45 protein-coding genes, 4 tRNA genes, 1 rRNA gene and 1 pseudogene (1 of these 51 cut by a window edge) are annotated in these 45,326 nt (G+C 42.6%); 31 read left to right on the plus strand and 20 right to left on the minus strand.

Going from position 1 to position 45,326, the window contains the following annotated elements; translation table 11 throughout:
* The 3 genes from FTU00_RS07340 to FTU00_RS07350 form a co-directional block, all read left to right on the plus strand.
* On the plus strand, nucleotides 1–185 hold the final stretch of the coding sequence (locus FTU00_RS07340) for a DNA-directed RNA polymerase subunit alpha (protein WP_004786889.1). The gene continues 823 nt to the left of window position 1, outside the view; the window shows 185 of its 1,008 coding nt (coding positions 824–1,008); its start codon lies beyond the left edge, outside the window; it ends in the stop codon at nucleotides 183–185.
* An 18-nt stretch (nucleotides 186–203) separates the two neighbouring features.
* On the plus strand, nucleotides 204–569 hold the full coding sequence (rplQ, locus tag FTU00_RS07345) for a 50S ribosomal protein L17 (RefSeq protein ID WP_004786886.1): 366 nt from the start codon (nucleotides 204–206) through the stop codon (nucleotides 567–569).
* Between the two features lie 207 nt (nucleotides 570–776).
* Nucleotides 777–2,267 (plus strand): NAD(P)/FAD-dependent oxidoreductase, encoded by a 1,491-nt coding sequence (locus FTU00_RS07350; protein ID WP_180179430.1) that lies wholly within the window; start codon nucleotides 777–779, stop codon nucleotides 2,265–2,267.
* A 53-nt stretch (nucleotides 2,268–2,320) separates the two neighbouring features.
* Here FTU00_RS07350 and FTU00_RS07355 read toward each other — a convergent pair whose 3' ends face one another.
* The gene (locus FTU00_RS07355) at nucleotides 2,321–3,493 is read right to left on the minus strand and encodes an acyl-CoA dehydrogenase family protein (RefSeq protein WP_166135560.1); all 1,173 of its coding nucleotides are present in this window, start codon (nucleotides 3,491–3,493) and stop codon (nucleotides 2,321–2,323) included.
* 182 nt (nucleotides 3,494–3,675) lie between these two features.
* On the opposite strand from FTU00_RS07355, the gene FTU00_RS07360 reads away from it, so the two are divergent.
* The 5 genes from FTU00_RS07360 to FTU00_RS07380 all read left to right on the plus strand — a co-directional run bounded on the left by FTU00_RS07360 (nucleotide 3,676) and on the right by FTU00_RS07380 (nucleotide 9,003).
* Entirely contained in the window at nucleotides 3,676–3,933 is a 258-nt protein-coding gene (locus FTU00_RS07360) for a succinate dehydrogenase assembly factor 2 (protein WP_034590267.1), read from the plus strand.
* Nucleotides 3,926–4,312: a hypothetical protein gene (locus FTU00_RS07365; RefSeq protein WP_180179431.1), complete on the plus strand. Its 387-nt coding sequence runs from the start codon at nucleotides 3,926–3,928 to the stop codon at nucleotides 4,310–4,312. The genes FTU00_RS07360 and FTU00_RS07365 overlap by 8 nt, the downstream gene beginning before the upstream one ends.
* A 545-nt stretch (nucleotides 4,313–4,857) precedes the next feature.
* A complete protein-coding gene (locus FTU00_RS07370; RefSeq protein ID WP_004786877.1) occupies nucleotides 4,858–5,898 on the plus strand; it encodes a hypothetical protein in 1,041 nt (346 codons plus the stop codon).
* Nucleotides 5,899–5,970: 72 nt separating this feature from the next.
* Nucleotides 5,971–6,543 (plus strand): rhombosortase, encoded by a 573-nt coding sequence (gene rrtA / locus FTU00_RS07375; RefSeq protein ID WP_180011205.1) that lies wholly within the window; start codon nucleotides 5,971–5,973, stop codon nucleotides 6,541–6,543.
* 177 nt (nucleotides 6,544–6,720) lie between these two features.
* On the plus strand, nucleotides 6,721–9,003 hold the full coding sequence (locus FTU00_RS07380) for a TRAP transporter large permease subunit (RefSeq protein ID WP_180179432.1): 2,283 nt from the start codon (nucleotides 6,721–6,723) through the stop codon (nucleotides 9,001–9,003).
* 49 nt (nucleotides 9,004–9,052) lie between these two features.
* Here the strand turns inward: FTU00_RS07380 and FTU00_RS07385 are convergent, their stop codons facing one another.
* The 6 genes from FTU00_RS07385 to rnr all read right to left on the minus strand — a co-directional run bounded on the left by FTU00_RS07385 (nucleotide 9,053) and on the right by rnr (nucleotide 15,906).
* Nucleotides 9,053–9,928, minus strand: a complete 876-nt coding sequence (locus FTU00_RS07385) for a DMT family transporter (protein ID WP_104425693.1) — start codon at nucleotides 9,926–9,928, stop codon at nucleotides 9,053–9,055.
* Between the two features lie 60 nt (nucleotides 9,929–9,988).
* Nucleotides 9,989–10,408, minus strand: a complete 420-nt coding sequence (locus FTU00_RS07390) for a hypothetical protein (RefSeq protein WP_034169654.1) — start codon at nucleotides 10,406–10,408, stop codon at nucleotides 9,989–9,991.
* 14 nt (nucleotides 10,409–10,422) lie between these two features.
* Entirely contained in the window at nucleotides 10,423–10,635 is a 213-nt protein-coding gene (locus FTU00_RS07395; protein ID WP_171064841.1) for a YheV family putative zinc ribbon protein, read from the minus strand.
* Nucleotides 10,636–10,675: 40 nt separating this feature from the next.
* Nucleotides 10,676–12,715 (minus strand): M3 family metallopeptidase, encoded by a 2,040-nt coding sequence (locus tag FTU00_RS07400; RefSeq protein ID WP_180179433.1) that lies wholly within the window; start codon nucleotides 12,713–12,715, stop codon nucleotides 10,676–10,678.
* A gap of 83 nt (nucleotides 12,716–12,798) precedes the next feature.
* Nucleotides 12,799–12,933: a hypothetical protein gene (locus tag FTU00_RS15570; protein WP_257229794.1), complete on the minus strand. Its 135-nt coding sequence runs from the start codon at nucleotides 12,931–12,933 to the stop codon at nucleotides 12,799–12,801.
* 525 nt (nucleotides 12,934–13,458) lie between these two features.
* On the minus strand, nucleotides 13,459–15,906 hold the full coding sequence (rnr, locus tag FTU00_RS07405; protein WP_180179434.1) for a ribonuclease R: 2,448 nt from the start codon (nucleotides 15,904–15,906) through the stop codon (nucleotides 13,459–13,461).
* Between the two features lie 260 nt (nucleotides 15,907–16,166).
* Here rnr and FTU00_RS07410 point away from each other — a divergent pair.
* From FTU00_RS07410 to FTU00_RS07430, 5 genes and pseudogenes are all read left to right on the plus strand, one after another.
* Nucleotides 16,167–16,256 (plus strand) — tRNA-Ser (locus FTU00_RS07410).
* A gap of 13 nt (nucleotides 16,257–16,269) precedes the next feature.
* Nucleotides 16,270–16,346, plus strand: a tRNA-Arg gene (locus FTU00_RS07415).
* 49 nt (nucleotides 16,347–16,395) lie between these two features.
* Nucleotides 16,396–16,472: transfer RNA gene (locus FTU00_RS07420), tRNA-Arg, on the plus strand.
* A gap of 117 nt (nucleotides 16,473–16,589) precedes the next feature.
* A pseudogene (locus tag FTU00_RS07425) lies at nucleotides 16,590–17,195 on the plus strand (dihydrofolate reductase family protein).
* A gap of 232 nt (nucleotides 17,196–17,427) precedes the next feature.
* Nucleotides 17,428–17,504, plus strand: a tRNA-Arg gene (locus FTU00_RS07430).
* A 100-nt stretch (nucleotides 17,505–17,604) separates the two neighbouring features.
* Here the strand turns inward: FTU00_RS07430 and FTU00_RS07435 are convergent.
* Nucleotides 17,605–18,906 (minus strand): SRPBCC family protein, encoded by a 1,302-nt coding sequence (locus FTU00_RS07435; protein ID WP_180179435.1) that lies wholly within the window; start codon nucleotides 18,904–18,906, stop codon nucleotides 17,605–17,607.
* Between the two features lie 160 nt (nucleotides 18,907–19,066).
* Between FTU00_RS07435 and FTU00_RS07440 the strand changes: the two genes are divergently transcribed.
* The 3 genes from FTU00_RS07440 to FTU00_RS07450 all read left to right on the plus strand — a co-directional run bounded on the left by FTU00_RS07440 (nucleotide 19,067) and on the right by FTU00_RS07450 (nucleotide 21,430).
* Nucleotides 19,067–19,564 (plus strand): YcxB family protein, encoded by a 498-nt coding sequence (locus FTU00_RS07440; RefSeq protein ID WP_180004383.1) that lies wholly within the window; start codon nucleotides 19,067–19,069, stop codon nucleotides 19,562–19,564.
* A gap of 26 nt (nucleotides 19,565–19,590) precedes the next feature.
* Complete coding sequence (locus FTU00_RS07445) at nucleotides 19,591–20,232, plus strand: fumarylacetoacetate hydrolase family protein (protein ID WP_180179436.1); 642 nt, start codon at nucleotides 19,591–19,593, stop codon at nucleotides 20,230–20,232.
* Between the two features lie 259 nt (nucleotides 20,233–20,491).
* Nucleotides 20,492–21,430, plus strand: coding sequence for a DMT family transporter (locus FTU00_RS07450; protein ID WP_179992781.1), 939 nt, complete (start codon nucleotides 20,492–20,494; stop codon nucleotides 21,428–21,430).
* Nucleotides 21,431–21,557: 127 nt separating this feature from the next.
* On the opposite strand, the gene FTU00_RS07455 is transcribed toward FTU00_RS07450, so the two are convergent.
* Nucleotides 21,558–22,805, minus strand: coding sequence for a YihY family inner membrane protein (locus tag FTU00_RS07455; protein WP_180179437.1), 1,248 nt, complete (start codon nucleotides 22,803–22,805; stop codon nucleotides 21,558–21,560).
* 113 nt (nucleotides 22,806–22,918) lie between these two features.
* Between FTU00_RS07455 and wrbA the strand changes: the two genes are divergently transcribed.
* Nucleotides 22,919–23,515, plus strand: a complete 597-nt coding sequence (wrbA, locus tag FTU00_RS07460) for an NAD(P)H:quinone oxidoreductase (RefSeq protein WP_166135591.1) — start codon at nucleotides 22,919–22,921, stop codon at nucleotides 23,513–23,515.
* Between the two features lie 51 nt (nucleotides 23,516–23,566).
* On the opposite strand, the gene FTU00_RS07465 is transcribed toward wrbA, so the two are convergent.
* Nucleotides 23,567–24,019, minus strand: coding sequence for a hypothetical protein (locus FTU00_RS07465; RefSeq protein WP_180004387.1), 453 nt, complete (start codon nucleotides 24,017–24,019; stop codon nucleotides 23,567–23,569).
* Nucleotides 24,020–24,854: 835 nt separating this feature from the next.
* Here FTU00_RS07465 and FTU00_RS07470 point away from each other — a divergent pair.
* From FTU00_RS07470 to FTU00_RS07480, 3 genes are all read left to right on the plus strand, one after another.
* Nucleotides 24,855–25,232 (plus strand): hypothetical protein, encoded by a 378-nt coding sequence (locus tag FTU00_RS07470; RefSeq protein ID WP_104425705.1) that lies wholly within the window; start codon nucleotides 24,855–24,857, stop codon nucleotides 25,230–25,232.
* The gene (locus tag FTU00_RS07475) at nucleotides 25,226–26,428 is read left to right on the plus strand and encodes a CsgG/HfaB family protein (RefSeq protein ID WP_180179438.1); all 1,203 of its coding nucleotides are present in this window, start codon (nucleotides 25,226–25,228) and stop codon (nucleotides 26,426–26,428) included. The genes FTU00_RS07470 and FTU00_RS07475 overlap by 7 nt, the downstream gene beginning before the upstream one ends.
* 86 nt (nucleotides 26,429–26,514) lie before the next feature.
* On the plus strand, nucleotides 26,515–27,189 hold the full coding sequence (locus FTU00_RS07480) for a hypothetical protein (protein ID WP_180015257.1): 675 nt from the start codon (nucleotides 26,515–26,517) through the stop codon (nucleotides 27,187–27,189).
* A gap of 282 nt (nucleotides 27,190–27,471) precedes the next feature.
* Here FTU00_RS07480 and FTU00_RS07485 read toward each other — a convergent pair whose 3' ends face one another.
* The 3 genes from FTU00_RS07485 to FTU00_RS07495 form a co-directional block, all read right to left on the minus strand.
* Nucleotides 27,472–28,047 (minus strand): xanthine phosphoribosyltransferase, encoded by a 576-nt coding sequence (locus FTU00_RS07485; protein ID WP_180179439.1) that lies wholly within the window; start codon nucleotides 28,045–28,047, stop codon nucleotides 27,472–27,474.
* Nucleotides 28,048–28,137: 90 nt separating this feature from the next.
* Nucleotides 28,138–28,797 (minus strand): DUF3108 domain-containing protein, encoded by a 660-nt coding sequence (locus FTU00_RS07490; RefSeq protein WP_373686180.1) that lies wholly within the window; start codon nucleotides 28,795–28,797, stop codon nucleotides 28,138–28,140.
* A gap of 207 nt (nucleotides 28,798–29,004) precedes the next feature.
* Entirely contained in the window at nucleotides 29,005–29,691 is a 687-nt protein-coding gene (locus FTU00_RS07495) for a hypothetical protein (RefSeq protein WP_004786832.1), read from the minus strand.
* Between the two features lie 261 nt (nucleotides 29,692–29,952).
* Here FTU00_RS07495 and FTU00_RS07500 point away from each other — a divergent pair, with 261 nt between their 5' ends.
* On the plus strand, nucleotides 29,953–30,810 hold the full coding sequence (locus FTU00_RS07500) for an energy transducer TonB (RefSeq protein WP_171065445.1): 858 nt from the start codon (nucleotides 29,953–29,955) through the stop codon (nucleotides 30,808–30,810).
* On the opposite strand, the gene FTU00_RS07505 is transcribed toward FTU00_RS07500, so the two are convergent.
* The 5 genes from FTU00_RS07505 to miaB form a co-directional block, all read right to left on the minus strand.
* Nucleotides 30,807–31,208 (minus strand): hypothetical protein, encoded by a 402-nt coding sequence (locus tag FTU00_RS07505; protein WP_034704356.1) that lies wholly within the window; start codon nucleotides 31,206–31,208, stop codon nucleotides 30,807–30,809. The two genes, FTU00_RS07500 and FTU00_RS07505, sit on opposite strands and share 4 nt — an antisense overlap.
* A gap of 157 nt (nucleotides 31,209–31,365) precedes the next feature.
* Entirely contained in the window at nucleotides 31,366–31,665 is a 300-nt protein-coding gene (locus tag FTU00_RS07510) for an antibiotic biosynthesis monooxygenase (protein ID WP_166135597.1), read from the minus strand.
* 92 nt (nucleotides 31,666–31,757) lie between these two features.
* Entirely contained in the window at nucleotides 31,758–32,240 is a 483-nt protein-coding gene (gene ybeY, locus FTU00_RS07515; RefSeq protein ID WP_034171613.1) for an rRNA maturation RNase YbeY, read from the minus strand.
* A gap of 34 nt (nucleotides 32,241–32,274) precedes the next feature.
* Nucleotides 32,275–33,351: a PhoH family protein gene (locus tag FTU00_RS07520; RefSeq protein ID WP_004786823.1), complete on the minus strand. Its 1,077-nt coding sequence runs from the start codon at nucleotides 33,349–33,351 to the stop codon at nucleotides 32,275–32,277.
* A 38-nt stretch (nucleotides 33,352–33,389) separates the two neighbouring features.
* A complete protein-coding gene (miaB, locus tag FTU00_RS07525; protein WP_179992786.1) occupies nucleotides 33,390–34,847 on the minus strand; it encodes a tRNA (N6-isopentenyl adenosine(37)-C2)-methylthiotransferase MiaB in 1,458 nt (485 codons plus the stop codon).
* 334 nt (nucleotides 34,848–35,181) lie between these two features.
* On the opposite strand from miaB, the gene FTU00_RS07530 reads away from it, so the two are divergent.
* The 6 genes from FTU00_RS07530 (at nucleotide 35,182) to FTU00_RS07555 (ending at nucleotide 40,088) form a co-directional block, all read left to right on the plus strand.
* Nucleotides 35,182–37,116, plus strand: a complete 1,935-nt coding sequence (locus FTU00_RS07530) for a transglycosylase SLT domain-containing protein (RefSeq protein ID WP_373686181.1) — start codon at nucleotides 35,182–35,184, stop codon at nucleotides 37,114–37,116.
* A 34-nt stretch (nucleotides 37,117–37,150) separates the two neighbouring features.
* Nucleotides 37,151–37,789, plus strand: a complete 639-nt coding sequence (locus tag FTU00_RS07535; protein WP_179992790.1) for a ribonuclease I — start codon at nucleotides 37,151–37,153, stop codon at nucleotides 37,787–37,789.
* Nucleotides 37,790–37,961: 172 nt separating this feature from the next.
* The gene (locus FTU00_RS07540) at nucleotides 37,962–38,948 is read left to right on the plus strand and encodes a malate dehydrogenase (RefSeq protein WP_004786815.1); all 987 of its coding nucleotides are present in this window, start codon (nucleotides 37,962–37,964) and stop codon (nucleotides 38,946–38,948) included.
* A gap of 177 nt (nucleotides 38,949–39,125) precedes the next feature.
* Nucleotides 39,126–39,404: a DUF2789 family protein gene (locus tag FTU00_RS07545; RefSeq protein ID WP_004786814.1), complete on the plus strand. Its 279-nt coding sequence runs from the start codon at nucleotides 39,126–39,128 to the stop codon at nucleotides 39,402–39,404.
* Between the two features lie 46 nt (nucleotides 39,405–39,450).
* The gene (locus tag FTU00_RS07550; protein ID WP_005233812.1) at nucleotides 39,451–39,714 is read left to right on the plus strand and encodes a DUF2789 family protein; all 264 of its coding nucleotides are present in this window, start codon (nucleotides 39,451–39,453) and stop codon (nucleotides 39,712–39,714) included.
* A 116-nt stretch (nucleotides 39,715–39,830) separates the two neighbouring features.
* Nucleotides 39,831–40,088 (plus strand): DUF2789 family protein, encoded by a 258-nt coding sequence (locus FTU00_RS07555; RefSeq protein ID WP_104425715.1) that lies wholly within the window; start codon nucleotides 39,831–39,833, stop codon nucleotides 40,086–40,088.
* 71 nt (nucleotides 40,089–40,159) lie between these two features.
* Here the strand turns inward: FTU00_RS07555 and FTU00_RS07560 are convergent, their stop codons facing one another.
* Both FTU00_RS07560 and FTU00_RS07565 read right to left on the minus strand, forming a co-directional pair.
* Entirely contained in the window at nucleotides 40,160–40,687 is a 528-nt protein-coding gene (locus tag FTU00_RS07560) for a hypothetical protein (RefSeq protein WP_159122609.1), read from the minus strand.
* A 71-nt stretch (nucleotides 40,688–40,758) separates the two neighbouring features.
* Nucleotides 40,759–41,361, minus strand: a complete 603-nt coding sequence (locus FTU00_RS07565; RefSeq protein ID WP_159122608.1) for a 2OG-Fe(II) oxygenase — start codon at nucleotides 41,359–41,361, stop codon at nucleotides 40,759–40,761.
* Nucleotides 41,362–41,474: 113 nt separating this feature from the next.
* Between FTU00_RS07565 and FTU00_RS07570 the strand changes: the two genes are divergently transcribed.
* The 4 genes from FTU00_RS07570 to FTU00_RS07585 form a co-directional block, all read left to right on the plus strand.
* Entirely contained in the window at nucleotides 41,475–42,332 is an 858-nt protein-coding gene (locus FTU00_RS07570; RefSeq protein WP_004786802.1) for a 23S rRNA (adenine(2030)-N(6))-methyltransferase RlmJ, read from the plus strand.
* Nucleotides 42,333–42,369: 37 nt separating this feature from the next.
* Entirely contained in the window at nucleotides 42,370–43,191 is an 822-nt protein-coding gene (pssA, locus tag FTU00_RS07575) for a CDP-diacylglycerol--serine O-phosphatidyltransferase (RefSeq protein ID WP_005233819.1), read from the plus strand.
* Nucleotides 43,192–43,215: 24 nt separating this feature from the next.
* On the plus strand, nucleotides 43,216–44,295 hold the full coding sequence (locus FTU00_RS07580) for a DUF6670 family protein (RefSeq protein WP_180179440.1): 1,080 nt from the start codon (nucleotides 43,216–43,218) through the stop codon (nucleotides 44,293–44,295).
* 438 nt (nucleotides 44,296–44,733) lie between these two features.
* A 16S ribosomal RNA gene (locus FTU00_RS07585) occupies nucleotides 44,734–45,326 on the plus strand; the annotation flags it as partial.

The following is a 45,326-nucleotide window of genomic DNA, read 5'->3' on the forward strand; positions in this document are numbered from 1 at the left end:
ACATTGGTGATCTTGTACAGCGTACTGAGGTTGAGTTACTTAAAACTCCTAACCTTGGTAAAAAATCGCTTACTGAGATCAAAGATGTTCTGGCTTCCAAAGGCTTACAACTCGGCATGCGTTTAGAGAACTGGCCACCAGCTAGTCTCCGTATGGACGATCGTTTCGCCTATCGTAGCCGTTAATTAAGTAGGACTATCACCATGCGTCATCGTAATAGTGGTGTGAAATTAGGCCGTACAAGCAGTCATCGTAAAGCGATGTTCCAAAACATGGCTAACTCTTTGTTCGAGCACGAGTTGATCAAAACAACTGTGCCTAAAGCAAAAGAATTACGTCGTGTTGCTGAGCCTTTAATCACTTTAGCTAAAGTCGATACAGTAGCAAACCGTCGTTTGGCGTTTGCTCGTACTCGTTCAGCTGCAACTGTTGGTAAATTATTTACCGTTCTTGGCCCTCGTTACAAAGAGCGTAACGGCGGTTATCTACGTGTTCTTAAAGCGGGCTTCCGTGCAGGTGATGCTGCACCGATGGCTTACGTTGAGCTAGTAGATCGCGAAGTTAACTAATTTCGTGTAGAGCAGCAAACGTTGTTCGAAAAGGTCGGTTGAATAAACCGGCCTTTTTTATTGTCTTGCATTTACCCATTATCAGGCAGTTTAGAAATTTGTCCTGAAAAGATAAGAAAATAATCACTTTTATTCAAACTTGACATTGTGTATTGTCAATTTTGTGATTTAATAAAATATATGACAATGCTCAGGTAAAAGAAGAATATGGAAAAGCAAGTTGATATTTTAATTGTAGGCGCGGGGATCTCGGGAATTGGTCTGGCGGCCCATCTTTCTAAACATAGTCCTCAACGCTCATTCGAAATTATTGAACGTCGCGAAAGCTTTGGCGGTACGTGGGACCTGTTTAAATATCCTGGTATCCGTTCAGATTCGGACATGTCGACTTTTGGCTTCAACTTTAAGCCTTGGAAAAAAGAAAGTGTATTGGCTTCTGGCTCGGCAATTAAAAATTATCTTGCAGAAGTGGTTCAGGAATTTAACTTGAGCTCAAAAATTCATTTTCAACATCGCGTCGTTAGTGCCAATTATGATTCAGCGACACGTAAATGGTCAGTCGTAGCTGAAAACGCTCAGGGCAAAAAGCAGACCTGGATCGCTAACTTTGTTCTTGGCTGTACGGGTTACTACAATTATGATCAAGGCTTCCAGCCGGAATTCCCGCATCAGGAAGCATTCAAAGGTACATTTATTCACCCGCAGCATTGGCCTGAAAATCTGGACTATAGCGGAAAAAAAGTAGTGATTATTGGCAGTGGTGCGACAGCAATAACATTAGTTCCAGCCATGGTGAAAGGCGGTGCAGGGCATGTGACCATGTTACAACGCTCTCCCACCTATATCGCCTCAGTTCCTTCGATCGACATGATTTACTCAAAAATGCGTAAATTATTGCCAGAAGATGTGGCTTATAAGCTGACCCGTGCGCGTAATATTGGCATGCAGCGTGGTATCTATGCACTCGCACAAAAACAGCCAAAACTACTGAAAACCTTATTATTGAAATCTGTACAGTTTCAGTTGAAAGGGAAAGTGGATATGAAACACTTTACCCCGAATTATGAACCTTGGGATCAGCGCCTATGTGTAGTGCCAGATGGGGATTTATTCAAAATCCTGCGTGAAGGTCATGCATCTGTAGAAACAGATCATATCGAGAAATTTACTGAAACTGGGATTCAGCTGAAATCAGGTAAATATCTGGATGCGGATATTATTGTGTTTGCTACGGGTTTAAATATTCAGATTCTGGGTGGTATTCAGGCCACGATGGATGGCAAGCCTTTGGATACGTCGAAGCATATGCTGTATCAAGGGGTCATGCTCAGTGATGTGCCAAATATGGCGCTGATTATTGGTTATATCAATGCTTCCTGGACCTTGAAAGTGGATATTGCCGCAGAATATATCTGCCGTCTGCTCAATTATATGGATCAGCATGGTTATGATGAAGTGATTCCAGAAGGGGATGCTACGGAATTACTTGAAGATACGGTGATGGGTAGTTTAACTTCAGGCTATATTGCCCGTGCCGCAGATGTGATGCCGAAACAGGGTAAGCATGCACCTTGGAAAGTATCTAATAACTACTTGGCAGACCGTAAAGAGCTTAAAACGGCATCTTTTGAAGATGGAGTATTGAAATTCAAATCGAAATCCAGTGCTGTGCCAGCCAAGCCAAGATTGGTGTCTTAAGTATAGACATAGATAAAAGGAGTACCTGATGTACTCCTTTTTCATATTTCAAATTAGAGTGATCTGGAAATCAGTTCCTTCATGATTTCATTGGTTCCTGCATAAATGCGGTTCGCGCGATTATCCAGGTACGCTCGTGCAATCGGATATTCCAGCATATAGCCATAACCGCCATGCAGTTGTAGGCATTCGTCAACCACTTTGCTATACAGTTCAGAAATTTTGTATTTAGCAGCTGCGGCGGCATCAACTCCCAATTTTTGAATAAGCTGTAGTTGCATACAACGGTCCAGATAAGCTCGGCAGATTTCAATTTCGGTACGCAGTTCTGCCAGTTTAAAACGGGTATTTTGAAAAGCGCTGATCGGTTTGCCAAAGGCTTGACGTTCTTTGGTGTATTTCACCGTATGTGCGAATGCTGCTTCTGCCCCTGCCTGACATATGATGGCCACAATTAACCGCTCCCAAGCCAGTTCTTTCATCAGCATCATAAAACCCATGCCTTCCTGACCTAGCAGGTTTTCTTTAGGCACACGGACATTGTCAAAGAACAGTTCACAGGTATCCTGACCTTTCATGCCGATTTTATTTAAGGGTTTACCTTTACTAAATCCTGCACGATCTGCTTCGACCATAATCAAAGAAAGATTGGCAGAGCCTTTCTCACTATGACCCGTCTTACATACCGCAATTGCCGTATCACAAAGATAGCCATTGGTAATGAATATCTTGGAACCATTAATCACATACTCATCACCCTCTAATACCGCACTGGTGCGTACTGCCTGCAGGTCTGAGCCAGTTCCAGGTTCGGTCATCGCAATTGCCGTGACCACTTCACCTGTAGCCATTTTCGGGAGCCATTGCTGCTTTTGTGTTTCATTGCCAAAGTTCAGAATATAATTGGCCACGATATCGGAGTGCAGTGAAAATCCTGTCGCAGAGTCGCCTGCATAGGCCTGTTCCTCGATCAGGATCATACTGTATAAACGATCCACCCCTGAACCGCCATAAGCTTCAGGCATCGTGGCACAGAGAAGGCCAAGTTCACCGGCTTTATTCCAGAGCTCACGATCGATATGCTGTTGCTGTTCATATTTTTCTGTATGAGGAATCACTTCCTTTTCATAGAATTTACGGACCATCTCCCGAAAGGCTTCATGTTCATCATTGAAAAGCTGACGTGGCAGCATGCTGGCCAATGGACGGATCGCGCTCGAATGCATCTTATAATTCCCTTATTGTGATGTTTTATTTAACTTAAGATAGAGCAGATGAGGGAACAATGAGCTGAATGTTCAAATCTGGGGAATCTACTGATGCTTTTGGTCATTTGTATGAAATACCTCGAAATTCAGCAATGGCTTAAGGTAAACTACTCAGGTTTGTAACGAGTTGGGAAAATTCGATGACTGATGACATCACCTTAGAAGAGCGCAAAGTGATTTATCGCGCGCGTCGTGGCTTGAAAGAGATCGATGTATATTTTGATCCCTACGTGAAAAACTATTATCTCACTGCTGATCCCTTCGAAAAACAGATGTTTGCTGAGCTGGTTGCACAGGAAGATCCAGACCTGCTGGACTGGTTTATGGAAGTGTCTGAACCCCCACGCCCTGAATTAAAAGATTTTATCAAGAAGCTTAAATTTTACGTTCATGGATAATCGTTGTTTCAAGCTGAAACGCAGCAAGTGTGCGCTGGTGTTTCAGCTTTTTATTTTCGCTGTATTAATGTTCCTGCTGTATCAGTTATTGCCTGTGATAATTTGGCTGGTTTGTGGCGTCATCGGAGTGGTCATCTACCAGTTGTTTTATCGTAAGACACTGCACATTGAGCAGTTTGAATATCTGGATGGACGTGAATGGTCACTGACAGCAGCTGCGCAAGGCACACGGCGAGTGTTGATCAGTCACGTGATTGATCACCAAGCTTATATCGTGGTGTATTTCCAGCATGCAAAAGCACGTCCGTTGCTCATCTGGTGTGACCAGTTGCCTTTTAAACAATGGAAGTCTTTGAAAGTTTTGACAAAAATACTTTAATTGTCCGACAAATGATATTCCGAAATTTTAAATAAATTGATTAAAAATAAAGATTTATCCGCTAACCCCGCTTGAATTGTCAGACAAAAAATCACATTTCTCTGTAAAAACAATGAATTGTCTGACAATTTTTCAGCTGCTTTTTTTATAAGCAGGTACATTTAAGTCACCAACAGCGAACACAGGAGATCATGATGGAATTTCCAATGTGGATGTTTTTGATCGTTGCGATTGTGATGGCCCTAGTCATAGGACGGCTGGGAACGGTGCTGAAGGACAGATTTTCACCTAAATAACAGAATTAAGCTCGAGAACCTATTTTCTTCTCGGCTTGCCAAGTTGATAAGTAGCATGTGCTGAACCGTCGCAATGCTACTTTTTTTTGCCCAAAATTTGGGATTTTATCTACTACAGTCAATTGCAGCTGGGAAATTTAATGGCAAAGTGTCTGGTCTAAATTAGAGTAAATACTCTTTTATTCGTTATATGCTTCTGATATGTTTAGCAGAATAATGGACATAATCACAATTATAGAGGACAGGAAAATGTCGAGCGTCCGAAAAATATGCCAAGGTATGGCGACCATTGCAATAACAACAACAGTTCTAACAGGATGTTCTCAGGTCATTAAAACCGGTGCCAATGTGGCGCTGGGCTTCACTGAAAAGCATATTGTTCCACCAATCCTGGCGATGGATGATGCCGAGATGGTGTGTAATTCCGGGAATTCTTTAACACCAGCCATCATGTCGACCAAGGAAATGGGGGCTGATCCGACTCGTGTTGCGGTACTGATGTACTCCGCAGCGGGGATTTGTGCCGAGCAGAAAGCGCTGGATGCAGAGCTACGGTATCTGCGTGCTTCTAAAGTCAATCAGGTGACTGAAGCTCAGGATGCGCGGATTGAGCAGAAACGCTGGGCTGCACTGGCCGCACAACGTCAGTACACGGGCTATCAGTTATTCCAGACCCGTTATGAGAAAAAATATAAAAAAGCGCTGGGTGAAGGCTGTCCACGCATGAACAGTGATATTGAACAGACAGTTTATCTGCTGGGCATGCTGAGTGGCTTACAAGCCATGACCAATGACATTAACTCGGGTGGGGCCGTACAAGTACCTAAAGATATTGCGGCTGTGGTTGAGCGTGGCATGACCTGTCTGGATAATACCAAATTCTGGGGCGCGCCAAATGCAACCCGTGCTGTGATCTGGACTTTATTGCCAGGGGCAGGTGATGGAAAACCTGATCCTTACCAAACTCTGAAACAGTCAGTACAAATCGGTGAGCAAAAAGGTGTACGTTTATCACATGCCTTATATGCTGTAGCGGCACAGGCCAGTGGGGATGATGCCAAAATTCGTGATGCGTTAAGAACCTTTGATCAGGCACGTAGTGATGAAAAGCCAGTCAATCCTCAGTTCAAGCTGATCGACAGTATGGCTGCCATTATGGTGAATGGTATTTCTGACCGTTACTGGACTGAAAATACCGGTATTCGTAGTGCAGATGATGGCATGCAGACCTTCTGGGATGAAACAGATAATTCTTCAGAACTGGATGATCTGTTTAGCGCTGACCTATAATTTAATGAAAAATTAAGTGAATGATGCTCATAGAGGTCATTTTCAATATGCTGAAAGGAGTTCAAGGAGCCGATGCAAGATCAACATCTTCGACGAAAAATTATTTTTCTGGCGGCTTTTGTCTCTCTTTCAGCGAGTTTGCAAATCTTTAACGATGCTTTCATCTACTGGCAGGAAAGCCTGCTCGGAGAATTCTGGCGGCTCTGGACTGCGCACTGGGTGCATGTCGGCTGGGCCCATTATTTTCTGAATATCCTTGCCTTTATCTGTTTACCTTTCATTTTTCCCCGTGCATCTGTGTGGCATTTCGTCTCGATTCTTTTGATTCTGCCGCCGTTGATCAGCCTGAGTTTTTATTTTTTCCTGCCAAATATTGAAGCATATGCAGGACTATCCGGGGTATTACATGGGGCCTATGTCGCAGTCGCCTGCGTGCATCTACTTTATCAGCGTGAACGTGGGTTTGCCGTAATGGTATTATTTTTAATCTTTGCCAAACTGATTTGGGAAAATACCATTGGAAATCAGGAAACTGCACAACTTATCGGCAGTCCGGTACTGGTCGAAGCGCATTTATTAGGGGTGATCTGGGGAGTGGTAGTCGCATTGCTCTATATCTTGGGCAATTATGTCCAGGATAGCTGAAACTGTTGGCAGAAAAGACAAAAAGAAAAGATAAATTGTCATTTTTATTCTGCTGATTTTCATGCAGAGTCAAAATAGAAAATAATGATACTGACCCTTGTAAAGGAATTTTCGGGGCAGACAGGAAGACCAGCGCTTAAAAGAATGTAAGGCGCGAAAACAAGAATAGGAAAATACATGCACAACGATAATCAAAACAGATCGGGATTAGGTCTGTTACGTTATATCTGGACAGAGTGGATCTCGACCTTTGTCGTGCTCATCTTGCTCTTACTGACCTTAGTGATTGGAACCGGGGAAATGATTCATGGTCAGTTACTGCGTATGGGCGAGCGTCTGTATGGTGATCCGGCGACAGGCATGCAATATTCGTTTTTGCGTGCTGAACCGAAAGCACCACAATGTGATCGTAATATTAATGTCGATCAAAAAGTTCAGGAGCAGATGAAAGCAGATGCCGCCGATGAATATGCCGATTTCTTCGGTGTACGTTCTGAAGCGGATGTGCGTGCTGCAGTGATGCAGGCACAACAGGTTTGTGAAGAGTCTTACCAGTTCTATGACAAGGCGATAACGCATATTGAAGCGCATCCAAGTATTCGTGCCTATCGCAGTTTTGAAACTTCATTCTTTGGCATTTTCAAGTTCGGGACTGAAAACCGTGCCTTGCTGCTCATCATTATGGTGGTATTTGCTGCAATCAGCGCGACATTGAAAACCCATCATATTGGTCTACGTAGTCCAGCCACTCGTATCGACTTTAAAGTCTATTCTGTGGCGATGCTGATCGCGAACAGTTTCCTGGTCTATTCTTCCTATAGCCAATATATGTCGGTGCTGAATTCCGGGGTGCCAATGGGAGACATGAAGTATGTCTACTGGCTATGGATGATTCTCTTTGGGACATTGACCCTGATCAGTTTGTATCAAGTCATTAAGCCACCTCAGGCGACCCGAGAAGGGGGCAGTTTCGGGCTGGCTTTCTTAAGCGTGCCACTGTATGCCTATATGGCCATCAGTACCGGATTTAACTTTGTCTTCTTGATGGATTACCCGATGGGTCAGGGCATCTATCTGGGGCAGTTGGTTGAATTTTCGAGTATCTTCCTAAATCTGGCCTTATTTATCTGGGCCGGTATGTTGCTGAAACAAACCCGTGTCGTAGACATGTTCCTGAATATCCTGCGTCCATGGAATCTGGCACCAGAAACCTTGACCTGGTTAATCCTGCTGGCAGCTGCACTACCAACCGCTTATACCGGTGCATCTGGGATTTTCGTGATTGCTGCAGGTGCGATCATTTATAAGGAAGTCTGGAATGCCGGTGGTCGCCGTCAGTTTGCCTTGGCAGCAACAGCGATGTCCGGTTCACTCGGTGTGGTGCTTCGTCCATGTCTACTGATTGTTGTGGTTGCTTCACTGAACAAGGAAGTGACGACAGATATGCTGTATCACTACGGTGTCTATGTCTTCCTGCTCAGTTCAACATTGTTCCTGATCATTTCGCTATTCTTTGCTGAAAGCAAGTTCCGTATTGCTGCACCTGGTCTGGCTTCACCACAGTCTGCACGTGCCTTTGTAAATGTGATTCCTTATATTGTGATTTTCATCCTGATCTGGCTGTTCTACAAATATGCTTTATCTACAGATCTGAATGAATTTACTGCACCTGTCATGATGCCAGTCATTCTGTTGATGATCGTGCTATTTGATAAGTTACGTCATGAGCCTGCACCATTACCACCAGTAGGGCATTGGGATGAAACCTTAACCACAACCTTAGGTTCAGGAAATACGCCTGCAATGGCGACTGCGGGTACAGCCATTAATGCTGAATATCGTGAAGCAGACCATGTTGAGCAGCAGGGCGGTGAGCTGGCTGTAGATCATGGTGTAAAACGTTCGACTGTGGTTGAAAGTTTACGTCATGTCGGCTTCTGGAAATCATTACACATTTCGACCAGTGAAACGGTTGGACACATTGGTGCGCTGGTGATTCTGATGGCACTATCTGTCAGTGTGGGCGGCCTGCTGGAACGTATGGAAATTATGGAAGCGTTCCCGACAGATATTAGCAGTACCATTCTGGTGATTTCCATGATTGTTGGCCTGATGGTGTTCGTTGGCATGATTATGGACCCATTCGGCGCAGTGATCCTGATTTCAGCAACGGTTGCACCAGTCGCCTATCAGTATGGAATTCATCCGGTACATTTCTGGATGATTACCTTGATTGGTTTCGAGTTGGGTTATGTGACACCACCAGTTGCCCTGAACCATTTGTTGGCAAGGCAATCCATTGGTGATGCTGAGGTGGCCGAGGCGGATGCAGAAGTTCGACATAAGTCCTTTTATTACCGTTATGAGCGCTGGATTTTACCGATGATCGTGTTACTGCCAGCGATGCTGATCATTGCCTATGTACCTTATGTATTTAAACTCTTCGGCTGGTATCAGTAATTTAAGCAAATAAAAAAAGCACCTTCGGGTGCTTTTTTTTATTGTGGCCTTAACGCAGCCTAAGCTTATTTTGTAAAACAGGACTGCAAAGTAAAATCCCACAAAAAATCAGCCCTAATCCGAGCAGGCTATAGAGATCCGGAACTTCCTGCCAGAATAAATAGCCCCATAAGCCAGCGAAGAAAATCGCAATATAGTTCACTGGTCCAATCTGACCAGCAGGTGCCAGTTTATAAGCATTGGATAGAAATAACTGGCTGGTATTTGCCAATAAACCGGCTGCAATTAAATAACCGAGTTCAGTCAGGGTATAAGGACGCCAATGCCAGAACATTGGAATCATGGAAATCAGGGTGCCGATCAGACAGAAATAAAACACAATTCGTTCTGGTGGTTCAGTTTGGGTCAATGCGCGAACCGTGACAAAAGCCATAGCAGCCAGGAAGCTGGCACTCAAGCCAATCACGGACATCAGGTTAAATAAACCGGAATCAGGCTTAGCCACGCACAACACGCCAATAAAACCGATCGCAGCAGCCAGTAACATGCTTTGAGTGACTTTTTCTTTTAGAAACAGCCAAGCAATCAGCGGAATAAAAATTGGTGAGGAATAGGTAAAGACCATGGCATTGGAGAGCTTTAAATGTGCAATGGCATAGAAAAATCCATACATCGCCGTCAGACCTGCGACAGAACGCCAGGTGTGCATCCAGAGTTTTTCAGTTTTAAAAAAGTTAATGCCTTTATTGAAGATTAAAGGAAGAAAAATAAACAGGCCGACAAAATTCCGGAAAAATACCACAGTGGCATTATCAACGGTGTGTGAGGCGAAGCGGATACAGACGCCCATGACTGAAAACAAAAAAGCGGAACAGGTCAGAAAGACAATTGCCTTAACCAGATGCGAGGGAGAGGCTACACTCATGAGGGAACTTAGCTAGAAAATCTGTGGATATTCTAGCTGAAAATCCCTAACTCATTCTGACTATTGTGCCAGTTGTGCTTCGAGTAACTTGATTTGTTCCTCTTTGAGTTTAATCAGCTCATCCGCATCACTATGCTGTTGCTTCAGGCTTTTTTCCTGCTCATTGAGCTGTTGCTGAATATCTTCCAGTTTGGCAATTTCTTCTTTCGCCAAAGTGGCATTCTCAGTAACTTCTTCTCTTATAATAGAGGCATCGACCAGAACATTTTCAGAAGTAGGCACAATTTCTTCCGGTTCAGGTTCTGCTTTAGGTGCGGCTTGTGTCACCGGTGCATGCATCAAGTCACCCTGATGTGCCGGTAATGTTTCATTTTGCGTGAGAAAAAACTGTGTAATTATTAAAACAGCAATAATCACAACAATTAATCCACTCACTATTCCCCATAAAAGTTTAGGATTTTGTCGATGATCTAGAGTCATTTAGGTTCCCGAAATTATTCTTTTGGCTGACGGGGTTTAAACTGAATCACACCAATTTCATCCGGAACGGCTGGTGACTCAGGTTCCTCGATATGGGTAGGACGGTTTTCTTCATACCCACATTCGATACATTCAATCCATTCAGCTTCACCAGAGGTCAGCATAACGATCCGATCCAACGCCTGACATTTAGGACATTTTGCGCCTGCAATGAAACGACGTTTGATAGCCATCATACTCACCCTGTGATTTACTTAAAAACGTAGTTTAAGCGTTTTTAGAGCGGTTCGTCCAACCTTGATGACGTAACAAAGCATCTATTTTTGGCTCGCGTCCGCGGAAATTGATAAATGCGTCAAGTGCTGTATCTTTTCCGCCAACTGCTAGAATTTTTTGTCTAAACTGCTTTCCAGTTTCAGTATTAAAAATTCCTTCTTCTTCGAAGCGATCGAAGGCATCACTGGCCAAAACTTCTGCCCATTTATAAGAATAATAGCCCGCTGCATATCCACCCGCGAAGATATGACTGAAGCTGTGCTGGAACCGGTTATATGCTGTAGTAGGTAAAACGGCATATTTTTCACGAATCTCGTTCAAGGTTGCCTGAATCTGTTCAGCACTCAATGCCGGATTGGCACGGTGAATGGTTAAGTCAAATAAAGCAAATTCCAGCTGACGCAAAGTTTGCATACCGGACTGGAAGAAACGGGCATCCAGCAAGGCTTTTAACAAGTCAGCAGGTAAGACTTCCTTGGTTTCTATATGTTCGCTGAGCAGGTTTAAACTGTCCTGATCCCAAGCCCAGAATTCCATAAACTGGCTTGGTAGTTCGACAGCATCCCAATCCACGCCATGTGTACCAGCCACGGCAATATTGTCCACTTCTGTCAGCATATGATGCAGCCCATGACCAAACTCATGGAACAGGGTAATTACTTCATCATGAGTCAGTAGTGCAGGGCGGTTACCCACAGGTGGAGTAAAGTTTGCTACCATATAACAGATTGGTTTTTGCAGGCCTTCAGCAATTTGCATGCGTGAACGGAAGCCGCTCATCCAGGCACCGCCACGTTTGCCCTGACGTGCATAGAGATCGAAATAGAAACCGCCAATCACTTCGCCCTGATCTTCCAGTTCAAAATAACGCGCATCTGGATGCCAAACTGGCGCTTCACGTTCAACCACCTGAATGTCATATAAACGTTTCAGGATACTGAACAAGCCTTGCAAGATTTTTGGAGCCGGGAAGTAGGGTTTTAGCGATTCCTGAGACAGATTAAACTGCTGCATTTTCAACTTTTCAGAATAGTAACTGCTGTCCCAAGGCTTTAATTCTGTGATGCCATCTTCAGCAGCAATGGCTTTCAGTTCAGCCACTTCCTGTTTAGCAGGCGCACGGGCATGTTCCGCCAGATCACGCAGGAATTCATCAACAGCTTCGACATTTGGCGCCATTTTGCTGGCCAGTGAATATTCGGCATAGTTATTAAAGCCTAATAGTGCTGCCATTTCCTGACGTAATTTCAGGATTTCTTCCATGATGGCTGTATTGTCAAATTCAGTCTGTTCGGACTGATCTGACGCGCGTGTGGTATAGGCTTTATAGAGTTCTTCACGCAGGCCACGATCTTCGGCATGAGTCATAATTGCCAGATAAGACGGGAAATCTAAAGTAGCAACCGGCTGATCCAGTTCACGTTGCTGGCCATACTGTTTTAAGAGTTCAATATTACTTTCAGACAGGCCCGCTAATTCTTCTTCCTTAAGCGGTCTGAAATAAGCTTGAGTTGCATCCAGTACATGGTTGGAGAAATCTGAGGAAAGCTGTGACAAACGTGCAGAAATTTCTGCATAGCGTTTTTTTGCTTCACCCTCTAGAGCTACGCCTGACAATTTAAAGTCACGTAGTGCCAGTTTAATCGCACTTTGCTGGGCTTCCGGCAGTTCATGGAAAACTGGTGCATCCTGCACATGCTGATAGGTTTGATATAGCGCCGTATGCTGGCCCAACTGGGTATAGTAATCACTTAGACCTGATAATAATGCCTGATAGACATCACGGGTTTCACTATTATTCATGACTGCGTTGAGATGCGACAAAACACCCCAGGACTCGCTCATATTATTTTCTAGTGTGTCGACCTGTTTCAGGACCGCAAGTTGTTCCTGGACAGTATCAGGTGTCTGGGTCAGTTCATTTAGAAATTGCAAACCTTGCTGAATGCAGTTTTCAATTTTTTGTTTAAGATCTGCCAGCGTAATCTGATCGAATTGTGGAACGGGTAAAGTTGCTTTTTCTAATGTCATGTCGTTTCTGCCGAAGTCATTTCCTGTGTTAAATCTAGATGTAGGGCTTATTGGCAGGGAAATCAAGCATACGACGGTATTATTTATTCGACTTCAGGCTGGATATTGATTCGTTCAATCTCATGCACGATGCTGCCTAAAGTACTTGTTGTAAGCTTAAGCTGTAGTTCAACGGATTTATTTTGATAAAGCTGAAATTCTGAAACAGATAGCTCCATAACCGGTAAATGTCTATATTCTGTATCAAAGGAATAGGAGATATGATTTCGAACACCTTTGAATTTCACAGCCTGAGTAATAATTGAAATACTGTTAGTTTCGCCTGTTAGCTTCGTATAAAGATAGGGTGGATACGTGGTCAAATTAAACCAAAGTACTGAGATCATGACCGAAGGAAAAATAAAAAGACTATAAAATTTGGGGCGCTTTCTGAAATTACGCCAATGATAAGGTGGAAACCATAAACCATGCTGTTTGAGTCTGAAAAAATACAGCAATATCCCAATACATATGACACAGCTTATAATCAATGCAAAATAATTCGTAAGTGGCGTTGCTACAAAATTAAAATACTTGAGTGCAATAAAGTCACTGAGGATCAAAATCGTAAAAATTAGAATCGCATAGATATGTAAATGCTGTTTATTATTTGATGCAATAAGCATGATATTTTTTTAGTCGTTATTTAACTGAATTATAAAATAAAAAGAGCGCTGTAGCGCTCTTTTTATGATCATCAGAAATTATTCAGTCTTGGCTTTTGCATTCGACTTTTTCTTTTTGATCTTGGCTTTTTTCTTTACTTTATCTTTAGCCTTTGCTTCAGACTTTCCTGCAGATTTTTTAGCAGGCTTTTTGCTGTAGGAACTGGGCTTGGATTTGTCTTTTTTGCGTCGTATGGGCTGTTCTCCATCATCACTGGGCTGGGCTTTTTGCGCACGCTCATGATTATTGAAGACTTCCTCTTTTGCTTCCGGACGTGGTGCAGGTTTTTTTTCTGCGACACGTGGAGCACGGGCGCGAATTGGACGACCCGCATGAGTCAGTTGCTGGATCAATTCAAAGTCAATTTTGCGTTCTTCCAGATTGACTCCAGCGACCTTGATCTTGACTTCATCACCCAGACCAAAGATCTGGCCACGGTTCTGGCCGACCAGACTCTGGCTGCTTTGATCAAAGACAAAGAAGTCATCGCCCAACTGGCTCACATGCACCATACCATCGACATAGAGGTCTTTCAGCGTGACAAACAAACCAAATTCAGCCGTTGCACTGATAATGCCAACAAACTCTTCACCAAGATGTTGCTGCATATAGTGACATTTCAGCCAGGTCGTTACAGAGCGGGAGGCTTCATCAGCACGGCGTTCTGTCGCTGAGAAATGCTCACCGGCATCATCTAAAGATGCACCTGAAATTGGATATGGCTTTTTACTCAAATGAGCTTTGATAGCACGATGTAATAACAGATCTGGGTAACGGCGAATTGGAGAGGTGAAGTGCGTATATGCTTCATAAGCCAGACCAAAGTGACCGGCATTGTCGGCACCGTAGTACGCCTGCATCATGGAACGCAATAACACGGCATGAATACTTGGCGCATCAATCCGGTCTTTGGTCGCTTCAATGACTGCCTGATAATCGGCCTGGGTTGGCTGTTCCGGGAATGGCAGACCCAGCAACTTCACGAAATCACGAACTTTCTGGATGCGTGAGAACTCTGGTGGTTGATGCACTCGGTACAGCATTGGTATTTCATTTTTCAGTGCATATTCAGCTGCTGCGACGTTAGCCAGCAACATACATTCTTCAATCAGCTTATGCGCATCATTACGGGTTCGTGGCAGAATTTCATTAATACCACCCAGTTCATCGAAAGTCATATAGGTTTCAATGGTTTCGAATTCCATTGCATTACGTTCAGCACGTAAGCCTTTTAGAATCTGATACAACTGGAACAGGGTATTTAGTGATTTACGTACACTACGATCTTCAGTGATTGCTGTGCTATCACCTTCAAAATACTTCGCGACCTGGTCATAAGTCAGACGTGCCTTGGAATGCATCATTGAAGGGTAGAATTCATACCCGGTCACTCGGCCAGCTCGTGACAGTTTCAGGTCACAAACCATGCACAGACGGTCGACATTCGGATTTAATGAACACAGGCCATTAGAGAGTGCTTCAGGCAACATTGGTAAAACGAAGTGCGGGAAATACACGGATGTCCCGCGCTCTTGAGCTTCATCATCCAGTGGTTTGCCTGGACGTACATAATGGCTCACGTCAGCAATCGCTACGACCACACGATAACCACCGCCCGGACGTTTTTCTGCATAGACCGCATCATCAAAGTCACGTGCATCTTCGCCGTCAATGGTGACAAGCGCTAAATCACGTAGATCGACACGGCCTTCACGGTCTTTGTCAGAAGGTTCTTTAAAACTTTCCGCTTCTTTCAAGACTTCTTCAGGAAATTCATACGGCAGGCCATATTCCAGAATCGTCTGTGGAATGATGATTTCGGTATCGGCTTTGTCTGCCATCGACTGCACAATATGGCCAGTCGCAAATTCTTCTTTGGTTGGGTAGGTGTCAATCGCCACGCGGATTGAATCGCCGACTTTGACCTTGGCATGCTCGATCAGCTCTTTTTCTAGAGTAATTGGCTGATGTGCATTTGGATTGGCTGGCTGAACAAAGTATTCACCTTCATATTCAGACACTTTACCAATGATCTGTTTGACACGATGCTGCAAGACTTCAGTAATAAAGCCCCAGGCTTTACCTTTGCGATCTACTGAGGTCTGACGGACTTTAACACGGTCACCGTTAAAGACCTGACGCAATTCACGCTCAGGTAAGAGCAGGTCATCTTCACCTGAAATATTGGCTGTACCGCTTCCCTTGGAGTTGATATATACCGTTGCTTCATGCTCAGGCTGTTCCGCCGCGATCTGGAACTTGTAACCGTCTTTCATTAATTGCCCGTCACGTACCATCGCAATCAGACGATGGCTCAGGGCATCAATACTTTTTTGATCGGCAATTTCAAAATATTCCACCAGGTCAGCATGGGACAGGGCAGTTTTTTCTTCTATAGTTTCGAGAATCAGGGTACGGCTTGGAATAGGGTTTTCATAACGTTCGGCTTCAGCTTTTGCTTCAGGATCGACCCAATTTTTCATCATATCTTTAAAGTGTCCTTGGAGATAGGTTTAGCATAAGTCATGTCAGTGCAGACTGCACGTAAATGATTGCAATAATCTGTTTAAGTTTTCGATTTTTGGCTAATTTTAGATAACTGGAAATTTATCGGGTTTTTCAGGACTTAAATGACTAAAAATAGGGAAATTGTTTAAAAAGTATTTAAACGAGCAAAAATATGCAGTTTTTTTTCAAGCTGTGCTTGCAGTGCTATGCCGAAATTTGTATTATGGCGGCACGTTACGGTGAGATGGGTGAGTGGCTGAAACCACGTCCCTGCTAAGGACGCATACGGGTAACTGTATCGAGGGTTCGAATCCCTCTCTCACCGCCACTTTACTTATGTCGCGCTCATAGCTCAGCTGGATAGAGCACTTGGCTACGAACTAAGGGGTCGGGAGTTCGAATCTCTCTGAGCGCACCAATAAGTAAACCGGAAAATAACGCAGTCTAATAAAGACGACACAAGTTACGCGCTCATAGCTCAGCTGGATAGAGCACTTGGCTACGAACTAAGGGGTCGGGAGTTCGAATCTCTCTGAGCGCACCAACTTGAACAATGAACCGCACATGTTGCGGTTTTTTTGTGCCTAAAATTTACAGAATCCGCCTGAATCACATGCTAAAAATAAATCCTAGATAACTCAATAAAAATAAGGGCATGGTGATGAGAAAAATTATTGTCCAGGAATTTCTGACTCTAGACGGTGTAATGCAGGCACCCGGCGGCCCGGAAGAAGATACATCTGGTGGCTTTCAATATGGTGGCTGGGTGGCGCCGTATTTTAGTACTGAACCCGATCCAGTATTTGATCGCATCATGCAAAAATGGATGCAGTCCACCGATATTCTGATTGGTAAGAATACCTTTCAGATTTTTGAACCCTACTGACCGAAGCATGCTGAAGACTGGCCAGGAATTAATGAAGTGAATAAATATGTGCTATCCACCAGTTTGGATCACTCGGACTGGCAAAATACGATCTTTCTAAAAAGTATTGATGAGATCATTAACCTGAAGGCTTCAGGGGAGGAGGATCTTCGGGTGTATGGCAGTGCCGCAGTGGCACAGGCCCTTTTTAAACATGATCTTGTGGATGAACTCTATTTAATGACCTTTCCTGTGATATTGGGCAGAGGAAAACGTCTATTTGCTGGAGACTCTATGCCAGCAGCATTTGCACTGACAGATCATCAAGTGACTTCAAATGGCGTGGTATTGAGCTGTTATCAGCGGGCAGGCAAGGTTAAAACTGGCCTGGTTGGGGAATAGCTCTATTAGGCTGTGAGCAAATGAATATGAGGTCACTGAAAGATTAATTTAGCTAATCCTGAAATTTTGCCAAGTCTGGGTTATTGCTTTTAACTCTAAATTCGCAGGAATTTTCATCAAAAAAACTGAAATATTGTAGTATCGTTTAATTACTGTACGTTCGGTTATAATTTTATTAAAAAACACTTAACAAGTGCTGAAAACTCTATATAATGCACCCCATCAAGACGTCGCGCTCATAGCTCAGCTGGATAGAGCACTTGGCTACGAACTAAGGGGTCGGGAGTTCGAATCTCTCTGAGCGCACCAATCTTGATAAAGAATTCTGAAAAAACCGCACATTGATGCGGTTTTTTTACGTCTTTAGTTTTTAATTTTTCATATAAAAAACCAATAATTAGACATGAACTTAAGATTTTAATTTCTGCTGTACTTTTAAGGCATAGACGGTATTACCACCAACTGCCGGCAACATGTCATGATAGGGAAGGCTGCGCATGGCTTTCAGTAAAAAAGGCGCCTGATCATGAATTTTCATGGAACTGGTGATTTGGAATAGCGTTCCCTGAGATTGCGGCAAAAGCTTCATTCCACCCCGTACAAATTTTAAATCTCCGCCATTAGCATAGAATTGGTTTTGTAAGGTATTTGGCTGTTCAAAACGCATTTTAAAATTAAAGGGAATCTGAATGACGCCTAAGCCGACTGATACCTTGTAGTTGGCATCAATACTTTGCGGGTTGACTGGGTTCAGTTCCACTTTTTTGATCTGTCGCGGAAAGAGTTTCTGGCTGGCTTGAGCCGATAACCAAGGCTGCAGCTTCTCAGTCGGATGCGAGAAATATTGATAGGTGGTATTGAATCTTAGATTTTCTGAACTTTTGCCGGTCTTAACCTGATAATTGGGCAAAATAAAGCTGACAGGCTGTCCTGATTTTTGACTAAGCTGGGCAATTTTCTGAGTTTGCTGATTACTGAGCTGAACTTGAGGCACTGCCGTATTTAAAGCTATAGCGGAAGAATATTTAAAACGCTGCTGTAAAGCTTCAAGCAGAAAGGCATTGGTGCCGGCGGGAATACCAAGTTTGGCTTCAGGCAGGGCATTTAGAATCTTGCTAAATAGAAAACCTTGTGGCTGGTTCAGATCGCCCCATTGCGTCACTGTCACTAAGGTTTTATTGGGAGCTAGTGCAAACCATTCCAGCTTTCCGGCCCCATAGGGAATTGGTGCATCCAGAATTAGTGTGCTGATACTGTTATTTTCCAGATGATGCTGCATCACTACAGTTTCTTTAAAGTTTAAGACTGGGATTGGAGTGGGAATATGCACCTGATATTTGACTTGTTGAATGCTCCCTTGCTGCTCAATTACTTTGGCGGATTTTAGGGTCGGAAACAGGCCGACATAATTCGGATAATGTTGCAGTAATTTTTCGACTTGTGCTTCGGATGCAGGCAAGACTACAGCCGCACTATAAAACTGGGATTTGCTACTAGAAGCCGTTTTAAAAGTCGGTAGATGGGTTTTGCTGGCAGGATGCGCATAAATCAGGATACGTTCGCCAGTGAGTTCAGCCAGTTGCTGAGAATTGCCTTGAAATACATCAAGACTGCTTGGCAGATTAGGGGTCCATGGCGTTATTTTTGCAAAAGCCGGTGAGATTGCACATAAGGTACTACTCATCAGCAGATAGGGGATTAATCCTTTCATCCAATATCCTGTTGTGTATTTTTTGTTTTAATCATGATTTATTTAAAACTAAATTCAGTTATTTCCAAAGCAAAGTTATGTAATTGATAGCATAAGCCATGAGTTTTAAGCATATTTTGATATAGTATGGATCAGGATTTTATATTTTTGATGTGATGCTATGACTGAGTCAGCACCAACTTTATCCACCCGTTATTATCTTACTTTAGAAGAATCTCAGGATGGATTTGCTCTGGCCACTTTTGGCAAAAAACAGATTTCACGCTTTCTGACGCCTTTGGTTAGCATCGGGATTATTATCTGGGGCTTCTCAATGGACCTGAATGGGGTTGGCCGTTATTATGTGGCATTGGGTGCCTTCTTCCTGATTTTACAGGGCATCATGCGCTACTGGTTCCTGCCGATGATGTTTAAGCGCCAGTTTGTAAAATATCAGTTTGGAAAAAGTGAACAAGGCATTGACCTGTTTCAGGACTATGCAGAAATTTTCAATAACGGACGTAGCAAGGTCGTGCATTATAATGAAGTACAAAGTTTTGCTATCGGCAAGCTGACCTATATGCTGGAACTGAAAAACCGTACAGTGGTGATTGTGCCAAAACGTGCCTTTAAAGATGGTACTGAGCAAAGCATTTTCGAAAATACCTTCAAGAAATAAGACAGATCAAGAACAGGAAAGAGATCATGAGTACACGCCCATCAAAAATTGTTTGTGTCGGTCGCAGTTATGCTGACCATGCCAAAGAGCTTGGAAATGCGGTACCTGATCGTCCTGTGTTGTTTATCAAGCCACCGAGTGCTTTGACTGCACTGGATGCTGGTATTGAATGGAATCCGGACTGGGGTAACTGTCATTATGAGTGTGAACTAAGTTTGCGTATTGACCGTACCTTAAGCAAGGAAAATGATCCTGCCAAAGTTTTGCAGGCAATTGGTGCTGTGACTTTAGGTCTGGATTTGACCTTGCGTGATCTACAAGATGACCTAAAGAAAAAAGGTCAACCTTGGGAACGGGCCAAAGCTTTTGATGGTTCTTGTATACTCGCAGACTGGGTGCCAGTAAGTGATGTGATTGCTGACTGGAAAGATGTGCACTATACGCTGGAGATCAATGATGAGCTGCGTCAAAAAGGCGATACAGCTTTATTGATTTTTGATATCGCAACTTTATTGGCAGACATTAGTCAGGTATTTACACTGGAAGCAGGTGATGTAGTGATGACCGGTACACCAGCAGGGGTGGCAGCCTTGCAATCTGGTGATCAATTGAAAATGACCCTAAAAGGCCAAAATCAGGATTATGTCTGGACGACATTTGTAAAGTAAGACCGGATTTTTGAGATCAAGGAGCCGAAGGGCTCCTTTATTTTGTTTAGAAAAGTGTAATGAGCAAGGGATAATTTATCAGACTGATCAGGCACGGTTGCCATTCAGTTTCTAGATATAAATTGGATAGCGTCTAAATCGTTTTTTACGCATCACGAATATTGCCTGAATCCCTCCATCGTATGTCTATTTTGATGTTATATCTTCTACTTCTAACATTTTTAGTATGTAGCGGCTCCAATCAAGAACGGGAATATATTTGAATCATCGTCAGGCACTAGATGTCAAAGCATCTGCCATCATGTTTGTACTGTGTATGTTGTGGGGTTTGCAGCAGGTCGTACTGAAGTGGGCGGCCAGTGATATTTCTGCCCTGATGCAAATTGCATTACGTTCAGCCTTATCTGCACTTATGGTTTATCCTTTAATTCAGCAGAGTGTACGCCGTCAGCTTTGGAATGCACGATACTTATCTGCGGGTTTACTGGTTGGTGTGCTGTTTGCCGCTGAATTTTATCTGGTGGGTGAGGCGCTGCGTTATACCTCAGCTTCGCATACCATTGTCTTGCTCTATACTGCACCAATTTTTGTGGCTTTGGGCTTGCACTGGAAACTGCCGGCGGAACATTTGTCTCATGTGCAATGGGGAGGAATTTTTCTTGCCTTTAGTGGTATTGTGGTGAGTTTCCTGCTGCGTCCCCAGACAGGATCTGCTCTACAATCTCATGCCTTATGGGGGGATTTTCTGGCATTGCTGGCTGGTGTATTCTGGGCAGCCACGACCGTGAGTGTGCGTTTGAGCTCGCTGGCTGAAGCGCCTGCAACCCAGACCTTATTCTATCAATTGCTGATCGCTGGTATGGTGTTGTTACCTTTGTCCTTTTTGACTGGGCAAGCCAGTATTCAATGGACAACTTTGTCGATTTCCAGCCTGATTTTTCATACGGTGGTGATTTCCTTTGCCAGTTATCTGATCTGGTTCTGGATGCTAAAACATTACCTGGCTTCACGTTTAGGGGTGTTTTCCTTTTTAACCCCAGTATTTGGCATGCTGTTTGGCGTATTGATTCTAAATGAACATATTGAAATTAACTTTATTGTTGGTACTTGTATGGTGATGCTGGGCGTGATTCTGGTGAGTTTACAGGGATGGTTAAACAAGCCTGTGCCTCAGATCAAGACTCAAACCTCTATATAAAAATCCGGTCAATGAAAATAACGACACTTAGTTTTTGGATTATAGCTTTAATGACAGCAAGGATGATTATCTGCTGACAATTGATCCAATTCATTTAAAAAAATCCTCTCAAAAGAGAGGATTGAATTTATTTACTGCGGAACAGTTCTGATAATGGAAAACTGAGCTTTTCTTCCAGAAACTGATCAGTTTCATTCAGTTTAGGTGAGAACTTTTGCATCCAGAGATCATCAGTATGCACATCAGTCAGATGCTGTTTGCGCGGCAATGGATAAGGAAGCTGTAGATAAAAATTCCAGAAGCTGACCTGATCCAGATCGCGTACCAGCACATATTCATTGTCATCTGTACGTTTAATCAGATTCTGTTTTTCAAACATGCTGACATAGCTAGGCCAGCGTCCAATTTCATCCCGTCCCAAAACTTCTAGTGCCTGGGCTTCACTGACACTTTCACCAGTTTTCTGCTTTTTATAAAACAGTTCTAATAGATCCAGCAACATGACGATTGGATGGCGCTTATTGTCCTGTCCAGATTCGAATGCAGTCAGGGCATAGCTGATTTCCACGCCCAGCAATACAATAATCCAGGACAGATAAATCCAGAGCAGGAAAATAGGGACAGCTGCGAAAGCTCCGTAAACAATTTCATAACTGGTAAAGTTTGACATCAAAAAGCCGAACAGGTTTTTCAGAAGTTCGAAGACGATGGCACTAAACAGACCGGCAATAAAAGCTGATTTGAGCGGTACACTCCGATTGGGAATAGTCCAGTTCAGAATAAAAAAGCCAAGCACGGTCAGAGAAAAAGATATTATCCAGAGAATAAAGGCACCATCCAGTTCATAACCGGCAAAGTTATTACTGAGAATATTCATGGAGGCCAAAGTAGAAGAAATCACAAAGGCGCTGCCCAGCAAAATTGGACCAAGTGAAATTATGGTCCAGTAACGCATAAAACCGATAATGCCACCGCGGGTTTCAGTCACACGCCAGATCCGGTTAAAGACCGTTTCGATACTACTGAGCATCAGTACTGTTGTGATAAATAAGAAAAGAATACCGATAATAGTTAAATTGCTGGACTTCTCCGTGAAGGCATTGAGGGCTTTATCGAAAGCGATCGTTGTTTTAGGTAAAAAGTTACTATAGATCAGCTGTTGGAGCTGTTGTCGTGCCGGTTCCAATGCTCTGATTGAAGAGATAATGACCAGAAACACGGTCAGCATCGGAACTACAGCAAACAGGGTAGTATAGGTCAGTGAACCAGCCTGCTCACGACATCGGTCAGCCTCGAAACGCCGTAGTACAAATAAAATAAATTGAAACCAGTGTTTTTCATAAAAAGGTAACTTCTTTAAATATTCAACGATCATGCGCTTTCAATCTCAATTTTTTTATTCATCATGAATTTTCATTCTTCAGCTTACCCAAAAAAGTTGCGAAATACCGTATAGTTTTATTTTTTTAAGTAATGAATAAGAACTTTATGCAACCTTATGTCCTTGTTTTATATTACAGCAAATATGGCTCAACCAAAGAAATGGCGCATCTGATTGCGAATGGTGTTGAAGCAGCAGGAATGGCTGTAAAAATTCGTACTGTTCCAAATATTGCGACCGTAGTGAAAGAAGCAGAGCCGAGTATTCCGGCAGAAGGTGATATCTACTGTACTTTAGATGATCTTGCCCAGTGTGCTGCTTTGGCATTAGGTTCACCCACCCGCTTTGGGAATATGGCTTCAGAAATGAAATACTTCTGGGATCAGACCACCAGTTTATGGCTGAATGGTGCTTTGCATGGTAAGCCAGCCTGTGTTTTTACCGCGTCAGGCTCAATGCATGGCGGACAGGAAAGTACTTTACTGACGATGCTACCGCCATTGTTTCATCATGGCATGATGATCATGGGATTAAGCAATGCGACACCAGCCTTGTCTAATACTAAAAGTGGTGGCACGCCTTATGGCGCAAGTCATGTGAGTGGCCCACGACATGACCAAGGCTTAAGCCAGGATGAGAAAATTTTGTGTGAAGTACAGGGTAAACGTCTGGCCGAAGTTGCTTTAAAACTCTATCAGGCTTAAGAAATTAATTAAAAAAGGAAATGAAGAATCAGCTTCATTTCCTTGATTTTATTAATCTTCTTTTTGATCTTTTTGATCTTTTTGATCTTTTTGATCTTTTTGATCTTTTTGATCTTTTTGATCTTTTTGATCTTTTTGATCTTTTTGATCTTTTTGACTGAATCTATGTTTGCAATTCAGACACTGATAATCCAGAAACAGATTGCGATCTACAGAAACACCTGCTTTTTTACCTAAGAAGTTTCCGACCACGCCACCAGTAATGCCTACGCTGATTGCGCCTACGAAGGTTCCAACTGTGCCGCCTACAATTACCCCTAAAGGACCTGCGACTGTTCCAATGGCAGCACCAATTGAAGCACCAGAGGCTGCACCACCTACTGTACCGGCAGTGGCACCAGCTGAGGTCATTAAAATACCACCAATTTTTTTCAGATTCTTTTCGTGATCGCGTAGCTCAATTTCCGTTGAACCACATTTAGGACATTGCATAGGATTTTCCATCAGCGATTAGTATTTATTCATTTTAAGCAAATGTGTGATATGGAACCTTACTTAGACAAGTAATTATTCAGCACATCCGGCTCAACAGTATGTAAGTTCTGAATATTGAAGTCAGGAACATTTCATACCAATTTGATTCTAGTGGAATTTTATTCAGAGAAGTTTAGCTGAGTTGTAAATACATGCATTTTCCACTTTTATAATTTTTTTAATCTATGGGGTGAACAATATGCAGAGCTAAAGCATGAATATGCTTTTTTTAGGGATTTAGTCAGGCATTTCTTTGTTTGAATAGTTTTGAGCCGTGGCTAAATATAAGAAGAAGTCCGTGGTCATGCGAGCATATAAAGACAATTGGCATATTGAGACGAAAAAATATCTATAGAACAGACTTTCTTTATAAATGCCTTTCAGGGTAATTGATTAATTATATTTTATTTAATATGTGATATTTATTATTATTTCTAGAAATGCTAATAAAATAAAAATTTACGACTTTATAAAAATAAAACGAAAGGAAATATTAATTATTTTAAGATTAATTTTTTATTAATTTAAGTATTTAAAATATATTATTTAAATCAAGTTTATTAAATGAATTTTATATTCATTATTTTTCTTAATAATGATTTCTTACAAATCACAAATTTTAAACAAATTTATTTACTTATAATAAAAACATAAACTTAATTTTTTATTTGAAAATAAAAAATATGTGAATACGGATAATTTCTTTATTTTATTTTTTTATTTGATTAAATATTTTTTAGATAAATTAGGTCTTATTTAAAGTAAAAAACTAAATAAACATTTTGAATCAGAGGATATTAATATTATGAGAATATTGGCGATCAATATGGGTTTAATTTGTTTATGTTTTTTGAGTAACGCTTATGCAACCTCAGATGAGTGGAGTCAGCGTTGGAAAGCATCAGCAGCACGTTCTAGTGAAAATTTGGTTCAAGCAAACCTGATCGAACTTAGAGAGTCGGATTATTATTCTGGATTAGGAAAAACCACGGTGTATAGCACCTCAACTACCTCTATCGGTACAGTAAATACGCCGACTAATAATATCAACATAGAGGGTTCGGATAACAATATAGATATTGCAAGCGAGCTTCTAAATGGAGCTCCTGTAAATTCGAATACCAATCAAAATACCAAACAGTGTCCTAACTTAAGTACCAGACAGGGAGAATCAGCATGCTGAATTTTCCATCCAGAAGAAAGATTTCTTTTGTGAGCTTGCCGGTGCTTGTGAGCTATTTTCTAACTGGTTGTACTGGTTTGGCCCCCTCCAATAAGAAACCGGTGAAACTGGTACAAGGACCTCCTATTACCGATATTTTTACCCCTTTTGATATGGCTTTATCCTGTTTAAAAGGGCAATTACGTAATGATGTCAGCTTCTCTGTGGGTGCGATTCTGGATCAAACCGGTAAAGATGTGGTGACCAATGGAGGTAGTGGGAAAATGGTCACTCAAGGCGCTGGAGATATGGTGCAGTCTGCTTTATTTCAGGCGGGAGTCAACTTAATGAACCGACGTGATCCCCGAATTATTGAAAGTGAAGCCAAGTGGGGGATTCGGGATCCAAGACAGATTCAGGCCTCTGATTATTATGTGACGGGCAGTATTAACAGTCTGGATTTTATTCCGGGGGGTGGGTTTGATATGCAGATTGCTGGTGTTGGGCCGAACTATAGTCAAACCCGTATTATGGTCGGTCTGGATTTATCTCTTACCGATACACGTACGAGTAAAGTCGTTGCGAATGTATCGCTGCAAAAGCAGATTGCTGCACAGGATTATGGTATTAGTGCAGGGCGGTTTACTGGACGTACCTTGTTAAATGTTCAAATCGGTAAAGGGGAACGTGAGGCAACCAATTTTGCTTTACGGCAAATGTTGAATCTGGCCACTTTTGAATTACTCAGTCAGGTCGTTCCACCTCCAGTCTTTGCAGGTTGCCGTGCGCAAATACCACCTGAATATGGTCAGCTTAATCTGACGCGAAGTTCTGTGGCTTTGCATAAGTACAAAAAAATTCAGGAGCAAAATAGTATAGCGTCCAGTACTGCTGTTCAGGAGTCAGCTGCAACAGAATCTTCTTCATCCAATGAAAAAAATAAATCGACCAATTCACCGAGTAAGGATACGAAGCCACCTAAAAACAAAGAATCCGAAGTGATTCAGAATCCTGAAGCAGATCCTGAAATGAGTAAACAAGATTTAATTAAATATATCAGTAAGAAAAAAGCTTCATCTTCTTCAGGTGTAGTAAAGAACGAAAAAAATTCGCAAGAAACGAATTCTAAAGAAAAAGAAGAGGAGAAGGTATCCATGTTGTGGGATGCCAATCCTGAAGTTATAGAAAATTACTGGTCAAGTTCTCAGCGTGATTAATTGACCAGTAAAAATGGGCTCGCTCCCATTATGAGAAAGAAATACTGAGCGAGAAGTATTTCAAAGCTAAAAAAGGAAAAACAACGATGAAAAACACGATCAAAACAATCGCTTTATCCGTCGCTTTCCTGTCTGGTGCAGGTATGGCATATGCTCAAGATGAGGAAACACCAACTGAAGTAACCGTAGATACTGGTTTACAAGCGACCCTGGAGTCGATCTCTCAGCAGGTGGAAAATGGTTCTGCCTTGAATCTTGCAGTAAATACAGGTGATGTTGATGCCAGCGTCGATTTACAAGCATTAGGAGAGGTATCAAGAGAAGCACAGGATGCAATTAGTTCAATTGAAGGTACGATTGAAACTACAGCAATTGGCGCCGCGAATACAGGTAGTATTACACTAGAGCAAGGCAGCTTTAATAGCGTGATATCAGACGTATCAGATGAGACATATAACTATGACTTCAGTGAAGTTACCAGTGCAACTAATAACTCAGAAACTGTAGAAGAGCTCTCAGAGGTTGCTGATAGTTCAGACATCTCAGAAGTAGTGAGTACTACACTGGCGACCAACTACAGTGAGCAAATCAATGAAACTTTAAGTAATTATAGTGCAGCAAATATTGCTTACAATGCAGGTACCATTGATGCATCTGTAAGTGCAATTGCAGAAGGAACTCAAACTGCTGTTAACAACAGTATCACAACTACCGCCATTGGTGCTGTCAACAGCGGTAGTATTACTGTGACTGTCAAATAGTTTATTGTTAAAAATAAACCAAGGGTCTAACTATTGGCAGATAGTTAGGCCTCTTATTTTATAATAATATCAGTTTAAATTGTTGTTATTTGTCGGATAATAAATTCTTGAGGCTTTAGTTGTCTTGAAATCTCATAAGAAAAAGTCGGAGTACAACTATTTACGTGCAGTCGAAAATAGATAGTTTTATAGCTATGTTTTAGTTATTCCTAGCTAACAGAAATTAAAAAAATCCAATAAAAAAGAGTGCCGAAGCACCCTTTAAAATATTCATTTGTAAATTTAATCTCGAACAAATTCGACAGTACCATTTGCCAAAGATTTTACACGTGCTAGTGATTCAACACGGTAACCTTTTCCAAGTAACAGGTCACGGCCTGGCTGGAATGATTTTTCAATCACAATCCCGATTCCTACCACTTCAGCATTCGCCTGATGAATCAAGTCAGCAAGACCAAGTGCTGCCTGACCATTTGCCAGGAAGTCATCGATCACTAAAACTTTATCAGTTGAGCTGATGTGTTTATTTGAAATGGCAATCGTGCTTTCAGTCTGTTTGGTAAATGAAAATACTTTAGAACGGTATAAATCATCTTTTAACGTGAGAGACTGGTATTTACGTGCAAAGATTACTGGAACACCAAGCTCCAAGCCTGCCATGACTGCAGGTGCAATACCCGATGCTTCAATAGTAATAATTTTGGTAATACCAGCATCTTTAAACAGACGCGCAAATTCCTGACCAATTTGCTGCATCATGATTGGATCAATTTGGTGATTTAAGAAAGAATCAACTTTCAAAACTTCTTCAGATAGAACGATACCTTCGGCTAAGATTTTCTGTTCTAGTGCGTGCACGGGAGAATCCTCAAGAGCAGGTGCTTTTTAAAGCAAAAGCGTATTGTAAAAAGCACCCAAAAAAAATCAAGCGAAATTCACCAAAAAACCTTAGTTCGTTTTACCGTTATAGCCGGTCAGCAGTAAACCGTAAGAGGTTTTCTTATCGACATGCGATACTTTAACTGGTAAGTAGTCCAGTTTCGGTGCTAACCAGAAAGTAGTTTCACGGCCTGGTTTGTTGTGTTTAATCACTACTTTAATGGTACTAAATGAACCATATTTGGTGCTCACCGTTTCTGTACCTTGTTTGACGAATTTACGGCCTTCTACCTCTTTGGCATCAGCAATGTAGTAATTCGATTTTAAACCACCATTTTTCAGGTCTTCACGAATCTGCAATTCAGCATTTAGCTCATCCAGTACATCTGCTCTCCAGGCAAAAGAACGTTTTTCATCATCCTTCTTGGTACTGATTGTTTTGCTAGACGGATTAAAGTTGATACTCATGGTATTGCTATGCACCAGAATCTTACTGGTACGGCTGAAACTGCTTGAACCAATCTTGCCATTATTAAAAGTGAAACGGCTGGTTTCAGTTGCCGAAGCTACACCACCTGCTTTAGCTGCAAAAACATAGGTCCAGTTATTACCAGATTTGCTCAAGGTACGGGTAGCAGAACCCATATTTTTTCCATTATAGCTAAACTGATAATTGGCCTGGAAGGGCGCCATGGCGAAGGTCTGGGTGGATAAACCAGTAAGTACCATTGCGGTAGTCAAGCCTGCAGTCACACCTAAAGTTTTGAATACAGTTTTCGCCATAAAAAATTGTCCTGTGTAATTTCAGATAAAATTGATCACTTTCTACTTTTTATTATTTGGTCAAAATATGGAAAATGAAGGGAGATTTTCAATAAAAATGTATATTTCATGTATTTACTGGTGTGTTTGTTTAGATGTTGAATTACACACAGTTTAAGTCGGTTCTTTCTGTTTGATCGGTGTGACTTTATTGTCATCCATGTCGTCTTCGTCCCATTTCTCTTCTTTTTCCTGAGAAAGCTTTCTGAACAGGGCTGCAAGATTCACATTACCGATTACCACCAGTTCAGCTTCACGAAGTACTGCATGGTTCACATGAACCTTACCTAGCGTCTCAATCACCGAGCGGTTTTTACCTAACCAGCGATTCAGATCCAGATGCAATAAATCATCTTTTACTTTAATGACACCGAGTTTTTCCAGAATCATGCCAAGAGGGTCCTTATTCAGCACGCGCTGATAGAAAAACAGGGCGAATCGTACCCCCAGTTTATAAAAGACATTTGGGTATTTGGCTTCAATCAACTGAGTATCACTGATCTGTTCAAATACGATGAGCTGCGTATTTTTATTTAACTCCATTTGCACCAGTTTTAAATCAACTGATAAGGTCACGTTCAACCCTTTATAGTCCAGCGTGGCATAGAGTCGTAACCAGTCATCATGCAGATCGGCATGCAGATCTTTCAGCATGGAAACATTGTCAGTGACAAAACGTTGAAATGTCGCATTCAGGAAAACTTGAGACAAAGGAAATTCGCGTTCATCCTCAATAAATCCTTCCGCCTTTTGATATGCCTGGCGAATTTTATTAGAAATATTGGAAATTAGCGTTTGCATCTTTAAGCGTCCTGGCAACTATATGTTTTAATTCGAAGTGTATCTTGTCGAATTGTATAAAAAATACAAGAGTTTCAGCTTGCAGTTTAGCAAAATAAATAGCACCATTTTTAGGGTTTTAGTTATGTAACGTTGAAGATTTGATGGGTTTGGCATTTTTAAAAGAAAAATGCAAAGCCGTTTATTTTTTAATTTTAAAAATGCTGTTTGGGGGATGGACTCAAGTCTGGGTTCGTAGCGATGAGATCAACCATGATATTAATGCCTCTGGTCAAAGCCTGGTGGAAAGATCCAATTTTTAATAGCGCCGTATTTGCAGCTGTTATTTTGCACGTGATTTTTCTCACGCTGGAATTTGGTATGCCACAAGATCAGGAGAGCATGACTAAAGAGATTGCGGTCAGTATTCGTCAAACTGATGAAAAAATTGAGCATGCAGATTTTCTGGCTCAAACTGATCAGCAAGGTTCAGGCAAATTTCGTGAAGCACATCGTATGTCGAGCGATATGCCTGCACCGTTGATGGAGCAAAAGACCGGAGAAGAGCAGCAAGAAAGTCCGGACATGTTGCAACAGCAGCGTGAATTAAGCTTTGAAGAAAAAGTACTGATGACGACTTTAAGCTGGCAAAAACAGGCAGAAGAAAATCAGCGCAAAAAAATGCAGGAACAGTTACAAAGTCAGTTTCAGGCCAAAGCCGCTATGGTAGCCAGTCTGGAAGCCCAATATCTGCAACGACAACAAAACTTCAGTCGTCAGCAAAAAATTAAAACCGTAGATGGTATCCAGTCTAAACAGGATGTCTCTGCGGCTTATCTGGAAAAATTCCGTCAAAAAGTGGAGTTCTATGGTAACCGTTATTATCCAGACGCGGCCAAACAGCAGAATCTGGCAGGAGAGGTACGTTTGATGGTGATCTTAAACCAGAACGGCGGAATCCGTGCAATTCGCTTAATTGACAGTTCAGGGCATAGCTTGCTAGATGAAGCTGCAAAATCTTCAGTACGTAAGGCAGCACCATTCGGAGCATTTGATGCCAAGATGTCGGATATTTCCGAGCTACGAATCATTCGAACCTGGCGCTTTGATCCAGCTGAAGCAGAGTTTGAGGTGCGTTAATCGGGACGCTTCGCCTGTATATAACTACCTTGCTGAGTTCCATCGTCCCAGACCACATTTAAATGGTTTTCATCTATGGCTAGATATTTGGGAAATATCATTAAGTCCTGGTACTTTGGATCTGCTTTTAAGCCAATACACTCTTTATTTTGCCACCATGTTCCTTCGGCAAATTGATCCAGAGCACCATAGGCCAGATACCATTTAAAGGTACCATCTGCTTGTAACAGCAACTCCGAACCTAATTCCATAACTCCGTTTAAATAATAATGGCCTGCCCATGAGCTTTGGTTCTGTTGAAATTTGATTTTTGGGCACATGGGAATTGAGTGGGCATAAAGTGCTGAACACAGCCAAGGAGAGAAAATAAGTAATGCAGTCGAGAACAATCTTTTCATTACGTTCTCCTAAAATTTTTGAAGCACAGTTCTTTGTTAAAGTTCATTATGTGCTTATGTATTTCTGGAAGAAATCATGAATGCGTAAGCAGATATTTTTTAAAACTCTGTATCTAAGAACAGATCAAGAAAAAAATAAATAAGGATCGATGAGTATTTAATTTAACTGTGCATCATAGCGCCGTAAAACTTCACAGACTTCCACGCTGAAATATGTATACCAGCTATATTTTCCTAGCTCTTGAGCGGCCTGATGTTCAGCATCTTCATGCCAGGCGCGAATATCATGAAGACTGTTCCAGTAAGAAAGCGCAATTTCCTGAGTACCTTCGGTTAAAGCTTCAAAATACTGGCAATGAAATTGTGAAAGGGCTCTTTCTCTCATTCGCTGGGCTGTTTCAAAATAACACTGATCTAATTCTTTAATTTGCGCTTTGAAAATCACGACATATTGCATGGAGGTTTTTATTTTATTTCTTAAATTGAGCTTATTATGAAGTGAATAAAATAAAAAAAGCGAGCCTTAGCCCGCTTTTTAATTATTGAATTTTAATCTCTTTCCAGATAAGGATTAGCAATACCCAGTTTGTCCAGAATCTCGATCTCAATGCCTTCCATTTCTTCAGCATCTTCCTCTGAAGTTTCATGGTCATAACCCATCAGATGCAAAGTGCCATGTACCAGCATATGGGTGAAATGGATTAGTGGAGCTTTGTCCTGTTCAGCAGCTTCACGCAGCACTACTGGAATACAAATCACCAAATCACCGATCGGGAAAGCATCCAGCACCTGTGCCATTTCATCTGGAAGTTCACTTGGAAAAGACAGGACATTGGTCGGTTTATCCTTGCCGCGATATTCCAGATTGAGTTTATGACTTTCGTCATTATCGACACAGGCAATGCCAATTTCACAATCACTTTGGGTACCGATATGGCGCAAAGTGGTTTCTACAACTTTTTTAATATAGGCACGTTTCAGCACCAGTTCTGGTGACTGAAAGTCCTGTTGCAGGGAGAGACTAAGTTTCAACGTGAATCCTTAAAAATTAAATAATAATGCAGCTTTAATGCTGTGCATCAGCCGCAGCATCATTCTCAGCGATCAAGGCTTCCTGACGGGCTTTACGCTCAGCACGAGCCTCAGCGCTTAAACGCTGCTGTTCACTGTCCCAGCCTTCGTAGGCTTCAACAATTTTCTGAACCAGCTGGTGACGCACGACGTCACGAGAATGGAAACGGGTAATATGAATTTCAGGGATTTTATCAATCACACGTAAGGCATGTGCCAGACCAGACTGTTGACCTCGTGGTAAATCCACCTGAGTCACGTCACCAGTAATCACTGCACGTGAACCGAAACCTAAACGGGTCAGGAACATCTTCATCTGTTCAGGTGTAGTGTTCTGGGCTTCGTCCAGAATCACAAAAGAATGATTCAGGGTACGACCACGCATATAGGCAAGCGGTGCAACTTCAATAATCTGACGTTCGATCAGCTTGGCCACTTTTTCGAAACCAAGCATCTCATACAAGGCATCATAAAGGGGACGCAAATACGGATCGATCTTCTGGGTTAAATCCCCCGGCAGGAATCCAAGTTTTTCACCCGCTTCAACTGCAGGACGAACCAGTAAGATACGCTGGATTTCATTACGCTCCAGCATATCTACAGCGGCTGCAACGGCGAGATAGGTTTTACCGGTACCCGCAGGACCAATACCAAAGGAAATATCACTTTGCAGAATACGCTGTACATAACGTTTCTGGTTGGCACCGCGAGGATTGATTCGGCCTTTGCGCGTTTGCAGCCAGACATTGTCCAGACCGGTATGTTCCTGTTCTTCCAGGTTCTCCTGGAGTTCACGATCGGTCTGGCTACCTTGAATCATCATATGCAAAGTATCTGCACTGATCTGCTGGCTGTGTTCAGATTCTTCATGAAGACGTTGCAAGAGCATTTCGGCTCTCTCAACGGCATCGATTCCACCATCGATAAAGAAACTTTCACCTCGGTGGGAAATTTTGACGTCTAAACGTTGTTCAATTTGTTTCAAATGACCGTTATAGGCACCTAAGACGGCTTGTAAACGGTCCATCGAAATTCCAGGAAAAGCTACTGTACGTCGAATCGTTGCAGTCAAGAGTGTTCCTTTTAGAAGTGTACGTTATATGCTCTACATTACGCCACGTCAGGCTCAAGATTCAAGAGCTCACCGTAAACTAAATTTAAAGTTTTAATTTCGGTGATTTCGATCTCTGCAAAGCGTCCTACCCACGATGCATCACCAATAAAGGTGACATAACGGGTATTGTCTGCTGTACCCACCAGAACATTCGGATCTTTATCAGAAACTTTCTCAACCAGTACGCGCTGGACTGTACCGAGCATAGCATCTGTTTTACGAATACTGGACTGTTTAATCCACTCCTGAACTTTGGCCAGACGCTCTTTTTTCACCTGTTCAGGTGTTGTATCTTCCAGCTCTGCAGCAGGGGTGCCCGGACGTTTTGAATAAACAAAACTATAAGAGTGATCGAAATCCAGATCCTGAATAAACTGATAGGTTTCTTCGAAGTTCTCATCGGTTTCGCCCGGGAAGCCGATAATAAAGTCTGAAGATAAATGCATGTCTGGGCGAACTTTACGTAACTTTTCGATTTTCTCGATATACACATCAATGGTGTGGTTACGTTTCATCGCCTGTAAGACATCATTGGAACCGCTTTGTACCGGTAAATGCAGATGTGACACCATCTGTGGCAGGTCACGGTAGCACTGGATCAAATCATCATTGAATTCCAGTGGATGCGAAGTGGTATAACGAATACGGCCAATGCCTGGAATTTCTGCAACCAAACGTAACAGATCGGCAAAAGTACAGATTTTTCCGTCAAAGGTCTCACCGCGATAACCATTCACGTTCTGACCGAGCAGGGAAATTTCACGCACACCTTTTTCTGCTAAGCCAGCAATTTCAGCCAGAACGTCATCCAGCGGGCGAGATACTTCTTCGCCACGTGTATATGGAACTACACAGAAAGAACAGTATTTTGAGCAGCCTTCCATGATCGAAACAAAGGCCTTATAACCTTCAACACGCGGTTCAGGCAGGAAGTCAAATTTTTCGATGTCCGGGAACGAAATATCGACCAGTTTAATTTTTTCTTTTTTCGGTTTTTCGACCTGCTCAAAATGCTGGTCCAGCATTTGCGGTAAACGGTGCAAGGTTTGCGGACCAAAAATCATGTCCACATAATTGGCACGTTTCTGGATATTGTCACCTTCCTGAGAGGCCACACATCCGCCGACACCAATAATCAGATCCGGATTTTTTTCTTTCAGCTTGCGCCAGCGGCCCAATTCTGAGAATACTTTTTCTTGTGCCTTTTCACGGATCGAGCAGGTATTCATCAGCAGAATATCCGCTTCTTTAGGATCGGTGGTCAGCACATAGCCGTGGGAATCGCCCAGCAGATCTGCCATACGGTGACTGTCATACTCATTCATCTGACACCCTTGCGTTTCGATATACAGTTTTTTAACTGAACCATCGATGGCTGGGGTGTGCGCTGGCTGGGTGACAGTGTTTTCTGAGGCAGCTGGGGCACCATTCGGAATGAAGGTTTGAACCGTCATGTAGGCTCCTACAAGGTAATACGTCGAAAGAGTGAACGAATAACCTGTTTGCATAGGCAAACGGGTAAATAAAAATTCAATTCACGTTCTGAAATCTTTAAAAGGCGCATATTTTAGCAGGAAAGTCGCTTAAACTTATAGCCTAAAATGCGGCTGGGAAAATATTGATTTATGGACAAAAAGTGTCTGAAAATTAATATTGTCTAATCATAAGGTTACATAAGTGAACAATACAGTGGGTTATAATTTTCCGGCTAACTCTTATGATAGGCAACAGGGGCTGGGCGAAAACTCGATGATAGAAGGCAAATTGATGTTTAAACACACTAAAAATATGAAGAAATATTATAAATTACTAAGCTTGAGTGTGGCGTGTCTCTGTTCAATGAGTGCGCAAGCAGCAGAAGAACAATTTAATGATGCCTTACGCGCGGCAAATGCTGGAAATATCGGACAATTACAACAATATCAGTCTGCCATGCAAAATGATGTCTTGGGCTATTATCCTGAATACTGGATTCTGAACCAGAACCTTGGCTCCCAACCTGCCAGTCAAATTATCAGTTTTGCCCAACGTTATCCTCAGTCGGCTATGGCAGAAAAACTCGCAGCCGATTATGTCGAAGAAAAAGTCAAAATGGCTGACTTTTCTACTGCGCAACCAGTTCTGCAATATGTCACCAATGCCGATCCGGCTGAAGCCTGTGCAGTTGCACAAGTCCGTGCCAAAAGTGGCGATCAGCTGGTCTATGCTGAGTTTAAGGATGTCTGGCTGACCACAAACTCTCAACCTGAGTCTTGTACAGGCTTGGGACGCATGATGTTATCCAGTCCGCTTATGACCAATGAAGACCGCCAGCAGCGTTTGTGGGTGCAATTGCGTGCCGGACAGTCTGGACAGGCGATTGCCACTGCACAAGGTTTAGGGCTTAACCTGTCTCTGGCTCAGCTCAATACCATTCAGGCCAATCCAACCAATTATTTATGGTCAGCCCCTAAAAGCACTGCCGCTGATCATGCCTATCTTATTTATGCTTTAGGACGTTTGGCAGATAGTGATCTTGATTCAGCAATGTCCATAGTGAAACGTACTGCTGAAGGCACACCGGTACAAGTACAAAAAACACTATTCAGAACTGTGGGTTATATCGGCGGCACTACGGTAATGAAGAATAACTTCAACCGTGAAGTGCTGAACTATCTGGATGCCAGCTATGGTTTGCCATTTAGTCCGGAAGAAGCCGAAATTTATGCCCGTCAGGCGATTCGTTTTAGTGCCTGGGAAAGTCTGATTCGTGCCATTGATACCATGAGCGTGAACCAGAAACAGGAAGACCGCTGGCAATACTGGCTGGCACGTGCCAGTGAACAGCGCACAGATCGCGCTTCAAAACAGGCAGCAGAAAGTATCTATAAAAAACTGGCAGTCGGCGAGGATTATCATAACCTGCTAGCACGGGATAGATTAGGCCAGTTAACGGCTTCTACACCGAACTCGGCACAGCCATCCAGTCAGGCCATGCAACGCCTGAATCAGGATATTCATTTCCGCCGTGCCTTTGCCTTACGTAATATTAATGCACCAGAGAATTATATTAACCGTGAATGGAACTGGGCAGTTCGTCAGGCTTATTTAAGAAAAGATGACGATTTACTGTTGGCAGCAGCCAAACGTGCGATGGATATGGGCTGGTATGACCGTGCCATTTATGCAGCAGATCGTACTGCGGACAAGCATAATTACAACTATCGTTATCCGATGCCACATCAGAATTATGTCGTGAGTCATAGCCGTAATGCTGGCATTGATGCCGCTTGGGCTTATGGTTTGATGCGTCAGGAAAGCCGTTTCAATACTGGCGCACGCTCTCATGTAGGCGCTGGTGGTTTGATGCAAATCATGCCGGACACCGCCAAACTGGTTGCTCGTCAAATGGGTGAAGCCTATAACCCGGCAGCCTTAACTGATATGAACACCAATATCCGTTACGGAACTTACTATTTATCAACAATTCAGCGTCAATTGAGCAATAGTCCAGTACTGGCTACAGCAGGTTATAATGCCGGCCCGAACCGTGCCCGCCGTTGGCAACCCGAATTCCAAAGTATTGCTGCGGATCAATATACCGAGACTATTCCTTTACTGGAAACGCGAGATTATGTGAAACATGTCATGACGAACGCGACATATTACGGTATTTTATTGGGACAGGGCGCACAATCGGTCGGTAAGCGTATGCAAGCCATTCCGTTACGTAATACACCATAGCATTCAAGAAATCTAAGGGAAGGATAGTTTGTTGATCAAGGGAATAAGGGGTGCTCAAATTTCTGCTGGATGGGCTGCGCTTTTATTTTTAGCAGCAAGTCCAGCTGCCTTTGCACTGCCAACGGGTTATGTCATGGACATCCAGATGGTACCGGCACTTTGCAGTCTGGATCCGGCCTACAGTAAAAAAAGAAAATGTCTTGAAGGTTATTCCCTAAATATTTCTGGTCTCTATCCTCAAACCACATCAACACATTGCACTACTACCAGTTCTGCGAAGTTACCGCCTTTGCAGGCTAAAGTGGTGGCCCGTATCATGCCGGATGAAAATACCCGCGCATTGCTCTGGCATAATATTGGTGGTTGTATTCCGATGAATGCCACGCAGTATTTTCGTACCGTGATCAATCATGCTGATCGTCTGAAAGTTCCTGAAGAACTCACCGAGCAGGAAAGTCATACCGTTTCCATTGATATGCTGCGTTCCAAATTTCTGAAAATCAATCCGCAACTGCCTTCAACAGCATTGCGCTTTAACTGCCATCAGACCCGCGCATCCAGCCTGCTGACCTCCATCCAGGTCTGCTACAACGCCAATGGTGGCTATAAAGGCTGTCCTGCAAACATTATTAATACATGCCCAAAAACTGTCACAATAAAAGGGACATACTAAGCTTTTTAGTCAAATTAATTTATATTTCCTATCATACTTTTGTTGAAATCCATTCTCTTTTACATGCATCTCGAAGAGGATTGGAGTACAATCTTTGCCGTTTATGATTATTAAGATTAGATAGAACAGCTATTTAATCATTATGACGATCCTCTCAATTGGAGATAATTACATGAAGCAACCTGTTCGCGTTGCCGTTACTGGCGCTGCTGGTCAAATTGGTTACAGCCTATTATTCCGTATCGCAAGCGGTGAAATGCTTGGTAAAGACCAACCAGTTATTCTTCAATTATTAGAAATTCCTGTTGAGAAAGCTCAGCAAGCGCTTAAAGGCGTAATGATGGAACTAGACGACTGTGCTTTCCCATTATTGGCGGGCATGATCGGTACTGATGATCCTAAAGTAGCTTTCAAAGATGCAGACTATGCTCTATTAGTTGGTTCACGTCCACGTGGTCCTGGTATGGAACGTGCTGACCTGCTTAAAGTAAACGGCGAAATCTTCATTGGTCAAGGCCAAGCACTGAACGAAGTTGCTAGCCGTGACGTTAAAGTTCTTGTTGTAGGTAACCCTGCGAACACTAACGCTTACATCGCAATGAAATCTGCTCCAGATCTTCCAGCGAAAAACTTCACAGCAATGTTGCGTCTTGACCATAACCGTGCGTTAACTCAGCTTGCTCAAAAAGCGGGTGTTGCAGTTTCTGACATCGAAAACATGACTGTTTGGGGTAACCACTCTCCAACAATGTATGCTGACTACCGTTTTGCTAACGTAAACGGCGAAAGCTTGAAAGACAAAATCAACGATGCAGCTTGGAACAAAGACGTATTCCTTCCAACTGTTGGTAAACGTGGTGCTGCGATCATCGAAGCACGTGGTCTGTCTTCTGCTGCTTCTGCTGCGAACGCTGCAATCGACCATATGCGCGATTGGGCTCTTGGCACAAACGGCAAATGGGTAACTATGGGTATTCCTTCTGACGGTTCTTATGGTATCCCTGAAGGCGTAATGTTCGGTTTCCCTGTAACTACTGAAAACGGTGAATACAAAATCGTTCAAGGTCTTGAAATCGACGAATTCAGCCGTGAACGTATCAACGTTACACTGAACGAGCTTGAAGAAGAGCGCGCTGCAGTTGCTGACATGATCAAATAATTTAATCTTTTTAAGATTAAGTTAAAAAAGCACTCCATTGGGGGTGCTTTTTTATTGCTATTTCTAAAAAATTTAAAGAACAAAAAATAACATCTTGTGAAGGAGGGACAACTGAACTTTGCGAGTGGCTCATCTAGTTTAATAAGAAGAATCATCAACAAAAGAGGAGGTACTGAGATGTTAGAGCAGCGACCTACCATGGAACTTTTTTTTGAGCAACTCGGCTTGGATTCAAGCCCGGAAGCAATCGATGAATTTATCAAAACCCATCAGATTGGGATGGACGTCCCCTTACATAAAGCTCCTTTCTGGACCAAAAACCAACATGATTTTCTGATTGGTCACTGGAAAGAAGATGATGACTGGGCAATTTTTGTAGATGTACTCAATGAGCAATTGCATATTGAGGCGGAAGGAAGTGGTTCTTGTGATCTACCTTCTTCTAAGCGTCAATAATATTTTCAAATCAATGAACTGATTATTTTTATGATGGAGTGAGCGAATGGTATTAGAACAGCAAGTGACTTTAGAATTATTATTTGAGCAATTAGGCTTGCCTGCTGATGAAGCATCAATTGATGAATTTACCAAAAATCATCAGCTACCATCAGACGTGATTTTGCCGGATGCAGATTTCTGGAATGAGGGGCAAAGCGCTTTTCTTCGCGAACACTGGCATCAGGATGATGAATGGATCGTAATCATTGATAAACTGAACCAGCTTTTACATGTCGAAAGTGATAAAGAAGGCCCTGAAAGCAATTAAAGTTTCTTTATACAAAAAGACACAACAAAACCTAGTCCTTTGACTAGGTTTTTTTTGTCTTATCTTATAAGTTAGTCCTATAAATAACTACAATATATCTGATATAAGGAGGGCATATGCTCGGGAAGAACCAACCATCCTTAGAACTGTTATTTTCTCAACTCGGCCTGGCTAACAGCCCGGCGGCAATTGAGCTTTATATACGTACTCATCAGCTACCTGCCCATATGTCACTGCATGAAGCACCGTTCTGGAATAAAGCGCAGCGTTCGCTGTTGATTAGTCATCTGGTACAGGATGATGACTGGGCAATCTGGATTGATGAACTGAATCAGCAATTGCATCTGGATGCAGATCGACGCCGTTTGGCTTGAGTCAATTAAATTAATTCATAAAAAATGCCTCATCAATGTGAGGCATTTTTATAGGAACAGATTTCGTTGTTTTAATGCATACGGCTACGCAGAATCTGGATAAACCATTCCAGTTGACGATATTCATCAAATGCCGGATGCTGGCCTACCAGTTCATGGTCAAAATGGGCCGTTTTACTGTATTTATTTAGCCAGTGACGAGTCATGGCAGGCTCTTTCTTACTGGCAGATGCATAAGCCAGGAAGAAATAAATATCCGCATGCTCATAATTGGTCATTGGTTTTAGAATCTGCTGGGTAATAAGCGCATAATGATCTTCTTTGGTCAGCTCAAAGTAGATCATATAGGCTTTGGCCAGGTGTAAAGACAGATTGATATACAAATCCAGTGGCATTTCTTCAAATTCAATCCGGCTCTGCTCCAGCAGAACAATCGCTTCTTGCAGGAAATGCACCTGCTCTTGACGTAACTGGCTAATAGTCACCAATTGCAGACGAAGATCCGCCCGTTCAAGCGCCAGCTCAGGCGTATTGCCATTTAAAAACAGCTGATCTGTTTCACCAATGCGTGCAATGATCTCTTTGGGGGTTGGTCGCATGAACGCAGTCCTTATATCTCAATGATTGCTATATGAGGCTGAAAATTGAAATTTAAAGCGTGGAAAAAGGATTAGAGCAAACAGGTATCACTTCTTAACCAGGCGGTGATTGATAAACGTTGATGTTTGGCTTTTAAAACTTCATGCATTAAGTCACTTTGGAAGAAGGCAATACGGTTTGGTTTAGGCTGGATAATATGCCATTGATCATTTTTATCCTGCAGATGTAGTTCGCCGCCCCAGTTATCTTGCCAATCATCATGCAGATAATAAACCGCAGAAATCATCCGGCCATTTTTGCCTTGAGGATTATCGCGATGCAGGGCATAGAACTCACCCGCGTTATAGCAGGCAAAATGGGCTTCCACATCTTTAATGCCGAGGAAGAAAGCGCGGTTCAGCTCATGACCTAAAGCCTGTAAGGTTTGCACATGCTGGTTAGAAATTTCCAGATCTTCATTGAGCCAGAGAATGTGATCACTGCGGATATTGCTGACTACGCCATTCTGAATGGCTGCATCACGAAAGCGTTCCAGATTACTGGTACATTCAGCAATCAGCTGTTCAACATAGGATGGGGCATAAGCATTGTCGATCATGCTAAAACCATGCTGATCTAGATCATCAATAATCTGATCAACTGGCCAGGTTGCCGGGAGTTGAACTGCTTCCATAGAAACTCACCTAGAAGGGTAAATTGGGGTCGCGCTATTCTATGTAAGAATCGGGTCTGAACGAAACTATTTTTCATGTTAAAATAGCGGTTGATATTAGGAATTAATGAAACATGAATTACCGTCACCATTACCATGCTGGCAACTTTGCCGATGTCATGAAGCATGTATTGTTGCTTCAATTATTGACTCGACTCAATGCAAAAGATAAACCATATCGCTATGTGGATACACATGGTGGTGCAGGTAAATATGATTTATCCACCTCTGAAGCGCAAAAGTCAGGGGAATTCCTGAACGGTATTCATCGTCTGATCAAGCTGGATGATTCGGTCAAGCGTAATGCGCCAGAAGGCGTACAACAATATTTAAAAATTGTTGAGAAAATGCGTGAAAACTTTGGTAAAGGTGCATATCCGGGTTCACCTTGGTTTGCACTGGAAGGCATGCGTGAAATTGACAAGGCCACCATTTTTGAAATGCAGCGTGATGTGTTCCAGCAGTTACGTCATAACATTTTTGACAAACGCGCCGGTTTGCATGAGCGTGATGCGTATGAAGGCTTGCTCGCAGTCATTCCACCGAAAGAAAAACGTGGTCTGGTGATGATCGATCCGCCGTATGAGCTGGAGCGTAAAGACTTCCCGCAACTGGTTGAATTACTGGTTGCTGCTTATAAAAAATGGCCGACAGGCGTATTTGCAGTTTGGTATCCAATTAAAGACCGTGCCATGATTGAACGTTTCGAGAAAAAAATGTTCAAGACCGGAATTCGCCGTCAGTTGGTATGTGAAATCTGTGTATGGCCAGATGATACGCCAGTGGGTTTAAATGGTTGTGGTTTACTGGTGATTAACCCACCATGGAAGTTCTCTGAAGATGCAGACGAAGCGCTGCAATGGTTATTCCCGCATTTACGTATGCAGGAAAATGGCGGTCATGCTGCAGTTCGTTGGTTAGTAGGCGAATAATATTTTAAAGATCGGGTCATAGTTAGGATCGACAAGAATGACAAGTACAAATAAGCCGGAACACGAATCTTCCAAAGATTTGCCATTTGATGGCATCACCTTCGAAGTGGAAGAGGTAGAACATACCCAGGAAGGGCAAAGAGTTAAGCGTCGAGGTATCTATCTGTGGCCTAACCTGATTACAACCGCTGCGTTGTTATCAGGCTTTTATTCGATTATTGCCAGTATGAATGGCGAATTCCAGCAAGCTATTTATGCCATTTTCCTGGCGGCTTTATTTGATGGTCTGGATGGTCGTGTAGCACGTGCGATTGGGGCACAAAGTCCATTCGGTGAACAGTTCGATTCATTGTCCGATATGCTGGCTTTTGGAGTGGCACCAGCCATTCTCATGTATAGCTGGGGATTAAGTGATTTAGGTCGTATCGGGCTGGCGGCCTGTTTTGTCTATACCGCATGTGCGGCTTTCCGTCTGGCACGCTTTAACGTTCAGATTGGAGTGGTGGACAAACGTTATTTTATTGGCGTTGCGAGTCCATTAGCAGCCGTCATTATTATTTCACTGGTCTGGGTAGGACTGGACTTCCCAGCAGTGTTTGATATTCGTGATTTTACTGTACAAATCATTAATGCTGCGATTATTGTAATCGTAGGCTTATTGATGATTTCTAATATCAAATACTATTCATTTAAAACCGTAGAGCGTAGACGGGTGCCGTTTTTCGTATTGCCGATCGCGGTGTTTATCTTTGCAGCGATGACTTATAATATTCCGGTAGGGATTCTCGTGATCTCTGTCATATATGCCTTGTCTGGTTTCCTTACAACCTTTATGGCGAAAAGACAGAGTACCTTATAACAATATAAAAATAAGGAGTTTGAGATGCAGTTTCTTCAAGATTTTCTAGATCGTTCGAAACAGCTGAATCAGACTCCTGCTGTTTCCCAGCATAATCTTGCCTATCATGGGCCAAACCAGAAATATAAAATTATTCATCAGGGCCTGACACTTCCTGATCTGCCTGCGCCACTTCATTATCTTAATTTCCTGAGTATTATCGGTCAGCCTAATGCACCGATGTTGGCAAATCCGAGTGCTATTCAAACCAATGCACTGGATACAGCCACAGTAATCTGTAGTACCAGTCCGCATATGGTAGGACAATTAAATTGCTATTCAGTCAAAAAGGATTGCAAGTTTCAGTATGGCCTGTTTCAGTTTCTGGATCGTGAAAAACTGACAGGCGACTTTCCGCATTTTCGTTTACAGCGGTTTGATTCTGAACTGAGCTTTGATCTCAGCATCCATACGACCAATCTGATTTCACACTTCACCCAAATGCGCTTTGCACTGGCTGATCATTGGTCTTTGCTCTGTTATTGTCAGGGCACCTTACATTATAAAGATCAAAAATATCTCATTGAAAGTTTGGGGAGTTTTGAATTTGCACGCAGCTTTAATTTTCCCTATTTGCCTTTAGCCTTTCTGACCTATCAGATTATTAACCTGAGTGAAGGACGGCAATTATTGCTGGCACAAATTCGGGATAGTCTGAACAGTATTGTTCAGTCACGCATCTATTTACGTGACCTAAAAAATATGACCAGTCAGATGTTCGATCAAAAGGTCTATTTCAAGGTACATCGGGTTTATCCGAGTGTGACTACCCCAAATGGGCAAAAGATGTATTTGCCGCGCGAGTTTGAATGGTGCTATGAAGATGGCAAAGGAATGCAGATCTGGCTGCAGGGACAAAGCCGGGGAGATTTCAAATTTGGCTTGGCTGCCGGTTATGTCGGAAGCTTTAATTACGAAGTCAGAATTAATAGCGAAACTGAGCATGGGGATGGGGGCTATTGTGAATATATAGATTGCCGCTCCTTGCGCTTTCAGGAACACAATAAAAAAGAGAAATTATTAAGTACATTGGCCAATCCTATGCCTTTAATGCTCAAAAAATAGGGAAAATCGGCATTTTTGTAGAAATAATAATCAACTGAAGTATTTTCTTAAAAATAGGGGTTGCGCTTGTTTGGGATTGGTCTATAATGCACATCCATCGGCGGTGATGAAGATTAAAACTTCTGATAAAACAGTAACTTAGCATGAAATGGTTGAGTTAGGTTTTAGAAAGAAAGTTTAAAAATAATTTTCATTACTGGTTGACTTTCTAGAGATAGAGAGTAATATAGCCGACCTAGCTTGCTACTGACGAAGTAGCAAGAAGATCATTAAGAGATTATGAAGAACAACTTGTGTGGATTTTTACTGGTTGATTGATCGAAATTATTTTCATTGATTGATTGGTTTAAATTACTCGAAGTTTATTTGAGCGAAATTTAAGTCAGAAAATTGATGAGCCAAGTTTAAGAACTTTACTTATAAAGTTCGAAATGATTTTAACTGAAGAGTTTGATCATGGCTCAGATTGAACGCTGGCGGCAGGCTTAACACATGCAAGTCGAGCGGGGATAGGGTGCTTGCACCTGATTCCTAGCGGCGGACGGGTGAGTAATGCTTAGGAATCTGCCTATTAGTGGGGGACAACGTTCCGAAAGGGACGCTAATACCGCATACGTCCTACGGGAGAAAGCAGGGGATCTTCGGACCTTGCGCTAATAGATGAGCCTAAGTCGGATTAGCTAGTTGGTGGGGTAAAGGCCTACCAAGGCGACGATCTGTAGCGGGTCTGAGAGGATGATCCGCCACACTGGGACTGAGACACGGCCCAGACTCCTACGGGAGGCAGCAGTGGGGAATATTGGACAATGGAGGCAACTCTGATCCAGCCATGCCGCGTGTGTGAAGAAGGCCTTTTGGTTGTAAAGCACTTTAAGCGAGGAGGAGGCTTACCTGGTTAATACCCGGGATAAGTGGACGTTACTCGCAGAATAAGCACCGGCTAACTCTGTGCCAGCAGCCGCGGTAATACAGAGGGTGCAAGCGTTAATCGGATTTACTGGGCGTAAAGCGCGCGTAGGTGGCTAATTAAG

This window comes from Acinetobacter sp. YH12041 (assembly GCF_013419975.1).
Classification (GTDB): Bacteria; Pseudomonadota; Gammaproteobacteria; order Pseudomonadales; family Moraxellaceae; genus Acinetobacter.

What these genes read in the sequence shown, in the direction of transcription:
- rplQ (WP_004786886.1), top strand. Translation starts at nt 204, where the DNA reads ATGCGTCATCGTAATAGTGGTGTGAAATTAGGCCGTACAAGCAGTCAT.
- FTU00_RS07350 (WP_180179430.1), top strand. Translation starts at nt 777, where the DNA reads ATGGAAAAGCAAGTTGATATTTTAATTGTAGGCGCGGGGATCTCGGGA.
- FTU00_RS07355 (WP_166135560.1), bottom strand. Translation starts at nt 3,493, where the DNA reads ATGCATTCGAGCGCGATCCGTCCATTGGCCAGCATGCTGCCACGTCAG.
- FTU00_RS07360 (WP_034590267.1), top strand. Translation starts at nt 3,676, where the DNA reads ATGACTGATGACATCACCTTAGAAGAGCGCAAAGTGATTTATCGCGCG.
- FTU00_RS07365 (WP_180179431.1), top strand. Translation starts at nt 3,926, where the DNA reads ATGGATAATCGTTGTTTCAAGCTGAAACGCAGCAAGTGTGCGCTGGTG.
- FTU00_RS07370 (WP_004786877.1), top strand. Translation starts at nt 4,858, where the DNA reads ATGTCGAGCGTCCGAAAAATATGCCAAGGTATGGCGACCATTGCAATA.
- rrtA (WP_180011205.1), top strand. Translation starts at nt 5,971, where the DNA reads ATGCAAGATCAACATCTTCGACGAAAAATTATTTTTCTGGCGGCTTTT.
- FTU00_RS07380 (WP_180179432.1), top strand. Translation starts at nt 6,721, where the DNA reads ATGCACAACGATAATCAAAACAGATCGGGATTAGGTCTGTTACGTTAT.
- FTU00_RS07385 (WP_104425693.1), bottom strand. Translation starts at nt 9,928, where the DNA reads ATGAGTGTAGCCTCTCCCTCGCATCTGGTTAAGGCAATTGTCTTTCTG.
- FTU00_RS07390 (WP_034169654.1), bottom strand. Translation starts at nt 10,408, where the DNA reads ATGACTCTAGATCATCGACAAAATCCTAAACTTTTATGGGGAATAGTG.
- FTU00_RS07400 (WP_180179433.1), bottom strand. Translation starts at nt 12,715, where the DNA reads ATGACATTAGAAAAAGCAACTTTACCCGTTCCACAATTCGATCAGATT.
- FTU00_RS15570 (WP_257229794.1), bottom strand. Translation starts at nt 12,933, where the DNA reads ATGGAGCTATCTGTTTCAGAATTTCAGCTTTATCAAAATAAATCCGTT.
- rnr (WP_180179434.1), bottom strand. Translation starts at nt 15,906, where the DNA reads ATGATGAAAAATTGGGTCGATCCTGAAGCAAAAGCTGAAGCCGAACGT.
- FTU00_RS07435 (WP_180179435.1), bottom strand. Translation starts at nt 18,906, where the DNA reads ATGAAAGGATTAATCCCCTATCTGCTGATGAGTAGTACCTTATGTGCA.
- FTU00_RS07440 (WP_180004383.1), top strand. Translation starts at nt 19,067, where the DNA reads ATGACTGAGTCAGCACCAACTTTATCCACCCGTTATTATCTTACTTTA.
- FTU00_RS07445 (WP_180179436.1), top strand. Translation starts at nt 19,591, where the DNA reads ATGAGTACACGCCCATCAAAAATTGTTTGTGTCGGTCGCAGTTATGCT.
- FTU00_RS07455 (WP_180179437.1), bottom strand. Translation starts at nt 22,805, where the DNA reads ATGATCGTTGAATATTTAAAGAAGTTACCTTTTTATGAAAAACACTGG.
- wrbA (WP_166135591.1), top strand. Translation starts at nt 22,919, where the DNA reads ATGCAACCTTATGTCCTTGTTTTATATTACAGCAAATATGGCTCAACC.
- FTU00_RS07465 (WP_180004387.1), bottom strand. Translation starts at nt 24,019, where the DNA reads ATGGAAAATCCTATGCAATGTCCTAAATGTGGTTCAACGGAAATTGAG.
- FTU00_RS07470 (WP_104425705.1), top strand. Translation starts at nt 24,855, where the DNA reads ATGAGAATATTGGCGATCAATATGGGTTTAATTTGTTTATGTTTTTTG.
- FTU00_RS07475 (WP_180179438.1), top strand. Translation starts at nt 25,226, where the DNA reads ATGCTGAATTTTCCATCCAGAAGAAAGATTTCTTTTGTGAGCTTGCCG.
- FTU00_RS07480 (WP_180015257.1), top strand. Translation starts at nt 26,515, where the DNA reads ATGAAAAACACGATCAAAACAATCGCTTTATCCGTCGCTTTCCTGTCT.
- FTU00_RS07490 (WP_373686180.1), bottom strand. Translation starts at nt 28,797, where the DNA reads ATGGTACTTACTGGTTTATCCACCCAGACCTTCGCCATGGCGCCCTTC.
- FTU00_RS07495 (WP_004786832.1), bottom strand. Translation starts at nt 29,691, where the DNA reads ATGCAAACGCTAATTTCCAATATTTCTAATAAAATTCGCCAGGCATAT.
- FTU00_RS07500 (WP_171065445.1), top strand. Translation starts at nt 29,953, where the DNA reads ATGCCTCTGGTCAAAGCCTGGTGGAAAGATCCAATTTTTAATAGCGCC.
- FTU00_RS07505 (WP_034704356.1), bottom strand. Translation starts at nt 31,208, where the DNA reads ATGAAAAGATTGTTCTCGACTGCATTACTTATTTTCTCTCCTTGGCTG.
- FTU00_RS07510 (WP_166135597.1), bottom strand. Translation starts at nt 31,665, where the DNA reads ATGCAATATGTCGTGATTTTCAAAGCGCAAATTAAAGAATTAGATCAG.
- miaB (WP_179992786.1), bottom strand. Translation starts at nt 34,847, where the DNA reads ATGACGGTTCAAACCTTCATTCCGAATGGTGCCCCAGCTGCCTCAGAA.
- FTU00_RS07530 (WP_373686181.1), top strand. Translation starts at nt 35,182, where the DNA reads ATGAAGAAATATTATAAATTACTAAGCTTGAGTGTGGCGTGTCTCTGT.
- FTU00_RS07540 (WP_004786815.1), top strand. Translation starts at nt 37,962, where the DNA reads ATGAAGCAACCTGTTCGCGTTGCCGTTACTGGCGCTGCTGGTCAAATT.
- FTU00_RS07545 (WP_004786814.1), top strand. Translation starts at nt 39,126, where the DNA reads ATGTTAGAGCAGCGACCTACCATGGAACTTTTTTTTGAGCAACTCGGC.
- FTU00_RS07550 (WP_005233812.1), top strand. Translation starts at nt 39,451, where the DNA reads ATGGTATTAGAACAGCAAGTGACTTTAGAATTATTATTTGAGCAATTA.
- FTU00_RS07555 (WP_104425715.1), top strand. Translation starts at nt 39,831, where the DNA reads ATGCTCGGGAAGAACCAACCATCCTTAGAACTGTTATTTTCTCAACTC.
- FTU00_RS07560 (WP_159122609.1), bottom strand. Translation starts at nt 40,687, where the DNA reads ATGCGACCAACCCCCAAAGAGATCATTGCACGCATTGGTGAAACAGAT.
- FTU00_RS07565 (WP_159122608.1), bottom strand. Translation starts at nt 41,361, where the DNA reads ATGGAAGCAGTTCAACTCCCGGCAACCTGGCCAGTTGATCAGATTATT.
- FTU00_RS07570 (WP_004786802.1), top strand. Translation starts at nt 41,475, where the DNA reads ATGAATTACCGTCACCATTACCATGCTGGCAACTTTGCCGATGTCATG.
- pssA (WP_005233819.1), top strand. Translation starts at nt 42,370, where the DNA reads ATGACAAGTACAAATAAGCCGGAACACGAATCTTCCAAAGATTTGCCA.
- FTU00_RS07580 (WP_180179440.1), top strand. Translation starts at nt 43,216, where the DNA reads ATGCAGTTTCTTCAAGATTTTCTAGATCGTTCGAAACAGCTGAATCAG.